General features: G+C 67.0%; 47 protein-coding genes and 3 tRNA genes (2 of these 50 only partly in view). 23 read left to right on the forward strand and 27 right to left on the reverse strand.

The window, feature by feature from the left end:
* On the forward strand, positions 1–908 hold the 3' portion of the coding sequence (locus tag BX604_RS34845; RefSeq protein WP_098555962.1) for an 8-oxoguanine deaminase. 505 nt of this gene lie to the left of the window's left edge; the window shows 908 of its 1,413 coding nt (coding positions 506–1,413); the start codon falls outside the window, past its left edge; its stop codon occupies positions 906–908.
* A 127-nt stretch (positions 909–1,035) separates the two neighbouring features.
* Here the strand turns inward: BX604_RS34845 and BX604_RS34850 are convergent, their stop codons facing one another.
* Positions 1,036–1,965, reverse strand: a complete 930-nt coding sequence (locus BX604_RS34850; protein WP_006402708.1) for a LysR substrate-binding domain-containing protein — start codon at positions 1,963–1,965, stop codon at positions 1,036–1,038.
* Positions 1,966–2,154: 189 nt separating this feature from the next.
* On the reverse strand, positions 2,155–2,364 hold the full coding sequence (locus BX604_RS34855) for a dodecin (protein ID WP_098555964.1): 210 nt from the start codon (positions 2,362–2,364) through the stop codon (positions 2,155–2,157).
* Positions 2,365–2,499: 135 nt separating this feature from the next.
* Between BX604_RS34855 and BX604_RS34860 the strand changes: the two genes are divergently transcribed.
* Complete coding sequence (locus BX604_RS34860; protein WP_098555967.1) at positions 2,500–3,393, forward strand: NAD(P)-dependent oxidoreductase; 894 nt, start codon at positions 2,500–2,502, stop codon at positions 3,391–3,393.
* A gap of 64 nt (positions 3,394–3,457) precedes the next feature.
* On the opposite strand, the gene BX604_RS34865 is transcribed toward BX604_RS34860, so the two are convergent.
* From BX604_RS34865 to BX604_RS34880, 4 genes are all read right to left on the reverse strand, one after another.
* Positions 3,458–3,904 carry a hypothetical protein gene (locus BX604_RS34865; RefSeq protein WP_027784713.1) on the reverse strand — a complete coding sequence of 149 codons (447 nt, stop codon included), beginning with the start codon at positions 3,902–3,904 and terminating at the stop codon, positions 3,458–3,460.
* A gap of 341 nt (positions 3,905–4,245) precedes the next feature.
* Positions 4,246–4,677 carry a large conductance mechanosensitive channel protein MscL gene (gene mscL / locus BX604_RS34870; RefSeq protein ID WP_098555970.1) on the reverse strand — a complete coding sequence of 144 codons (432 nt, stop codon included), beginning with the start codon at positions 4,675–4,677 and terminating at the stop codon, positions 4,246–4,248.
* 260 nt (positions 4,678–4,937) lie between these two features.
* Positions 4,938–6,095, reverse strand: coding sequence for a tetratricopeptide repeat protein (locus BX604_RS34875; protein WP_098555973.1), 1,158 nt, complete (start codon positions 6,093–6,095; stop codon positions 4,938–4,940).
* Between the two features lie 79 nt (positions 6,096–6,174).
* A complete protein-coding gene (locus BX604_RS34880) occupies positions 6,175–6,855 on the reverse strand; it encodes a PspA/IM30 family protein (protein WP_098555976.1) in 681 nt (226 codons plus the stop codon).
* A gap of 439 nt (positions 6,856–7,294) precedes the next feature.
* On the opposite strand from BX604_RS34880, the gene BX604_RS34885 reads away from it, so the two are divergent.
* Positions 7,295–9,814, forward strand: a complete 2,520-nt coding sequence (locus BX604_RS34885) for a penicillin-binding protein 1A (RefSeq protein WP_179894946.1) — start codon at positions 7,295–7,297, stop codon at positions 9,812–9,814.
* 86 nt (positions 9,815–9,900) lie between these two features.
* Here BX604_RS34885 and BX604_RS34890 read toward each other — a convergent pair whose 3' ends face one another.
* The 4 genes from BX604_RS34890 to mfd form a co-directional block, all read right to left on the reverse strand.
* Entirely contained in the window at positions 9,901–10,428 is a 528-nt protein-coding gene (locus BX604_RS34890; protein ID WP_257146500.1) for a DUF3574 domain-containing protein, read from the reverse strand.
* A gap of 76 nt (positions 10,429–10,504) precedes the next feature.
* A complete protein-coding gene (locus BX604_RS34895) occupies positions 10,505–11,524 on the reverse strand; it encodes a threonine/serine dehydratase (protein WP_098555984.1) in 1,020 nt (339 codons plus the stop codon).
* A gap of 62 nt (positions 11,525–11,586) precedes the next feature.
* Complete coding sequence (gene argE / locus BX604_RS34900) at positions 11,587–12,807, reverse strand: acetylornithine deacetylase (RefSeq protein ID WP_098555987.1); 1,221 nt, start codon at positions 12,805–12,807, stop codon at positions 11,587–11,589.
* 95 nt (positions 12,808–12,902) lie between these two features.
* Positions 12,903–16,373, reverse strand: a complete 3,471-nt coding sequence (gene mfd, locus BX604_RS34905) for a transcription-repair coupling factor (protein ID WP_098555990.1) — start codon at positions 16,371–16,373, stop codon at positions 12,903–12,905.
* Positions 16,374–16,481: 108 nt separating this feature from the next.
* Here mfd and ispD point away from each other — a divergent pair, with 108 nt between their 5' ends.
* A complete protein-coding gene (gene ispD / locus BX604_RS34910) occupies positions 16,482–17,192 on the forward strand; it encodes a 2-C-methyl-D-erythritol 4-phosphate cytidylyltransferase (protein ID WP_098555992.1) in 711 nt (236 codons plus the stop codon).
* Positions 17,193–17,220: 28 nt separating this feature from the next.
* The gene (ispF, locus tag BX604_RS34915; RefSeq protein ID WP_098555995.1) at positions 17,221–17,706 is read left to right on the forward strand and encodes a 2-C-methyl-D-erythritol 2,4-cyclodiphosphate synthase; all 486 of its coding nucleotides are present in this window, start codon (positions 17,221–17,223) and stop codon (positions 17,704–17,706) included.
* 134 nt (positions 17,707–17,840) lie between these two features.
* Here the strand turns inward: ispF and BX604_RS34920 are convergent, their stop codons facing one another.
* The 4 genes from BX604_RS34920 to ompR all read right to left on the reverse strand — a co-directional run bounded on the left by BX604_RS34920 (position 17,841) and on the right by ompR (position 21,318).
* Complete coding sequence (locus tag BX604_RS34920; protein ID WP_098555998.1) at positions 17,841–18,368, reverse strand: carboxymuconolactone decarboxylase family protein; 528 nt, start codon at positions 18,366–18,368, stop codon at positions 17,841–17,843.
* A gap of 75 nt (positions 18,369–18,443) precedes the next feature.
* Entirely contained in the window at positions 18,444–18,992 is a 549-nt protein-coding gene (locus tag BX604_RS34925; RefSeq protein ID WP_043188036.1) for a peroxiredoxin, read from the reverse strand.
* Between the two features lie 189 nt (positions 18,993–19,181).
* Positions 19,182–20,543 (reverse strand): ATP-binding protein, encoded by a 1,362-nt coding sequence (locus BX604_RS34930; RefSeq protein ID WP_098556000.1) that lies wholly within the window; start codon positions 20,541–20,543, stop codon positions 19,182–19,184.
* A gap of 40 nt (positions 20,544–20,583) precedes the next feature.
* Positions 20,584–21,318, reverse strand: a complete 735-nt coding sequence (gene ompR, locus BX604_RS34935) for an osmolarity response regulator transcription factor OmpR (protein WP_370542727.1) — start codon at positions 21,316–21,318, stop codon at positions 20,584–20,586.
* 258 nt (positions 21,319–21,576) lie between these two features.
* Between ompR and BX604_RS34940 the strand changes: the two genes are divergently transcribed.
* The 3 genes from BX604_RS34940 to BX604_RS34950 all read left to right on the forward strand — a co-directional run bounded on the left by BX604_RS34940 (position 21,577) and on the right by BX604_RS34950 (position 24,749).
* Positions 21,577–21,855, forward strand: a complete 279-nt coding sequence (locus BX604_RS34940) for a hypothetical protein (protein ID WP_098556004.1) — start codon at positions 21,577–21,579, stop codon at positions 21,853–21,855.
* Positions 21,856–21,973: 118 nt separating this feature from the next.
* Positions 21,974–23,473, forward strand: a complete 1,500-nt coding sequence (locus tag BX604_RS34945) for a DUF1800 domain-containing protein (RefSeq protein ID WP_098556006.1) — start codon at positions 21,974–21,976, stop codon at positions 23,471–23,473.
* Positions 23,474–23,540: 67 nt separating this feature from the next.
* Complete coding sequence (locus BX604_RS34950; protein ID WP_098556563.1) at positions 23,541–24,749, forward strand: DUF1501 domain-containing protein; 1,209 nt, start codon at positions 23,541–23,543, stop codon at positions 24,747–24,749.
* A gap of 30 nt (positions 24,750–24,779) precedes the next feature.
* Here the strand turns inward: BX604_RS34950 and hpnD are convergent, their stop codons facing one another.
* Positions 24,780–25,613 carry a presqualene diphosphate synthase HpnD gene (gene hpnD / locus BX604_RS34955; RefSeq protein ID WP_098556009.1) on the reverse strand — a complete coding sequence of 278 codons (834 nt, stop codon included), beginning with the start codon at positions 25,611–25,613 and terminating at the stop codon, positions 24,780–24,782.
* Positions 25,614–25,861: 248 nt separating this feature from the next.
* Between hpnD and BX604_RS34960 the strand changes: the two genes are divergently transcribed.
* Both BX604_RS34960 and BX604_RS34965 read left to right on the forward strand, forming a co-directional pair.
* Positions 25,862–25,948: transfer RNA gene (locus BX604_RS34960), tRNA-Leu, on the forward strand.
* Positions 25,949–26,198: 250 nt separating this feature from the next.
* Positions 26,199–26,537: a hypothetical protein gene (locus BX604_RS34965; RefSeq protein ID WP_257146501.1), complete on the forward strand. Its 339-nt coding sequence runs from the start codon at positions 26,199–26,201 to the stop codon at positions 26,535–26,537.
* A 114-nt stretch (positions 26,538–26,651) separates the two neighbouring features.
* Here the strand turns inward: BX604_RS34965 and BX604_RS34970 are convergent, their stop codons facing one another.
* The 4 genes from BX604_RS34970 to BX604_RS34985 all read right to left on the reverse strand — a co-directional run bounded on the left by BX604_RS34970 (position 26,652) and on the right by BX604_RS34985 (position 30,562).
* The gene (locus tag BX604_RS34970) at positions 26,652–26,882 is read right to left on the reverse strand and encodes a hypothetical protein (protein WP_098556015.1); all 231 of its coding nucleotides are present in this window, start codon (positions 26,880–26,882) and stop codon (positions 26,652–26,654) included.
* A gap of 126 nt (positions 26,883–27,008) precedes the next feature.
* The gene (locus BX604_RS34975; protein ID WP_098556017.1) at positions 27,009–28,118 is read right to left on the reverse strand and encodes a class II histone deacetylase; all 1,110 of its coding nucleotides are present in this window, start codon (positions 28,116–28,118) and stop codon (positions 27,009–27,011) included.
* 16 nt (positions 28,119–28,134) lie between these two features.
* Complete coding sequence (locus BX604_RS34980; RefSeq protein ID WP_098556020.1) at positions 28,135–29,352, reverse strand: MFS transporter; 1,218 nt, start codon at positions 29,350–29,352, stop codon at positions 28,135–28,137.
* 22 nt (positions 29,353–29,374) lie between these two features.
* Entirely contained in the window at positions 29,375–30,562 is a 1,188-nt protein-coding gene (locus BX604_RS34985) for a porin (protein ID WP_373562455.1), read from the reverse strand.
* Between the two features lie 177 nt (positions 30,563–30,739).
* Between BX604_RS34985 and BX604_RS34990 the strand changes: the two genes are divergently transcribed.
* Together BX604_RS34990 and BX604_RS34995 are read left to right on the forward strand one after the other, a co-directional pair.
* Positions 30,740–31,882: a helix-turn-helix transcriptional regulator gene (locus BX604_RS34990; RefSeq protein WP_098556026.1), complete on the forward strand. Its 1,143-nt coding sequence runs from the start codon at positions 30,740–30,742 to the stop codon at positions 31,880–31,882.
* A gap of 98 nt (positions 31,883–31,980) precedes the next feature.
* Complete coding sequence (locus BX604_RS34995; protein ID WP_098556029.1) at positions 31,981–32,979, forward strand: 2-dehydropantoate 2-reductase; 999 nt, start codon at positions 31,981–31,983, stop codon at positions 32,977–32,979.
* Positions 32,980–33,253: 274 nt separating this feature from the next.
* Here BX604_RS34995 and BX604_RS35000 read toward each other — a convergent pair whose 3' ends face one another.
* Positions 33,254–33,703: a MarR family winged helix-turn-helix transcriptional regulator gene (locus tag BX604_RS35000; protein WP_098556031.1), complete on the reverse strand. Its 450-nt coding sequence runs from the start codon at positions 33,701–33,703 to the stop codon at positions 33,254–33,256.
* 62 nt (positions 33,704–33,765) lie between these two features.
* On the reverse strand, positions 33,766–34,911 hold the full coding sequence (locus BX604_RS35005) for a glycerate kinase (RefSeq protein WP_098556034.1): 1,146 nt from the start codon (positions 34,909–34,911) through the stop codon (positions 33,766–33,768).
* Positions 34,912–35,307: 396 nt separating this feature from the next.
* Between BX604_RS35005 and tig the strand changes: the two genes are divergently transcribed.
* The 7 genes from tig (at position 35,308) to BX604_RS35040 (ending at position 44,156) form a co-directional block, all read left to right on the forward strand.
* Complete coding sequence (tig, locus tag BX604_RS35010; RefSeq protein WP_098556037.1) at positions 35,308–36,654, forward strand: trigger factor; 1,347 nt, start codon at positions 35,308–35,310, stop codon at positions 36,652–36,654.
* A gap of 140 nt (positions 36,655–36,794) precedes the next feature.
* Entirely contained in the window at positions 36,795–37,448 is a 654-nt protein-coding gene (gene clpP, locus BX604_RS35015) for an ATP-dependent Clp endopeptidase proteolytic subunit ClpP (RefSeq protein WP_006496351.1), read from the forward strand.
* Positions 37,449–37,611: 163 nt separating this feature from the next.
* Complete coding sequence (gene clpX, locus BX604_RS35020) at positions 37,612–38,883, forward strand: ATP-dependent Clp protease ATP-binding subunit ClpX (protein WP_006754177.1); 1,272 nt, start codon at positions 37,612–37,614, stop codon at positions 38,881–38,883.
* A gap of 197 nt (positions 38,884–39,080) precedes the next feature.
* On the forward strand, positions 39,081–41,501 hold the full coding sequence (gene lon, locus BX604_RS35025) for an endopeptidase La (protein ID WP_098556040.1): 2,421 nt from the start codon (positions 39,081–39,083) through the stop codon (positions 41,499–41,501).
* A 203-nt stretch (positions 41,502–41,704) separates the two neighbouring features.
* Positions 41,705–41,780: transfer RNA gene (locus BX604_RS35030), tRNA-Val, on the forward strand.
* Between the two features lie 23 nt (positions 41,781–41,803).
* Positions 41,804–41,880 (forward strand) — tRNA-Asp (locus BX604_RS35035).
* 344 nt (positions 41,881–42,224) lie between these two features.
* Positions 42,225–44,156: a SurA N-terminal domain-containing protein gene (locus BX604_RS35040; RefSeq protein ID WP_098556043.1), complete on the forward strand. Its 1,932-nt coding sequence runs from the start codon at positions 42,225–42,227 to the stop codon at positions 44,154–44,156.
* Between the two features lie 92 nt (positions 44,157–44,248).
* On the opposite strand, the gene BX604_RS35045 is transcribed toward BX604_RS35040, so the two are convergent.
* Positions 44,249–44,923, reverse strand: a complete 675-nt coding sequence (locus BX604_RS35045; RefSeq protein ID WP_098556045.1) for an arylesterase — start codon at positions 44,921–44,923, stop codon at positions 44,249–44,251.
* On the opposite strand from BX604_RS35045, the gene BX604_RS35050 reads away from it, so the two are divergent.
* Complete coding sequence (locus BX604_RS35050; RefSeq protein WP_098556048.1) at positions 44,922–45,623, forward strand: ABC transporter ATP-binding protein; 702 nt, start codon at positions 44,922–44,924, stop codon at positions 45,621–45,623. The genes BX604_RS35045 and BX604_RS35050 overlap by 2 nt on opposite strands.
* 77 nt (positions 45,624–45,700) lie before the next feature.
* Here BX604_RS35050 and pgi read toward each other — a convergent pair whose 3' ends face one another.
* The 3 genes from pgi to BX604_RS35065 all read right to left on the reverse strand — a co-directional run bounded on the left by pgi (position 45,701) and on the right by BX604_RS35065 (position 50,335).
* Complete coding sequence (pgi, locus tag BX604_RS35055) at positions 45,701–47,323, reverse strand: glucose-6-phosphate isomerase (protein ID WP_098556050.1); 1,623 nt, start codon at positions 47,321–47,323, stop codon at positions 45,701–45,703.
* Between the two features lie 111 nt (positions 47,324–47,434).
* Entirely contained in the window at positions 47,435–48,979 is a 1,545-nt protein-coding gene (locus tag BX604_RS35060; RefSeq protein WP_098556053.1) for an NAD(P)H-hydrate dehydratase, read from the reverse strand.
* Between the two features lie 54 nt (positions 48,980–49,033).
* Positions 49,034–50,335 (reverse strand): FAD-dependent oxidoreductase, encoded by a 1,302-nt coding sequence (locus BX604_RS35065; protein WP_098556055.1) that lies wholly within the window; start codon positions 50,333–50,335, stop codon positions 49,034–49,036.
* A 329-nt stretch (positions 50,336–50,664) separates the two neighbouring features.
* Here BX604_RS35065 and purL point away from each other — a divergent pair, with 329 nt between their 5' ends.
* From purL to BX604_RS35080, 3 genes are all read left to right on the forward strand, one after another.
* Positions 50,665–54,729 (forward strand): phosphoribosylformylglycinamidine synthase, encoded by a 4,065-nt coding sequence (gene purL, locus BX604_RS35070; RefSeq protein ID WP_098556058.1) that lies wholly within the window; start codon positions 50,665–50,667, stop codon positions 54,727–54,729.
* Positions 54,729–55,271 (forward strand): GNAT family N-acetyltransferase, encoded by a 543-nt coding sequence (locus BX604_RS35075; protein ID WP_098556566.1) that lies wholly within the window; start codon positions 54,729–54,731, stop codon positions 55,269–55,271. The genes purL and BX604_RS35075 overlap by 1 nt, the downstream gene beginning before the upstream one ends.
* A gap of 200 nt (positions 55,272–55,471) precedes the next feature.
* A complete protein-coding gene (locus BX604_RS35080) occupies positions 55,472–56,635 on the forward strand; it encodes an acyltransferase family protein (RefSeq protein WP_098556061.1) in 1,164 nt (387 codons plus the stop codon).
* Positions 56,636–56,710: 75 nt separating this feature from the next.
* Here BX604_RS35080 and BX604_RS35085 read toward each other — a convergent pair whose 3' ends face one another.
* Positions 56,711–57,493 carry a peptidylprolyl isomerase gene (locus BX604_RS35085; protein ID WP_098556064.1) on the reverse strand — a complete coding sequence of 261 codons (783 nt, stop codon included), beginning with the start codon at positions 57,491–57,493 and terminating at the stop codon, positions 56,711–56,713.
* An 18-nt stretch (positions 57,494–57,511) separates the two neighbouring features.
* A protein-coding gene (locus BX604_RS35090; RefSeq protein WP_098556066.1) for a BolA family protein crosses the window boundary here: on the reverse strand, positions 57,512–57,671 show its 3' portion. 149 nt of this gene lie beyond the right edge of the window; only the last 160 of its 309 coding nucleotides appear in the window; its start codon lies off the right edge, out of view; it ends in the stop codon at positions 57,512–57,514.

Consider the following 57,671-nt stretch of genomic DNA (forward strand, 5'->3'; position numbering starts at 1 on the left):
ACGCAAGCCGCGGCGCGATGAGCGTCGGCCAGCGCGACGGCGGGCTGCCGCCCGATTCGGTCGTCGAGCGCGAACCCGACATCCTGCGCGACGCGCAGCGCCTGATCGAGACCTATCACGACGAAGGCCGTTACGCGATGCTGCGGGTGGTCGTCGCGCCGTGCTCGCCGTTCTCGGTGAGCCGCGACCTGATGCGCGACGCGGCCGTGCTCGCACGCGAATACGGCGTGTCGTTGCACACGCACCTGGCGGAGAACGTGAACGACATCGCGTACAGCCGCGAGAAGTTCGGGATGACGCCGGCCGAATACGCGGAAGACCTCGGCTGGGTCGGTCATGACGTGTGGCACGCGCACTGCGTGCAGCTCGACGATGCGGGCATCGGCCTGTTCGCGCGCACCGGCACCGGCGTCGCGCACTGTCCGTGCTCGAACATGCGGCTCGCGTCGGGTATCGCGCCGGTGAAGAAGATGCGTCTGGCAGGCGTGCCGGTCGGTCTCGGCGTCGACGGCTCCGCATCGAACGATGGCGCGCAGATGGTCGCGGAAGTGCGCCAGGCGCTGTTGCTGCAGCGGGTCGGCTTCGGGCCCGATGCGATGACCGCACGCGAGGCGCTGGAGATCGCGACGCTCGGCGGCGCGAAGGTGCTGAACCGCGACGACATCGGCGCGCTGAAGCCCGGCATGGCTGCCGACTTCGCCGCGTTCGACCTGCGCCAGCCGTTGTTCGCGGGTGCGCTGCACGATCCGGTGGCGGCGCTCGTGTTCTGCGCGCCGTCGCAGACGGCGTACACGGTGGTGAACGGGAAGGTGGTGGTGCGGGAAGGGCGGCTTGCGACGCTCGACCTGCCGCCCGTCATCGAGCGTCACAACGCGCTTGCGCATGCACTCGTGGAGGCGTCGCGCTGACGCGTCGGAGTGGAGGTCGCGCCGCGAGGTGCTGAACCGGCGCGCGGCCGTCGCTGGCGGACGCCGCGCCGCGCGACGCGATGCCGCGCCACACCGCAACGGCGTGGCCGGCGCGTGCCGTGCGTGATTACGGCTCGATCAGCGTGCGGGTGGCTTCGGCGACGAGGCCGCGCAGCCAGCGCACTTCGTCGGAGTAGTGGCAGCGTTCGTGCCACAGCTGGTAGTACTGCATCGGCGGGAAGTCGAGCGGCGCCGGCACGACCGACAGCGGCAGGAACTTCGCGTAGTGGTCGGCGAACAGGCGCGTCGTCGTGAAGATCAGGTCCGACTTCACGAGCACGTACGGTGCGAGGTTGAAGTACGGCAGCGTGACGACCACGTGGCGCTTGAGCCGTTCGCGCGCGAGATGCACGTCGATCGCGCCGCGCTGGCCGACCGAGTACGGCGTCGGTGCGAGGTGCGGGGCGTTCAGGTACTGATCGAGCGTCAGCCCGCCGCGCTTCGCGAACGGGTGCGTGTTGCTCATCAGGCAGACGATTTCATCGACGAACAGGTTCGACAGGTGCAGCTGCTCCGGCGGCTCGGGCCAGTTGCCGACGACGATGTCGAGCTTGCCGTCTTCCAGCGCGAGCTCGTAGTCGAACGCGGGGCCGAGCGAATGAAATTCGAGCGTCGCATTCGGCGCCGCCTGGCGGAAGCGTTCGACGACGGTCGGCACGAACAGCACGTTCAGGTAGTCGGGGCAACCGATCCGGTAGCAGCGGATCGACGTGGCCGGGTCGAAATTGTGCTGCTGGAACTTGATGCGCTCGATTTCGCGCAGCGCGTTCTGTACCGGCTCGAGCAGGCGCAGCCCGTATTCGGTCGGGACCATGCCGGACTTGCCGCGCACGAGCAGCGGGTCGCCGGTGATGTCGCGCAGGCGCCGCAGCGCGGCGCTGATCGCCGGTTGCGACTGGTTCAGTTTGACGGCCGCGCGCGTGACGCTGCGCTCCATCAACAAGGTGTGCAAGACGCGCAAGAGGTACGTGTCGATCGCCTCGCGTTGCTGACTCATGATATCTCCGTTTTATATGTCTGGGCTGATCGAGGGGCAGGTGGGGTATATCGTTTTTAATATGAACCGGAGCCAGCGTCAAGGGATGGATACCCGCAGGCCCCCGCCGGTCGGGCCTCGACGAGGGGCCGGAACGGGACGAAATGCGGGTGGGCGCGGCGCCGCGTGTGGCGCGGCGCGCGTGGGGCGTCAGTCGTCGATACGCATGCCGACTTTCAGCGTGACCTGCCAGTGGACGACCTGGTCGCCTTCGATGTGGCCGCGCGTTTCGGTCACCTCGAACCAGTGCAGGTTGTGCAGCGTCTTGCCGGCTTTCGAAATCGCGTTGCGGATGGCGTCGTCGCACGATTGCTTCGACGAGCCGGTCAGTTCGATCAGCTTGTAGACGTGGTCGCTCATGATGCGCTCCCTGGAGTATCGGTATGTGCGGCCGGCGCAAGCCGCGGGCCCGAAGCGGCGCCGCGCGTGTCCGGCTTCTTGAGTGATAGGTATGATGGGCGGCAAGTGCAACCCCAATTGGAGACGAGGAACATCGTGGAAGTCGGATTTTGCGGACCGGGATTGATGGGCGCGCCGATGATTCGGCATTTGCTGGCGGCGGGCCACCGGGTCAGCGTATGGAACCGCACGCGTGAAAAGGCCGAGGCGCTCGCGAAGGACGGCGCGCAGGTGGTCGACACGCCGCGCGAACTGGCCGAGCGCGTCGAGACGGTCTTCGTGTGCGTGCTCGATGCGCGTGCGGTCGGCGATGTCGCGTTCGGCGAGAACGGGCTCTTTGCCGGCGACGCGGCCGCGCGCCGCGTGCGGCGCATCGTCGATCATTCGAGCATTCCGCCCGCCGCGACGCGCGACTATGCGGCGCGCGCGGCCGCGCTCGGCGCGGGCTGGATCGATGCGCCCGTGTCGGGCGGTGTGCCCGGCGCACATGCCGGCACGCTCGCGGTGATGGCCGGCGGCGGTGCGGCCGACCTCGACGCGGTCAGGCCGCTGATCGACACCTATGCGTCACGCATCACGCACATGGGCGAAGCGGGGGCGGGCCAGACCGCGAAGCTGTGCAACCAGGCGATCGTCACCGCGACGGTGACGGCGATTGCCGAGGCGGTCGGCCTCGCACAGGCGAGCGGGATTGACGCCGCGCGGCTGGCCGAAGCGCTCGCCGGCGGATGGGCGGATTCCGTGCTGCTGCAGACGTTCGTGCCGCGCATGACGTCGGGCGGACACACACCCATTGGTGCGCTCGCCACGTTCCAGAAGGATGTCGACGCGATCGCCGACGCGGCGCGCGAAACGGGTGCGGTGATGCCGGTGTCGGCCACGGTGCAGCAGGTGCTGCGGCTGGGCGCTGCGCAAGGGCTGGCGAGCGCCGACTTCGCCGCATTCATCGACATCGTGCGGCCCGGCAACGGGCGCACGGCGGCGCAGTGACGGCGAAGCGGGAAGCCTGAATGGCCGATGGGCCGCTCGCAGGCGGCCCATCGTATCGGTCGGTTCAGCCGAGGGAGCGCGGCGTCGTATCGCCGGCGTTCTGGCGTCCGAGCCCGCCGCGCAGGCTCGCCTTCGTGCCTGCACCAAATTCGGGCAGGATGCGCGCACGGGCGCGGCTCGCGAAGACCAGGAAGCCGAAGCCGTTCGCCTCGTACCAGTACCCGCCGTTCTCGAGGCCGTCGAGTGGCTGCTCGAGTGCGTTGGCAATCGATTCGATGCAACGCTTGCGCAGTTCGGCGATGGCCGGATAGGGCGGCTGTGCGCCGCGCACGCTGCACAGGAGCACGTCGAGTCCGGGCAGCACGTGCGCGTAGAGGACGGGCTCGTCCTGCGCACGGGCGCGGGCAATCTTGGTGTCGAGCTGTGCGAATGGTTTGGAGTGGCGCAATACCGCGAGGAACGACTCCTGGCCATCCTGTTGCGCACGTCGACGTTTTTTCGGGAAGGACATAAACACTCGCCTCAAAAACAATTGCAAGAAATGCGGCACTTTCATGCGACCCACTCCCGGCTATGTACGCCGCATGTCGATCCTTTATAGCACACGAAAATGCTGCACTCGTGCGGTACGACGATCAATGTCTCCCGTCGACCCGCTTGCCACGATGATCGACACAGCCAGCGTCTTGGCGCCCGTACTGTCGTTTAGTCTCCATCATAGACCTGCTTTTCCCGCGCGTGCATTCGCTCGTCACAAAAAAGTGAGATAAGCCGCGCGCGGCGATGCGCGGCACGCGCCCATGAAAAAGGCCCGCACATGGCGGGCCTGGTGGATGCGGCGCGGCGCGGTGCTCAGCGTTGCTTGAGCGAATCGCGGATTTCGCGCAGCAGCACGGTGTCTTCCGGCGTCGCGGCCGGCGCGGCTTCTGCCGGCTTGCGCAGCTTGTTGATGAATTTCACCATCAGGAAAATGATGAACGCGAGAATGATGAAGTTGATCGCCACCGTGATGAACGAGCCGTAGCCGAACGCGGCGACGCCGGCGGCCTGCAGGTCCTTGAACGAATCGGGGTTGCCCTTGAACGTCGGGGGAATGGTGCCGAGCAGAACGAACTTGTTCGAGAAATCCAGGCCGCCGGTCAGCACGCCGATGACCGGCATGATGAGATCTTTGACGATCGAGTCGACGATCTTCGAGAATGCGCCGCCGATGATCACGCCGACGGCGAGATCCATCACATTGCCCTTGACGGCAAATTCCTTGAATTCCTTGATGATGCTCATGAGCGGCTTTCTCCTGGTTGGGCGAGGGGAGGCGTGCCGCGACGCGCAGGGCTGCGAAACGTCGGATGGGATCGGGGGCACGCCGATGGTCGCATGATAGCGAACGTACCCCATTGCCGGTAGCCTATCTTGAAATGATTGACAAATTCGGCAGGCCGGCGCGAGTGGAAATGAAAGGAAGTGCGCTGCAGGTCGCTGAAAGGACGCGCGGTGGTCGTCGCGGGCGTCGCGTCATGCGTCGACGCCCGCGGTCGTGATGCTCAGCTGTTGTCGTCGGTCCAGCCGTCGTCGTTGCTGCCGAGATCGACACCGCCGCCACCGTTGCCGTCGCTCCAGTTGGAGTCGTCGCCGCGGCCGAGGTCAAAGCCCTGGCCGTTGTCCTGCCGCCGGCGCGGGTCGTCGACGATCACGTCGCGCTCGACCACGCGCTCGCGGCCGCCCGACATCGCTTCGCCGAGCAGCACGCCGGTCAGCAGCCCGCCCATGCCGCCGCCGAAACCGCCGCCTTGCTGAACCACGACGGTCGGTTGCTGTTGCGGCGGGTACGGTTGCTGCTGATACGGCTGGCCTTGCATGCCGGTGACGCGATCGGCTTCCTGTGCGTACACCGAGCCGTTGCCGTTCTGCTGCGCGGGCTGCGCGCTCGGGTCGGGGCGACCTTCGACACGTGCCTTCACGCTTGCATGACGCTGTTCGAGTTCGTCGATGCGATACGGCGGCACCGGGTTCTTGCCGTTCGACAGCGCTTCGACGAGCCCGCGCGCATCGGTCTCGATGCCTTCGAGCTCGCCCGTGAGCGCGGCGGCGCCGGGCGCGGTCGACAGCCGCGCATCGAGCTTGAGCGGGCGGATGTCGTTGAGCACGTCGGTCGCGCGCTTCAGTTGCGAGCGGCGTTCGTCGTCCGCGCGACTGTCGTCGGCCGAGCGCGCGCGGCGCAACGTCCATCGCAGCACGAGTGCGATGGCTGCGATGAGCAGCGCGAGGCCGATCCACATGCCGGTCGACGGGCCGTGCTTGGCGACCGGCGCGGCCGGTGTGAGCGACGACTGCAGCGAGCCGGACTGCGTCGCCGACGGCGCGTTGCCGCTCGTGCGTGCGGCGTCCGCGCGGATGCGCGATTCCGTTTGTGCGAAGTGTGACGCGTCGGTGAAGCGCAGCTGCGGATCGAGCGATTTCGCGCGCTGCAGTTGCGTCAGCGCGTCGGACGCCCGGCCTTCGCGGTCGAGCACCTGCGCGTACAGGTAGCGCGCGTGCGCGTTGTTCGGATGGGCGTCGATGACTTGCGAGAGCTGCGTGTCGGCGTTCTGCCAGTCACGTTGTGCGATCGACTGCTCGACTTGCTGCAGCGACGGTACCGCAAATGCGGCGGACGACAGCAACATCAACGAGAAGCCGAGTGCGGCGAGAGATTTCTTCATGGTCGAACCGGGCGCGAGCGCCCGTCTCCTGACGATCGGTACGCGCCGCGAACCCGGTCGGGCCACGGCGCGGTTGCCGTTACTGCGCGGGCGTGTCGAGTTGCTTCTTCAGCGCGGCGAGGCGATCCTCGACCGACGGGCCCTTGTTCAGCGCGGCGAGCTTGTCGTCGAGCGCCTTGCCGCTCGACGTGTCGGCCGAATTCAGGCGGGCGTCCGAGCGTGCGTTCTGCAGCGCGACCTTGTCTTCCAGCTTCTGGAAGTCTTCGGACAGGTTCTTGCCGCCGATACCGCCCAGCGCGCCGGCGGCGACGTCCTTCGCCTGCGCGATTTCCTGCTTGGCCTGCAGGATGTTCGAGCGCGCGTTCAGATCGTTGCGGCGCTGACGCATGTCGGCGATCTGCCCCTTCAGTTTGTCGACCGACGGTTCGAGCGTGGTCAGCTCGGCCGCGAGCGCATCGCGTTCGGCTTCCGCATTCGACTGCGCGGCGAGCGCCTCGCGTGCGAGCCCTTCGTCGCCGGACTGCAGTGCGCGCTTCGCGCCGTCTTCGTACTTCTTTACCTTGTCGTCGGCCGCATCGCGCTTGCTGCGCTGGGTCGCGACCTGTGCTTCGATTTCGATCAGCGAATTCTCGGCACGGCCGATGCTGTCGTCGAGCTCCCGCACGATCTGCCGTGCGTCGCGCGACGGATCCTGTACCGAGTCGGCCGCATCGTTCAGCAGGCCTTTGATCGTGCGCGAAACAGAGTCGAAAAGCGACATGAAATCCTCCGTGGTTGAAAAACGCCGCGTCAGCGCGGCAGTGCCCGTCGCGGGCCGGTTACGGTCCGCAAGAGCCGGCGGATATTACACCGCCGGCCCCTTAAATACGGCTTAAGCGCCGAAGTTCAAGCAGCGTGCGTGCGCGTTGTTTCGACCTTTCGTATTTGAAAGGAAGCCGCCGGCACGCGTGGGGTGCGTGTCCATGATAGGTCGAGGATGCCGCCAATACGTTCCGCAATTCGCGATCGTGCGGGAATTTTTACAAAAAATCGCGAAGTCGGTCGGTCGATTTCATTAAAATGCGCTGTCACGTCGCGGGAACGGATCGCCGCGCGGCGGGGTCTGTCGACGTGACAGTTGCCGCGATGCACCCACTCTGATTCATCCGCTTGCATTTCCGCATGCATCCGAGGGCGCCATGTACGCCCGCCATTCCGACATGCCAATCATCAAACGACCGTCTTCTTCTTCCGACCGGAAAGAACCCCATTACTCGTTGCGCCGTTCGCCGTCGGGCGCCTATTACCCCGATGACGACAACGGCGACAACGACCGTCGCACGCCGCGCAGCGGAGGCGGGGGCGGTGGCCGCCGCTCGTTCGGCTCGCGCGTCATGCTGTGGTTCGTCGGTCTGTTTGCGACGCTCGCCGTCGTCGGCGCGCTGATCGTCGGCTACGCGCTCGTCGTGATGGCGCCGCAACTGCCGTCGCTCGATGCGCTGACCAACTATCAGCCGAAGGTGCCGCTGCGTGTGTTTACCGCCGATCACGTGCTGATCGGCGAGTTCGGCGAAGAGCGCCGCAGCCTCGTGCGCTTCCAGGACATTCCCGACGTGATGAAGAAGGCGGTGCTCGCGATCGAGGACTACCGTTTCTACGAACACGGCGGCGTCGACTTCGTCGGCATCCTGCGCGCGGGCGTGGCCGACCTGCTGCACGGCGGCGCGCGCCAGGGTGCGAGCACGATCACGATGCAGGTTGCGCGCAACTTCTTCCTGTCGAGCGAGAAGACCTACACGCGCAAGATCTACGAGATGCTGCTCGCGTACAAGATCGAGAGGGCGCTGACGAAGGACCAGATCCTCGAGCTGTACATGAACCAGATTTATCTGGGTCAGCGCTCGTACGGTTTCGCGGCTGCTGCGCGCGTGTATTTCGGCAAGGACCTGAAGGACATCACGCTCGCGGAAGCGGCGATGCTCGCGGGGCTGCCGAAGGCGCCGTCCGCGTATAACCCGGTCGTCAATCCGAAGCGCGCGAAGGTGCGTCAGGAATACATCCTGAAGCGCATGCTCGAGATCGGCTACATCACGCAGCCGCAATATGACGAGGCGGTGAAGGAAGAGATCCACGTGCGCACGCCGGGCAACCAGTACGCGGTGCACGGCGAGTATGTCGCCGAGATGGTGCGGCAGATGATGTACCAGCAGTACAAGGACGAAACCTATACGCGCGGGCTGACCGTCACGACGACGATCAACTCGGCCGACCAGGAAGCGGCGTACCAGGCCGTGCGTCGCGGCATTCTCGACTACGAGCGCCGCCACGGCTATCGCGGGCCGGAAGGTTCGATCAACCTGCCTGCGGCCGGCGACGATCGCGACGAGGCGATCGACGACGCGCTCGCCGATCACCCGGACAACGGCGACCTGCAGTCGGCCGTCGTGCTGTCGGCGTCGCCGAATGCGGTCGACGTGCAGTTCGTCGGCGGCGCGACGACGACGATCGGCTCGGCCGGGCTGCGCTTCGTGTCGGCCGCGCTGAGCCCGCGTGCGAACGCGACGCTGCGGATCAAGCCGGGCTCGATCGTGCGCGTGATGAAGGACGGCAAGACGGGCTGGCAGGTCGTGCAGTTGCCGCAGGTCGAAGGCGCGCTCGTCGCGATCGCGCCGCAGGACGGTGCGATCCGCTCGCTCGTCGGCGGCTTCGACTTCAACAAGAGCAAGTTCAACCACGTGACGCAGGCGTGGCGCCAGCCGGGTTCGTCGTTCAAGCCGTTCATCTATTCGGCCTCGCTCGACAAGGGCATGGGGCCGGCGACGATCATCAACGATGCGCCGCTGTACTTCCCGCCGAGCGTGCCGGGCGGCACCGCGTGGGAGCCGAAGGACGACGACCAGCCGGACGGCCCGATGACGATGCGCACCGGCCTGCAGCGTTCGAAGAACCTCGTGTCGATCCGGATCCTCGCGTCGATCGGCACGCAGTATGCGCAGCAGTACGTCACGCAGCGCTTCGGCTTCGATCCGGCCAAGACGCCGCCTTACCTGCCGATGGCGCTCGGCGCGGGTCTCGTCACGCCGCTGCAGCTCGCGACCGGTTATGCGGTATTCGCGAACGGCGGCTACAAGGTCGATCCGTACCTGATCGCCGAAGTCGACGACGCGCGCGGCCAGCCGCTGCAGAAGTCGCAGCCGGTGGTCGCGGGCGGCACGGCGCCGCGCACGATCGAGGGCCGCAACGCGTACGTGATGAACAGCCTGCTGCATACGGTCGCGACGGCCGGCACGGGTGCGGGTACCAACGTGCTCGGCCGCAGCGACCTGCAGGGCAAGACGGGTACGACCAACGACGCGAAGGACGGCTGGTTCGCCGGTTATCAACAGTCGCTCGTCGCGGTCGCGTGGATGGGCTTCGACCAGCCGAAGAGTCTGGGCAGCCGCGAATTCGGCGCGCAGCTCGCGCTGCCGATCTGGGTGAACTACATGCGCACCGCGCTGAACGGCGTGCCCGAGCAGCAGATGCCGATGCCGGACGGCCTGACGACGATCGACGGCGAGCTGTACTACGCCGATCGCACGCCGGGCAACGGTTTCGTCGCGAGCGTCGACATCAACCCGGCCGCGAACGCGATCAGCGCGAACGATGCGCTCGGCTCGGCCGGCGCGGCGGGCCTCGCACCGCCGCCCGTCACGCCGCAGGAGAAGCAGCAGATCATGGACATGTTCGAGAGCAAGTAAGCGGGACTCGGATGTTTCGCATTCGACGGGCGCCTTCGGGCGCCCGTTTTTTTATGCGGCGTCGAGCGCAAGCCGCATGGCGCGACTCAGAACGATGCGCAGGCCGGCACGACGATGATGCCGACCGACTGCTGCCGGAAGCGCTCGACGTAGGCGTGCCGGATCGCCGCGAGCCGCGCGTGCGTATCGGCCGTATCGTCGGCGACGATACGGACCACGAACCCGGCTTCCTGGAGGATCCGGCCGGTGGCGCGATCGCGCCATTGGCCGCGGGTGTCCCAGACCGTGAAGCCGTCCGGAAAGCGCGGCGTGACGACGTCGGCGAGGAAGGCGGCGCGTTGCGCATCGGTGACGGGGTCGCGTTCCGCGATATCGCGCCCGAACAGCAGGTCGGCCTGCAGCATCCGATGCGCGTCGGGCTGCGCGCAGACGGGCGGGGTGGCGGCGACGGGAGAGGGCGGGGCCGCGCAACCGGCGAGCAGCGCGATCGCGGCAGCGCCGATGATCTGCCGCGAGCGGCGTCGCCACGCTGCGGGACAGTCGTTCGGTGGCGGAATCTGCCTATTTCGCGTCCGGCACCCTTCGCTCGCGTAAAACGCTGCGCGTTCAACCACTTGCGTGTTTGTCCGGCGGGTTATCAACAGGGCTGTCAACATAAACTGGGGATAACCCTGAGTACCTGCTGCGAGGTCAGTGCTGCAGTTTCGCGTGCGCGAGATGCATGCCGAGCGTGGCGGGGTCGGTATTGGTGCCCGACAGCAGCACACCGACCCGCTTGCCCTGCAGCGTTTCGCGCAGCGGGCCGAGCAGCGCCGCGAGCGGTGCCGCGCACGCCGGTTCGACCGACAGCTTCAGGTGAGAGAACAGGAACAGCATCGCCGCGCGCAGCGCGTCGTCGGACACCGTGACGATGCGGTCGATATGACGCCGGCACAGCTGGTAGCTGTATTCCTCGGTATGGGGCGCCATCAGCGAATCGGCGATGGTCTGCATCGCGCCCATCTTGATCGTGTGATTGGCCGCGAAGCTGCGGCTCATCGCGTCGGCGCCTTCCGGTTCGACGCCGTACACGTGCACGCGCGGATTCGCGAGCCGCAGCGCGGTCGCCATGCCGGCCGCGAGCCCGCCGCCGCCGATCGGCACGATCACGGCGTCGAGATCGGGCGTTTGCGTGGCCCATTCGTAGCCGAGCGTCGCGGTGCCGAGAATCGTGTGATAGCCGTTGAACGGATGGATGAAGAAGCGGCCTTCCTCGGCCTCGATCCGCCGCACGAGGTCGAATGCCTGCGACGCGCTGCCGGCGAGCACGACTTCCGCGCGGTACTGCTTGCACTGCGCGATGCGCGTCGGGCTCGCGGTGTGAAACATCACGACCTTCGCGCTGCTGCCGAGCCGCATCGCCGCATACGCGACGGCGGCCGCATGATTGCCGGCCGACACGCACGTGACGCCGGCGTTCTTGCGCGCCTGGTCGAGTGCGAGCAGGTGCGTGAACGCGCCGCGCGCCTTGAAGCTGCCGCTCGCCTGCAGCAGCTCGAACTTGAAATTGACGTGCGTGCCTTCGAGGGACGGCAGGTCGGCGCGCTCGAAGACGGGCGTGCGCGCGACCCACGGCGACAACGCGAAATGCTGCGCGGCGATGTCGTCGAGCGTCGGAATCGGCTCGCCGTCGATCGTCGTATGGGCGGTGCCCTGTTGTTCAGTCGACATGACGTGGCGTGTGGCGCGAGTGAGCCGACCCGCTCACGCAGGCCGGCGTGGGCGGGTGGCGGTCAGTGTGCGTCGACCGACATGCTGCGGATGAACTTGCGCAGGAACTGCTCGCAGCTCGCGAGCTGCGCGAGCTCGACATACTCGTTCGGCTTGTGTGCCTGTTCGATGTTGCCCGGCCCGCAGACGATGCTCGGAATGCCCGCGCGCTCGAACAGGCCGGCCTCGGTGCCGTAGGCGACCTTGCGCTTGTCCTGGTCGGCCGTCAGTGCGCGCACGAGCTGCGTGATCGCGGCCTGTTCGGTGGCGTCGAGCCCCGGCGCCGCGGCGATCTTCGAGAACTCGATCGCGGCGTTCGGATGCTCGCGCTGCATCTGCGGCAGCAGCGTATCCCGCGCATACGCTTCGATGCGCGTGAAGATCTGCTCGGGATCGAGCGTCGGCAGGTTGCGGAACTCGAAGTCGAACCGGCATTCGGCCGGCACCGTATTGATCGCGTTGCCGCCCTGGATCGTGCTTGTCTGCGCGGTCGTGAACGGGACGTCGTACAGGTCGTCGAACGGGCCTTCGGCGCGGAAACGGTCGGCGAGGTCGCGGATGTGGCAGATGAGGCGTGCCGCATATTCGATCGCGTTCAGGCCCTTCGGCGTCAGCGACGAGTGCGCCGCGTGGCCGCGCACGCAGCAGCGGTACGCGTTGATGCCCTTGTGCGCGATGATCGGGCGCATGCTGGTCGGTTCGCCGACGATGCAGCCGGACGGCTTCACGCCGCGCTTGACGAGATCGGCGATCAGCAGCGGCGCACCGGCGCAGCCGATTTCCTCGTCGTAGGACAGCGCGAAATGAATCGGCTTCGCGAGCTTGGTCGTCTGCATCTCGGGCAGCAGCGCGAGCGCCGTGCCGATGAACCCCTTCATGTCGCACGTGCCGCGGCCGTACAGGCGGCCGTCGCGCAGCGCCGGTGCGAACGGATTGCTGTCCCACTGCTGGCCGTCGACCGGCACGACGTCGGTGTGCCCCGACAGCACGATGCCGCCGTCGGTCGAGCCGTCATGCGCGGGCACCGTCGCGAACAGGTTCGCCCAGCCTTCGCGCGGATCGTGCGTGAGCGTCGACACGATGCCCTTCGCGGCCAGCGCGTCGCGCACCGTTTCGATCAGGCCGAGGTTCGGCACGCGGCTCGTCGTGTCCATCGACACCAACTGCTTGATCCAGGGCAGGCCGACGAGCGAAGCGTCGCCTTGGTCGGCGGCGGGCGGGGCCGTCGCGTCGAGAGTGGACATGGCAAAACTCCGTCAGAGGAATGGGAAAATCATACTCAAAAACGCGTCGGCCCGCCTTCGCCCGGCGCAGTGCAGTGCAGCATCGCCGCGCGCCGTCAGCGCGCCGCGCTGGTCGCGCCCGGACGCGGTGCGAGCGCGCGCAGCGTTTCCTTGATCGTCGACACGCGGATCGCGAGATCGGGCGAGCGCGTCTCGATGCGCAGCTTGTCCTGGCCCGCGAGCTTGATGTGCCGGTGTTTCTGCACCATCTCGATGATCCGCATCGGATCGATCGGCGGGTTCGGTTCGAACTGCAGCCCGATCGCGACCTCGCTCGCGTCGATCTTGACGATGCCGAGCGGCTTCGCGGCCAGCCGCAGCCGGTGCGTTTCGACGAGCGCGTGCGCCTGCGGCGGCAGCTTGCCGAAGCGGTCGATCAACTCTTCCTGGATGCCGTCGATCGCGTCGCCGTGCTCGCAGTTCGCGAGACGCTTGTACAGCGACAGCCGCTCCTGCACGTCCACGCAGTAGTCGGCCGGCAGGATCGCGGGCGCATGCAGGTTGATTTCCGTCGTCGCGGCGAGCGGGGCGGTGAGGTCGGGCTCCTTGCCGTTCTTCAGCGCCTTCACCGCGTCGTTGAGCATGTCGGTGTAAAGCTGGAAGCCGATCTCGTGGATCTCGCCCGACTGCTTGTCGCCGAGCACCTCGCCGGTGCCGCGGATCTCGAGGTCGTGCATCGCGAGATAGAAGCCCGAGCCGAGTTCCTCCATCTGCTGGATCGCCTCGAGCCGGCGCTGCGCCTGCTTGGTCAGTGCCTGCGGGTCGTGGACCAGCAGGTACGCATAGGCCTGGTGGTGCGAACGGCCGACGCGGCCGCGCAACTGGTGGAGCTGCGCGAGGCCGAACTTGTCCGCGCGATGCATGATGATCGTGTTCGCGCTCGGCACGTCGATGCCGGTCTCGATGATGGTCGTGCATAGCAGCACGTTCGCGCGCTGCGCGACGAAATCGCGCATCACGCGCTCGAGTTCGCGCTCGTGCATCTGGCCGTGCGCGATCGCGATGCGTGCTTCGGGCACCAGTTCCTCGAGCATCGCCTTGCGATTCTCGATCGTCTCGACTTCGTTGTGCAGGAAGTACACCTGGCCGCCGCGCTTCAGCTCGCGCAGCATCGCCTCGCGGATCACGCTTTCTTCCTCGCGGCGCACGAAGGTCTTGATCGCGAGCCGCTTCTGCGGCGCGGTCGCGATCACCGAGAAGTCGCGCAGCCCCTCGAGCGCCATCCCGAGCGTGCGCGGGATCGGCGTCGCGGTGAGCGTCAGCACGTCGACTTCCGCGCGCAGCGCCTTCAGCGCTTCCTTCTGGCGCACGCCGAAGCGGTGTTCCTCGTCGATGATCACGAGGCCGAGGCGCTTGAACTGCACATCCGACGACAGCAGCTTGTGCGTGCCGATCACGATGTCGACGCTGCCTTCGTTGATCTGCGCGATCGCCGCATTCACTTCCTTGGTCGTCTTGAAGCGCGACAGCTCGACGATGCGCACCGGCCAGTCGGCGAAGCGGTCGGCGAAGGTCTGCGTGTGCTGCTCGGCGAGCAGCGTGGTCGGCGACAGCAGCGCGACCTGCTTGCCGCCCATCACCGCGATGAACGCGGCGCGCAGCGCGACTTCGGTCTTGCCGAAGCCGACGTCGCCGCACACGAGGCGGTCCATCGGCTTGCCGCTCGTCATGTCGCCGATCACGGCCGCGATCGCGGCGGCCTGGTCGGGCGTTTCCTCGAAGCCGAAGCTCTCCGCGAACTTCACGTAGTCGCGCGGCTCGAGCGCGAATGCATGGCCTTCGCGGGCCGCGCGGCGCGCGTACAGGTTCAGCAGCTCGGCGGCCGTGTCGCGGATCTGCTGCGCGGCCTTGCGCTTCGCGCGCTCCCACTGGCCCGAGCCGAGCGCGTGCAGCGGCGCGCTGTCGGGATCGGCGCCGCTGTAGCGCGAGATCACGTGCAGTTGCGCGACCGGCACGTAGAGCTTGCTGTCGCCCGCGTATTCGAGATGCAGGAATTCGGTTTCGCCTTCGCCGAGATCCATCGACACGAGACCCATGTAGCGGCCGATGCCGTGCTGCGCATGGACGACCGGGTCGCCGACCTTCAGCTCCGACAGGTCGCGCACCATCGCGTCGACGTTGCTCGCCTGTTCCTGCCGGCGGCGGCCCGCGCGGCGGCCGAGCGCGCCGTACAGCTCGGTTTCGGTGATGAGCGCATAGCCTTCGCCCGGCACTGCGAAGCCGCTTGCGAGCGGCGCGACGCCGAGCGCGAAGCGCGCATCGCTTGCGAGCCAGCTCGCGAAGTCGTCGTTCGACGACGGCCGCAGGTGATGTTCGGCGAGCAGCTGCAGGATCGTTTCGCGGCGACCGGCCGATTCGACGGTCAGCAGCACGCGCTTGCCGGATGATTCGACGAACGTGCGCAGCGCGGCGAGCGGATCGTCGGCGTGGCGGTCGACCGTCAGCTCGGGCAGCCCGGTCGCCCAGCCGCCGGCCGGCTGCGCGGGCAGCACGACGCGCGCGAACGGCTTCGCGAACGCGAAGAAATCCTCGTCCGACAGGAACAGGCGCTGCGGCTCGAGAATCGGCCGCTCGCGATCGTGCGACAGGAAGGCGTGGCGCTGCTTCGTGTCGGCGGTGAAGCGGCGGATCGACGTTTCGAGATCGCCGGCGAACATCAGGTGCGCGTCCTGCGGCAGGTAGTGGAACAGCGTGGCCGTTTCGTCGAAGAACAGCGGCAGGTAATACTCGATGCCGGCCGACGGCACGCCGCTGCCGATGTCCTTGTAGATCGGCGCGCGGCTCGGGTCGCCCTCGAAGGTCTCGCGCCAGCGGCTGCGAAAGGCCGTGCGCGCGGCTTCGTCGAACGGGAATTCGCGGCCGGGCAGCAGGCGCACGTCGCGCACCGGGTAGAGGCTGCGCTGCGTGTCGGGATCGAACGCGCGGATCGAGTCGACCTGGTCGTCGAACAGGTCGATCCGGTACGGCAGCGGCGAGCCCATCGGGTACAGGTCGATCAGCGAGCCGCGTACGCAGTATTCGCCGGGCCGCACGACCTGGCTCACGTGTTCGTAGCCGGCCAGCGTCAGCTGTGCTTTCAGCTTCGCCTCGTCGAGCCGCTCGCCCTGCGCGAACGCGAACGTATAGGCGGCCATGAACGACGCGGGCGGCATCCGGTACAGCGCGGTGGTCGCGGGCACCAGCAGGATGTCGCAGCGTCCCTCGCCGAGGTCGTGCAGCGTCGCCAGTCGCTCGGAGACGAGATCCTGGTGCGGCGAGAAGGTGTCGTAGGGCAGCGTTTCCCAGTCCGGCAGCAGGCGCACGCGCGCGGCGGGAGAGAAGTAGCGAAGCTCCTGCGACAGCCGCTGCGCGTCCACCGCGTTCGCGCAGATCACCGCAAGGAGCGGGACCGCGTCGCGGTTATCGGCAAGATAGCGGGCGATGGCGAGCGCGTCGGCGGAGCCGTGCGCGCCGTCGAAGGCAAAACGCTGGCCCGGTTTGACGCGGGCGACGGGCGAAGCGAACGGGTTGGAAGCGTTGTCTGGCATAGGGACGGCAGGGGTGGCGTGCACGGGCGCAGCGCGGTGCGCCGGTCGAGACGAAAGACCTATTATAAAATCCGCTTCTCGATTTCACCTTTCCGGCGTTCTCCTTTCGTGACTCCCCGACTTTTCGCCCTGATTCCCTGTGCCGGCACGGGCAGCCGTTCCGGTTCGGCCGTGCCGAAGCAATACCGAACGCTGGCCGGCCGCGCGCTCCTGCATTACACGCTCGCCGCGTTTGACGCGTGCAGCGAATTCGCGCAGACGCTCGTCGTCCTCGCGCCCGACGACACGCACTTCGACGCGCGCCGCTTCGCGGGCCTGCGCTTCGCGGTGCGCCGCTGCGGCGGCGGCTCGCGCCAGGCGTCGGTGCTGAACGGGCTGCTCGAGCTGGCCGAATTCGGCGCGACCGACCAGGACTGGGTGCTCGTGCACGACGCCGCGCGCCCGGGCATCACGCCGGAGCTGATCCGCACGCTGGTCGCGACGCTGAAGGACGACCCGGTGGGCGGCATCGTCGCGCTGCCGGTCGCCGATACGCTCAAGCGCGTGCCGGCCGGCGGCGACGCGATCGCGCGCACCGAGTCGCGTGACGCGCTGTGGCAGGCGCAGACGCCGCAGATGTTCCGCATCGGCATGCTGCGCGACGCGATCCTGCGCGCGCAGCGCGAAGGGCACGACCTGACCGACGAGGCCAGCGCGATCGAATGGGCCGGCCATACGCCGCGCGTCGTACGGGGCAGCCTGCGCAACTTCAAGGTCACGTACCCGGAAGATTTCGCGCTCGCGGAAGCGATTCTCGCGCGCCCCGCGAACGCTTCCTGACTTTCACCTCATCTCAACCGGAATACGCATGGACTTCAGAATCGGACAAGGCTACGACGTGCACCAGCTCGTATCGGGGCGCCCCCTCATCATCGGTGGCGTGACGATTCCGTACGAGCGCGGCCTGCTCGGCCACTCGGACGCCGACGTGCTGCTGCACGCGATCACCGACGCGCTGTTCGGCGCGGCGGCGCTGGGCGACATCGGTCGTCATTTCTCCGACACCGATGTGGCGTTCAAGGGCGCGGACAGCCGCGTGCTGCTGCGCGAATGCGTCGCCCGCGTGAAGGCGGCCGGCTTCACGATCCAGAACGTCGACAGCACCGTGATCGCGCAGGCGCCGAAGCTCGCGCCGCACATCGACGGGATGCGCGCGAACATCGCGGCCGATCTCGGGTTGCCGCTGGAGCGCGTGAACGTGAAGGCAAAAACCAACGAGAAGCTCGGCTATCTCGGTCGCGGCGAAGGCATCGAGGCGCAGGCCGCCGCATTGCTGGTGAGGCAGGGCGCCTGACGGTGTCGCGAAGCGGCGTGCAGGTTACGCCGCCGCAATGAAAAAATGCCACGCGCTTGCGTGGCATTTTCGTTTGACGGCGCCGGCGCGGCGCAGCCCCCACGGGCCGCACCGTGCCGCCGCACGGCGGCCGGTTACTCGCCTTCGGCGGCGATCACCTGTGCGGCGGCGTTGATCACCGACGCGATGCGGCCGACGTCGCGCAGCTGCGTCGTCGTCATGCCTTGCTCGTCCTTCAGCAGCGCATAGTGCGACTTCACGCAGAAGTGGCACTTGCCGACGATCGACGCGGCGAGCGCGTACATCTCGAACCGGCGCTTGTCGACGCCGCCGTGCGACGCATACGCACCCATCCGCAGCTCGGCGCGCTGCGTTTTCAGGTCGGCGTCGTCGGCCATCTCGACATACGGATACCAGGTGTTGTTCATCCCCATCAGCGCGGCTGCCGTCAGCACGGCATTCGTCTCTTCGGGCGACAGCACGCCGGCTTCGCGGATCGTCTTCACCAGCACGGTGCTCTTCGCCGCGACCGCCGCTGCCAGCGCGACGCCGACTGCATCGGTGCCTTCGAGCGACGAGCGCGAGATCGTGCCGTCGAGGTTCAGGCGAATGTCCTTCGCGTAGTCGGGGATACGTGCCTTAATCGAGTCGATGAATTCCATTGATATCTCCTATGGGTTGGCCGTTAAAAAAGCCCGCAGGCAGGTCGTGCGCCGCGGGCTTCGTGCATCGTGCGCTTACAGCGTTGCGCCACCGACTGCACGGTTGCACGGGCACAGTTCGTCCGTTTGCAGGCCGTCCAGAATGCGCAGGACTTCTTCCGGGCTACGGCCGACGTTCAGGTTGTTCACCGAAACGTGCTGGATCGTGTTGTCCGGGTCGACGATGAACGTCGCGCGCAGCGCAACGCCGGCTTCCTTGTCGCGCACGCCGAGCTGGTCGATCAGCTCGCCCTTGACGTCGCCGAACGAGTAGTGGTTCAGCTTGTTCAGGTCCTTGTGCTCACGGCGCCATGCGAGCTTCACGAATTCGTTGTCCGAGCTGCCGCCGAGCAGGATGGCGTCGCGCTCTTCGAACTGCTTCGTCAGCTTTGCGAATTCGACGATTTCCGTCGGGCACACGAACGTGAAATCCTTCGGATAGAAGTAGATGATCTTCCACTTGCCCGGGAACGACGCTTCGGTGACGGTCTCGAACGCCGACTGGCCGTTTTCCTCGTGATTGTTGAAGCCCGGCTTCGCGGCTACGACGGTGAATGCTTCGAGTTTATCGCCCACGGTTTTCATGCGGATACTCCTGTATGAGTTGGGAAGAAGACTGAGTCAAGCTACCTCGGTGCTGCAACGTTGATGTGACAGCATGGGGAAAACTATAACACTATTAGCAAGACGCTTCAATAGATTTTGACTAACGAACCCCATAGTTTTTTTCAACCGCCGCGATAGTGTGCCGCGCAAGAACCATGCGCGAACGTGTCATGCGGTCGCACGCGCCTTGCCGGCGCCAGGGAATTCGAGGGTGACTTCGAGGCCCGCTTCGGGGCTGCGGTTGCGCAGGCGCAGCGCGCCGCGATAGCGGCCGACGAGCCGCAGCACGATCGCCATGCCGAGCCCCGTGCCGTCCGCCTTGGTGCGGGCCGTGTCGACGCGGTAGAACGGCCGCATCACGAGCGGCAGCTGGTCCTCGGGGATGCCGGGGCCTTCGTCGCTGACCGACAGCTCGACGCGCGCGTGCGTGACGCGCGTTTCGAGCGTGATGCGCGACACGCCATCCTCGCGGCTCTGGCCGTACTTGCGTGCGTTCTCGACGAGGTTGCCGATCACGCGGCGCATGTCGGTTTCGTCGGCTTCGATCACGGCGCTCGGCGCGAGCCGCGTGCGGATCTCGACGCCGTCCTCGCCCGATACGCGTGCAGCGACTTCCTGCACGATCGACGACAGGTCGACCGGCTCCGGCTTGCGCTGGGTCGGGCGTGCGTAGTCGATGAACGCCGCGATGATGCGGTCCATCTGCTCGATGTCGTCGACCATCGCGTCCTTGGTCGCCTGGTCGGACGGGCTCATCTCGGTTTCGAGCCGCAGCCGCGCGAGCGGCGTGCGCAGGTCGTGCGAGATGCCCGCGAGCATCAGCGCGCGATCGGCCTCGAGCTGTTCGAGGTCGCGCACCATCTGGTTGAAGCTGCGGTTGGTGTCGGCCGCGACGCCCATCCCGCGTTCGGGCAGCGGTTCGGGCGCCTGGCCCGAACCGACCTGGCGCGCGGCGAGCGCGAGCCGCGAGAACGGCCGGTTCACGAGGCTCGTGATGAACGCGGAGCCGAACAGCGACAGCGCGAGCGCGAACAGGCCCCAGCCGGCCCACTGCAGGCCGGTGACGTTGTCGAGCTGGTCGCGGTCGAGCGCGACCCAGTAGTCGTCGTCGTCGATCTTGAAGCTGATCCACACGCCTGGGATGTCGTTGACCGACTGGGCGATCACGGTGTCGTCGCCGAGACGGCTGCGGATGTCGTGTTCGATCAGACGATTCAGCGATTCGTCGGGCTGCAGCTTGAACTTGTCGGTTTTTTCGCGCGGGTAAACGCGCACGCCTTCGTTGCTCTCCAGATCCTGCAGCAGCGCGCGCCGCAAATCGGGATCGGAATAGAGCAGGGCGGTGCGCGTGAGCTTCACGACCGCGACGAGCTGGAGCGCGACGCGCTGCGCGCGCGGCTCCCGCTCGATCACGCGAAAGCTCTGGAACCACGCGGCGAGACTGACCGAGATCAGCAGCGCGATCAGCAGGAAGGTGCGCCAGAACAGCCCGCCGAACGCGAGCTGCAGGAGGCGCCGGTCGATACGCATGGGACGGGCCGAGGACAGGCGAAACCGGAAAGAGAAGAGATCAGGCAGCGCCGTCCGGAATGAACACGTAGCCGAGGCCCCAGACGGTCTGGATGAAGCGCGGGCTGCCCGGATCCGGTTCGATCAGCTTGCGCAGGCGCGAGATCTGCACGTCGAGGCTGCGGTCGAACACTTCGTATTCACGGCCACGCGCGAGCTCCATCAGCTTCTCGCGCGAAAGCGGCTGGCGCGGATGACGCGCGAACACCTTCAGCACCGAGAATTCGCCGGTCGTCAGCGGAATTTCCTGGCCCGACTTCGTCAGCGTGCGTGTTGCGAGATTCAGCGAGAACTCGCCGAACTCGAACACCTCGGTGGTTTCGGACGGTGCGCCCGGCAGTTCGGCCGGTGCCTGGCGGCGCAGCACCGCGTGAATGCGCGCGACGAGTTCGCGCGGGTTGAACGGCTTGGGCAGGTAGTCGTCGGCACCCATCTCGAGGCCGACGATGCGATCGACGTCCTCGCCCTTCGCGGTGAGCATGATGATCGGCGTGCGGTCGTTGCTGCCGCGCAGACGGCGGCAGATCGACAGGCCGTCTTCACCGGGCAGCATCAGGTCCAGCACGAGCAGGTCGAAGCGCTCGCGCACCCAGAGTTTGTTCATCGCGGTCGCGTTCTCCGCGACGTATACGTTGAAACCCTGCTCGCCGAGATAGCGGCGCAGCAGATCGCGCAGGCGCGGGTCGTCGTCGACGACGAGAATCTTGGAGGGGTTTTTCGTTTCCATGAACGGCATCTTATCGCGAATGGGAAATCACGCACGGTCGCGTATTTTCAGGCGTTACAGTCAGTTACAAAATTTACCCGTAGTGTCGTAGAGAGTAAAGGCACGCTATAGAGATTCCTTTACTCGAAGCCGAAATTCGGTAGATACTCCCCTGCACTCCATCTTTCATCTTTGCACACCCGAATTCCGCAGGGTTTTTCAAGTACCAGAGGTAACCGGTTGCCGCGTGACGAAGGGAACAAATCGACCAGAGAAGCGAGGACGGTCATGCGATCTGCCCGGATTGCACTGATGCTGACGATCGCACTTGCCGGTCCATATGCGTCGAACTTCGCGTATGCGCAGCGCCCTGAACAGGGTGCTTGGTCGCGCAAGATGCCGCGCGGCAAGGCGTCGCAGTCCGACCGCACCGCCGACGCGGCGGTCCGTTCCGCCGTGCCTCCCGATCTCGAGCAGCACCGCCGCGACGGGCACATGACGCCCGAAGAGCGCCACCTGCTGCGCCAGCACATCGAAGACGCCGTCCGCGAACTGTACAAGCGCTGAGCCGCGCGTCGTTCCCGCCGCACGAAAAATTCCGTAGCAATTTTTCCGTCAACTTTCGCCCGCGCCCCGCCGTTGAACCGGCATCCGCACCGACGGTGCGTTCCGGGAGTTCCAGACGATGAAAGCGCATGCTGCCGCATCGGTTTCACCCGCGATGCAGGCACCACTCGACGCCGACGATGCGTCGTTTTTCCTGAGCCGTACCGGCTTTTCTCCTGCTCCCGCCGAGGTTGCCCGTGTCGTCGGCACGACGCGCGCGCAGGCCGTGGCCGACCTGCTCGCCGACGTGCGCCGCGAACCCGTGATGACATGGCCCGACTGGGTTGCCGAACTGCCGCCGACACGCGCGCAGCGTCAGGCGCTGACGCCCGACATGCGCCGCGACGAGCAGCGCGAACGCAATCACCGTTACGATGCGTTACGCGCTGCATGGGTCAACGAGATGATCGTGACGCCGTCGCCGCTCACCGAACGCATGACGCTGTTCTGGCATGGACACTTCACGTCGGGGCAGGACAAGGTGCCGTATCCGCAGACGATGGCCGCGCAGAACGCGCTGTTTCGCCGCGAGGCGCTCGGCAACTTCGGCACGCTGCTGCATGCCGTCGCGAAGGATCCGGCGATGCTCCAGTATCTCGACGGCGCGAGCAATCGCAAGGGGCGTCCGAACGAGAATTTCGCGCGCGAGGTGATGGAGCTGTTCACGCTCGGCGAAGGGCATTACACGCAGCGCGACGTCACCGAAGCCGCACGCGCGATGACCGGCTGGAGCATCGATCCCGATACGCTGCGCTTCGTGGTGCGACCCGAGTGGCACGATGCGGGCGACAAGACGATTCTCGGCGAGACCGGCGCGTTCGACGGCGACGGGTTTCTCGACATCCTGCTGAAGCGGCCCGACACCGCGCGCTTCATTGCAGGCAAGCTGTGGCGCGAGTTCGTTTCCGATACGCCGGACGCCGGTGTGCTCGACACCGTTGCCGAGCGGTTTCGCGCGAGCGGCTACGACATCCGTGCGGCGCTCGCCGAGCTATGGTCGACCGATGCGTTCTGGGATCCGCGCAACCGCGGCGTGCTCGTGAAGTCGCCGGCCGAATTCGTGGTCGGCTCGGTGCGGCTGTTCGACGTCGCGTACGGCGATCCGCAGATGCTCGCGAACACCGTGCGCACGCTCGGGCAGAACCTGTTCTATCCGCCGAACGTGAAGGGCTGGCCGGGCGGCGCGCTGTGGATCAACAGCACCACGCTGCTCGCGCGCAAGCAGTTCGTCGAGCAGTTGTTCCGGGCGACCGAGACGGCCGGTATTCGTGCGCCGGCCCATGCGATGACGCCGCCACCGAATGCCCGCGCGCGCGTGGTGCCGGTGGCCGACACGGCGGCTTCGGCTGGCATGCACGGCGCGCCTGCCAAACCCATGCGCGGTGGTTTGCGGTTCGACCTCGAGCGCTGGCTCGCGCAGTATCGCGCGCGACCGCAGGCGACGGCGGGATTGTCGATCGAGCTTCAACTGCAGCATGCGGTGCTGCCGGTGTCGCCCGTTGCGGCGATCGACACGGACTCGACCGGCAGCGCGTATCTCGAGGCGCTGCTGATGGACCCGGCCTATCAACTGAAATGACGAAAACGACGATAGAGAGGTGCGCCGCAGCGGCGAATGTGCCGCGCGGCGAACCGAAGGATGCGCGATGAATCGACGTGACTTTCTGACGCTGACGGGCGCCGCGGCCGCGGCGGGCGTGTCGGTGTGGCAACCGTCCGCGCTGGCTGCTCCGGGGGCGCACACGACGGCCGGCTATGCGAACGTGCTGATCCTCGTCGAGCTGAAAGGCGGCAACGACGGGCTCAACACGGTGGTGCCGTATGCCGATCCGTTGTACTACCCGTTCCGCCGCAGCATCGGCATCAAGCGCGACCAGGTGCTGCAGCTCGATGCGCATACGGGGCTGCATCCGTCGCTCGCGCCGCTGATGCCGCTGTGGCGCGACGGACAGGTCGCCATCGTGCAGGGCGTCGGTTATCCGCAGCCGAACTTGTCGCATTTCCGCTCGATCGAGATCTGGGATACCGCGTCGCGTTCCGATCAGTACCTGCACGAAGGCTGGCTCACGCGCACGTTTGCGCAGGCGCCGGTGCCGCCCGGCTTCGCGGCGGACGGCGTCGTGCTCGGCAGTGCCGAGATGGGGCCGCTCGCGAACGGTGCGCGGGCGATCGCGCTCGTCAATCCCGCGCAGTTCATCCGCGCGGCGCGGCTTGCCGAACCGTCGTCGCTGCGCGAACGGAATCCGGCGCTCGCGCACATCATCGACGTTGAGAACGATATCGTGAAGGCAGCCGACCGGTTGCGTCCGCGCGGCGGGATGCGTGCGTTCAGGACGGCTTTCCCTGCGGGGACGTTCGGCACGTCGGTGAAGACGGCGATGCAGGTGCTTGCCGCATGCGAGGCGTCGGGGCCGGGGGCGCCGGACGGCGTCGCGGTGCTGCGGCTCACGCTCAACGGGTTCGACACGCACCAGAACCAGCCGGGACAGCAGGCGGCGCTGCTCAAGCAGTTTGCGGAAGGGATGAGCGCGATGCGTCGCGCGCTGATCGAGCTCGGGCGCTGGAACCAGACGCTCGTGATGACGTATGCGGAATTCGGCCGGCGCGTGCGCGAGAACCAGAGCAACGGCACCGATCACGGGACGGCCGCCCCGCATTTCGTGATGGGCGGCCGCGTGGCCGGCGGGCTGTACGGCGCGCCGCCCGCGCTCGGGCACCTCGACGGCAACGGCAACTTGCCGGTTGCCGTCGATTTTCGTCAGCTCTATGCGACCGTGCTCGGGCCGTGGTGGGGGCTCGATGCGACGCGCGTGCTGCAGCAGCGTTTCGACACGTTGCCGCTGCTCAAGGCGTGAAGGGGCAAGTGCGTCGCGTCGCGTTGCGGGTCAACGACGACGTGCGGCGCGCCACGCGATCCACAGCTTGCGGATCGGCGTCAGCGCGATGCGCTGGTGCAGCACCTGGAAGCCGTCGCGCTCGATTTCGTCGAGCAGCGCGCCGGCCAGCGCGATCTGCGCACGCAGCGTGCGCTGTGCGCGGCGTTCGGATGCGGGGATCGCTGCGTCGGCTGCGACGAGCGCTTCGCGCGCGCGGGCCGTCTGGAACTGCAGCAGCTCGGTGAAGGCCGGGCTGTAGCGGCGGTTCAGCAGATCGGCCGCGGTCACGTTGTAGCGTTGCAGTTCGTCGATCGGCAGGTAGACGCGGCCATGACGCGCGTCGTTGCCGAGTTCCTGCACGAACTGCGCGAGCATCAGCGCCCGGCCGACGTCCGCGGCCCACGGCTGCGGGTCGGCCGGATGCGCGGCGCTCGCTCGCGCGACCAGCGACGCGAACGTGCTGCCGACCTGCGCGATGTAGCGCTGCAGGTTCGCGAAATCCAGGTAGCGCGCCTGTTCGAGATCCATCCCGTAACCGTTGACGAGCGTGCGTAGCGCATCGGCTTCGGCCGCGATCGACGGATGATGTTGCGCCAGCGCTTTCGTGACCGGGTGCGTCGGCTCGCCGGCGGCGAGCGCCGCGAGCTCCTTGTGCCACCACGCGAGCTTCGTGTGTCCGATGGTCGGGTCGCTGGTTTCCTTGACGGTTTCCTCGAGTTCGCGGCGCAGCGCGAACAGAGCCGTCAGGCGTGGCGCGGCGGCGAGCGGTGCCTGGCGCAGCGCGTAGTACACGCTGGAGCCGGCGGGAGCAGCCTTTTGCTGACAGTAGTCGTCGAAGTTCACGGGCGGGATCGTGGCGAAGGCGGGTTCGGGGGCGCGCGCCGGCGCGTGGCCGACACGTCGAGCGCGGCATTCTAGCATCGCTCTTCGCGCGGCGCCGGCGGGGCGAGACAATGCGGCGGAGATCGGGTAGAATCTCGCGCTCGCCTGATCGGGCGTGCCGGCCTTTCGGGTTGGCGCGAAGTGTCCCGGGTATTTCGGGCGCGCGGAGAACGTATCTTGCGTGCCGCGCGATCAGGCAACGGACATGCGCGTGAGTGGCGAAATTGGTAGACGCACCAGGTTTAGGTCCTGACGCCCGCAAGGGTGTGCCGGTTCGAGTCCGGCCTCACGCACCACGTATGCCCCCGGTATCCATACCGGGTCAAAAAGCCCCGCGAGTCATGCACTCGCGGGGCTTTTTGTTATCCGCGCAGGTCGTTGGTTCAGGGAAGCAGTGAGCGTTGCAGAGGGCAGGTTCTCCTGCAACGCGGCGTCGAGTGTCCTCCTGCTCGTCTATTCCCGCCGCGGCTTGCGGCGCGCCCGGCTGATGCCATTCCACCGGGACACGCGCTTTCGCGTGCACGGCAAACCCGGTTCCGTGTAATCATGAACAAAACCTTTCATTCACGCGGGCTGTTTAACCGGGGGCCGTCGATGATCCACACCACGCGCACGCTGATTTTCGTTTTGTCCTCGACGCTGGCCATGCCGGCTTTTGCCGGCATACCCGCCGACAACATCGCCTGGAGCGCGCGATCGGTGGAGACGGCCGCACCGTCGGCGGCGTGCACGGCCTATTCCGGCCGACCGATCGGAAGTGGCCTGCCGCTGAACACGGATAGCGTGCTGAAATCGGTTGGCATGGCGCTGCTGGGTTCCGCGCTGGGCGCGACCCAGGGCTATCAGGGGACGGTTCCGAACCCGTGCGCACGCGCGGGCCTGTGACTGCGCCACCGACGAACGGAGCGGCTTGCCGCTTCGTTTGATCAACGCGATATATCCGATTCCCGAAAGCGCCGCGCGTCGACCGACCGCGGCGCTTCGTCGTCGTGAGCGTGCCTAGTCCCAGAAACTCCGCACTGCGACCGCCACGATCACCGGTACCGAAAACACCAGCGGAATCGCGAAATACTGCGCTTCGCGATCGACGACCCAGCTATAGATCAACCACGCCACGCCGATCGCGAACGTGATGACGCCAACCAGCACGGCGGCGATATTCACGGCGAGCTTCGAAGGCTGACGGCCCGCTTTGTCGTTGGAGTCGGGTTCGCGCGGAGACGATTTCATCTGAAGAGGGCCCGGCCCTGGCAGGTGTAAAAGCACAGGAGACCCCATCCGCACCGATCGCGCAAGGGCCTGCGCATGCAGGCCCCGCATCGTCCGTTTCCGCGGGTGAGCGTGCGAGAGCGGGCGTTACAACCCGAACGACGTCGCCAGTTCGTCGAGCAACGCGCGCTGGAACGCGACGAAGCGTGCTCCCGGCTGCTGCGCGATCGCGAGGTCGAGCATCGGATCGGCGACGTCGGTGCGCATGCCGGTCAGTTCCTCGATGATCGCGAGCCCGCAGAACGGCACATAGGCCTCCGAATAGCCGCCTTCGTGAACGATCACGAGCCGCCCGCCGCAGTGACGCTGCGCGGCCTCCTTCACCGCGCGCGTCATGAACCGGTAGCTGTCGGTATGCAGCTGCATGCGCGCGAGCGGATCGACCGCGCTCGCATCGAGGCCGCTCGCGATGACGATCAGCTCGGGGCGGAACTGCTCCAGCGCGGGCAGCACGATCCGCTCGAATGCGTAGCGATACGCGTCGTCGCCGCTGCCGGCGAGCAGCGGCACGTTCAGGTTTGCGCCGACGCCCGCGCCTTCGCCGCGATCGCCGCCGCCGCTGTAGCCGGGCGGGAAGCAGCGGTCCTGATGCAGCGAAATCGTCAGCGTATCCGGGTCGTCGTAGTAGATCGCTTGCGTGCCGTTGCCGTGGTGCACGTCCCAGTCGATCACCGCGACGCGTTCGATCCCGTGTTTCGCACGCGCGGCCTCGATCGCGATCGGAATGTTCGCGAGCAGGCAGAAGCCCATCGGACGATCGCGCAGGCAGTGATGACCGGGCGGCCGCGACAGCGAGAATGCGTTGGCGGCATGCTCGGCGACGACCGTGTCGACGGCCGCGATCGCGAGGCCCGCGGACAGCGCCGCGATCTCGTAGCTGCCCTTGCCGAACGGCGCGAGATCGCCGAGGTCGCCGCCGTTGGCGTCGCTGAGCGTGCGGAACGCGTCGAGATAGCTGGCGGGATGAATGCGCAGCAGATCGCCGGTCGTGGCCGGCGCGGCACCGCGCATGTCGAGGTGCGCGGCAAGCCCGGACGCCTGCACGAGCGACAGGAAGCGGCGTTTCGAATCGGGCGACTCGGCGTAGCCGGCGCTCGACGGCGGCTGGACCCAGCCACCGACCGGGAAGAACAGCGCGTGCGTGCCGCCGGTGTGCCAGAAGGTGCGTTCGTCGGTGAGGAAGGCAGTGCGATTCATGGATGGGCTTGACCTGTCACGGTTGGGTGGAAACGGGCATCACGGAAGCGGGCGCACGGCGATCGATATGGCGCAGTGCGGCGAACGATGCGATCGCAACGGCCGTCGCGATCGCGAACAGCGCGTGCATCGTGCCGCCCGCATCGAGCAGCAGCCCGGCGAGCAACGGGCCGGCCGCGAGGCCCGCGCCGATCACGAAATTGAGCGTCGCGACGAGGCGTCCGGACCTATCGATCTGCGCGACGGTCGCGAGCATGAACGGCAGCACGAAGGTCCACGCAAACTTGAACGCGAAGATCGCGGCGCTGTAGCCGCTCGCATGCGGAAGCGCGGCGAGTGCGACGAGCGACGCCGCGAGCAGTGCGTAACCGGCGGCGAGCATCGTGCGCCGCGCGACGCGGCCGCCCGCGCACGACGCGAGCGTCGCGCCGGCGATTCCCATCACGCTCGCGATCGCGAGCACGTTGCCGGTCGACTGCGGATCGAGGCCGGCCTGCGCCGCGGCACGGCTCGCGAACGTCCACACGCTGCCGATCGCGAGATAGAACGTCAGCACCGCGCCGATCGCGAGCGCAACGTACAGCCGAGGCGTATGCGATTCGGCGTCGCGCGTGGTCTGCGCCGGCGTGGCTCGTGCACCGAGCGTCGCCGGAAAGCCGCGCGACAGCGGCGCCGCGATGACGGCGAGCACCGCGAGCGCGACGTACAGCGCGCGCAGCCCGAACGCGACGAACACGTGAGGCAGCACGAACAGCCCAATCGCGCCCGCGATCAACTGGCCGACGACCCACAGGCCGTACACGCGATCGCTGTTCTTGCTGGTGGCCGCGCTCGTCATGCAGAGCACCATCAGCGAGCCGCCGCCGAGCGCGGTGACGGCGCGCAGCGCGAGCAGTGCGACGAAGCCCGGCATCCACACCGCGGTGAGCAGGTTGCCCGCGCCGAACAGCACGATTGCGCAGGCGGCGACACGGCGCGCATCGACGCGGCCGAGCCACAGATACGACGGCACGGTCGCCAGGCTGAAGGCGCCGAGTTCGACGAAGAAGTAGGTGCCGATTTGCGACGCGGACAGCCCGAGCTGCGTCGCGAGCTGACCGGCGACGGCCGGTGCGACGAGCAGCAGTAGCGGCGTGATGGCCGCGAACACGACGAGCGCGACGAGCGTCGAGCGCGCAAAGGTCGACGCGCGGCCGTCGGACGGCAGCGCGGCATCTGAGCAAAGGGTTTTCATGGCGGGTTCCAGGTGGACGGATTCAGAACAGGTGGTACATGCCGACCATCGCGCCGAACTGCGACGCGCCGGCGAGCGGCGTGGGGTCGTATTCGTAGACGGTCTGCGAGCTCTGGCCGCTGTTGCGCGCATAGCCGACGTTCACGTAGGCGACGGTGCGTTTCGACAGCGCGTACGTGGTGCTCGCGATGAACAGCGTCGGATGGCCGATCGCCGGCGTGTGCGAATCGGTGTGATAGACGCCCGCGTTCAGCCCGATTCCGCTCGACGCGATCAGGTAACGTGCGCCGCCCCAGACGACGGTGCGCGCCGCATCGAGGTCGCCGGTCACGCGTTCGACGCCTGCGTAGACGGTGAGCGGCAGCGTCGCGAACGCGTAACGTGCGGCGAGCGTGCCGAGTTCGCGGCGACGGGCGGATGCGTCATCCGCGGCCGTTGCATCGCCGTGTGCCTGATGCAGCACCGCGCTGACCGACAGCCCGTTGCTCGTGTACTGGCCGCCCAGTTCCAGCACGCGCCCGGCGCGCGTATTGCCGGCGACGCCGGCCGTGGCGGCGAGCGCTTCGGCGTCGAAGCCGGCGAAGGTCGGCGACTGGTACTTGATCGAGTGGTCGATGAAGTTCGCCGCCATCGGCATGATCACGCCCTGGCCGCTGTACGACGCGTACCACAGCGGGTCGTAGGACAGCGTCTTGTCGAACAGCACGCTGAACTGCCGGCCGAGCGTGACGGTGCCGATCGGACCCGCGACACCCACGTACGCGCCGCGAAAAAACGCGTAACCGGGCGCGGTCGGCGTGCCGTCGTTGACGTTCAGGCCTTGCTCGAGCTTGAACAGCGCGCGCCAGCCGCCGCCGAGATCCTCGTTGCCCTTCAGTCCGATCTGCGACGGCACGATGCCGTAGTTCTGCAACTGCACGGCCGAGTGGCGGCCGTCGGCATGCGTCAGGTACTGCACGCCGGTGTCGAGCGCGCCGTACAGCGTGAGCGCCGATTGCGCGTGCGCGGCGACGCTGCACGTCGCGAGCGCCACGATGGCTGCGGCCGCGGCCGCAGCCGTGCGGATGAAGCGGGGTTTCGTCACGTGGGGTTCTCCATACCGTCCTGCATCGGTTTGTCGTTGGTGTTGTCGCGACGCAGTGTCCGCAGCAGGAAAGCCGCCGAACAGTCGTACAGATGAACGGTGTGGAAAACCCGCGGTGTGCGGCACGCACGCACCGCCGCGCTGCCGCGACGCGTGCTGCGCAGCAGCAACGCGCGGCGTACCGTTCAAATGGATGGGGCTGCCGCGGGTTCCGGCAGCGGTGCCCGCCAAAAATGACGGTCGCTATAATCGGCCGGTCTGCGTTGCGCGCATCAGCGGCCCGATCGGGCAGGGGAGCGGAAGGTGAGGATCACGACGGATATCAGGCAGGATCTCGACGCGCTGCGCGACGTGCCCGCCGCGATCGTGCTCGACGAATCCGCATGGCCGCCATTGCCCTCCCGCCGTGCCGATTTCGACGGCGTTACGCGCGGCGACGCATCGCAGCGCGAGCTCGGCCTGATGCTGCTCGACCTGTACGCGGTCGCCGCACAATCCGGGATCGGCGAGTTCGAGTGCCGCTTCTTTTCGCTGTTGCAGGCGCTGATCCCGTTCGATGCCGCGTGGACCGGCGTCGCGACACACGTGCCGACCGGCCCGGTGATGCACAACAGCTTCCTGTACCGTCTTCCGCACGCGTTCTTCAGCGACTGGAAACGCGTGCGCGACTGCGATCCGCTCGCGCGCCGCACGCTGCTCGGCGCGCATGGCCGCGCAGTGCGGCTGTCGGTCGTCGAGCCGGGAGTCGATGCGCGGTTTCGCGACTGGTGCGTGAAGTACGGGCTCGCGCAACTGATGTGCGTGTGTACGCTCGATCGGCGCTTCGGTCTGACGACGTTCATGTCGATTTACCGGCAGGGCCTGAATCGGCCGTTCAGCGACGAGGATGCGAATCGTTTCGAAGAGATGATTCCGCATCTCGCGGCCGCGCTTACGATCAATCGGGCGGCGCAGCTCACGCGCGAGCGCGGCGACGCAGTGGCGCCGGCGGTGCGCGCGCTGTGCGACAACTTCGGCGTGCTGCATCACGCCGATCATGGCTTCGACGACGTGCTGCGTACCGAATGGCCGGCATGGACGGGGCCGCGCGTGCCGGAACCGCTGGTCACCCACGTGCGGCGCCAGTCGGGCCAGCCGTTCATCGGTGACGCGCTGCGCATCCAGTGCGTGCCGGTCGCGGGACTGTTCCAGATCGAAGCGCGGCCGCGCTCGCTGCTCGACCGGCTGAGCCCGCGCGAGCTGGCGGCGATCCGCTATTACGGCGCCGGGCGTTCGCACAAGGAGGTGGCGCAGCAGATGGCGATTTCGCCGACGACGGTGCGGCATTACCTGCGTTGCGCATACCGCAAGCTCGGCATGCACGACAAGAGCCAGATCGCCGGCGTGCTCGGTGCGACGGGGCCGACCGACGACGAGCCGGCGGAGGCCGGCAGCCCGGTCCGATGAATCGGATCGACGCAGCTACGCCGCATGCCTGCATGAATGGTTGTATCCGCAACCATTGAGCGTTATGCTCGTCAGCTCCCAGGAGACGGATTCCCATCATGAACGACACGAATTCAGGGTCGGTGCGCGCGGCGGTGGTCGGCGTCGGCGCGATCGGCGGATTGCTCGCGGCTGCGCTGTCGCGGGCCGGCATGACCGTAAGCGCGTACGCGCGCGGCGCGACGCTCGATGCGTTGAACGCGCACGGCGTGCGCGTGATCGACGAGACGGGCGCGCTGTCGTCGATTCCCGTGCGCGCGAGCGACGATGCGTCCGCGCTCGGCGTGCAGGACTACGTGGTGATCGCGCTGAAGGCACAGGCGTTGCCGGCGCTGGCCGCGCGCATCGCGCCGCTGGTCGGGCCGCACACGGTGATCGTCGCCGCGATGAACGGGCTGCCGTGGTGGTTCACGCACGGGCTTGCAGGGGCGATCGACGGCGTGCCGCTCGACGCGGTCGATCCGGGCGGCGCGGTGTCGGCGGCGCTGCCGCCTGCGCAGGCGATCGGCTGCGTCGTGCATCTGTCGTCGAGCACCGACGCGCCGGGTGTCGTGCGTCGTGGACGCGGCAATCGCCTGATCGTCGGCTCGCCCGATCCGCGACTCGATGCGCCGACGGCGCAGCTCGCGGCGGCGCTCGCCGCGGGCGGCTTCGACGTCGAGTCGACGCCGGCGATCCGCGCCGAGATCTGGACGAAGCTGTGGGGCAACATGAATATGAATCCGCTGAGCGCGCTCACGGGTTCGACCGCCGAGCAGTTGCTCGACGATCCGTACACGGAACATCTCGCACTGCGGATGATGGAGGAGGCTGCCGCGATCGGCGCGAAGCTCGGTCTTCATACCGGGATGAGCGGGCCGGAGCGGATCGCGGTGACACGCAAGCTCGGGGCGTTCAAGACGTCGATGCTGCAGGATTTCGAAGCAGGGCGTCCGCTCGAGATCGGGCCGATCCTCGGCGTGTTTCCGGAGCTGGGCCGCAAGCTCGATGTGCCGACGCCGTATTGCGACGCGGTGCTCGGCTTGTTGCGTCAGCGGGCGGAAAACAGCGGGCTGTAGCGGAGGGCGGTGGCTCTCGCGAACGGGCGGCAGGTATGCGTAGCGGGTTGCAGGCCGGCGAGAAGTCGTTCGGCACATGCCGGGCGGGGGAGGCCGGACTGCGACCTCATGCGCTCACGCAACCCGGGCGGCTGACCGATTCGTCGGAATAAAGCAGGGCGGCCGGCATCGAGCGTGACGCATGTGCGGGGCCGCCCGTCGATCCGATGTTTGTTGTGACGCGAGCCGCACCACGCCGGGCAACCCGCGGTGCGGACATCGTCGGTTGCGCCGCTCAGTCGTCCTGTTCGGCCGCGTGCGCGACGACCTTGTCGAGCAGCAGCTCGAACGTCTGGCGCTCGCTGTCGGACAGGCCCGCGAGCAGGCCTTCGTTCCACTTGCGCACGATCGGCATGATCTTGCGATGCAGCGCGCGGCCGTCGGCGGTCAGCGCGATCAGCACGATCCGACCGTCCTCCTCGCTCGCGCTGCGCTCGAGCAGCCCCTGGCGCAGCAGCGCTTCGGCCGCGCGGCTCGCCTGGCTCTTGTCGAGATTGGTGTGGCGCGCGAGATCCATGATCGAGAACGGACCGAAGGCGCCGACGGCGGCAATCACGCGCGCCTCGGGCAGCGAGATGTCCAGCTTGTGCCGGTACACCTCGGCGATCCCGCGGTCGGATCGCTTCGTGAGCGCGTGGAGACGATAGGTCAGATACTGATCGAGCCCGGCTTGACGGCCTTTCATGTCGAATCCTGAAGAAAAAGGGCGGGCCCGATTGTTCCTGTATCGCGCGCTCGGGTCAACGGTCAGTGTGCGCCGTACTTCAGCCGTGTCAACTGTTCGGCTTCGTTCGCGAGCAGGTTCGCCGCATCGCGGATCGCGACGTCGAGCGTGATCGGCCCGGGTGCCGGCGAGAAACAGCCGGAAAAATGCTCGGACAGGCGCGCCAGCGCGGCCGGGTCGACCGCGCCCGACAGCAGCGACGCGGGCACGCCCGCAGCCTGCGCATGGCGGCATGCGATGAACGGCGCCTTGCCGTGCAGCGTCTGCACGTCCGAGCGGCCTTCGCCGGTGATCAGCCAGTCGGCGCCGGCGAGCGCCGCATCGAGGCCGACTTGCCGTGCGACGACTTCCGCGCCGGCTTCGAACTGCGCGCCCAGCATGTGCAGCGCGAAACCGAGGCCGCCCGCGGCGCCGGCGCCCGGCAGGTCGCGGCTGCGCCGGTCGAGCGCGGCTTCGAGCAGGTCTGCAAAGCGTGCGAGCGCGGCGTCGAGGGGCGCAACCTGTTCGGGCGTCACGCCCTTTTGCGGGCCGAACACGGCGGTCGCGCCGTGCGCGCCCGTCAGCGGGTTGTCGACGTCCGACATGCCGATGAATTCGGCTTCCTTCAGGCGCGGATCGAGCCCCGACGCGTCGACGCGCGCGATGTCGGCGAGCCGTGCCGGGACGGGTTCCACCGGCTGACCGGCCGCATCGAAGCATTGCAGGCCGAGGCCGGCGAGCAGGCCCGCGCCCGCGTCGTTGGTGCTGCTGCCGCCGAGCGCGACGAAGAAGCGCCGCACGCCTTCGTCGAGCAGCGTGCGGATCGCTTCGCCCATCCCGCGCGTGCTGCGCGCGTCGACCGGGACGCTCATGCCGACCGCATCGGTGATCCCGACGATCTCGGCCGTCTCGACGATCGCGGTGCGCGCGTCGATCACGCCGAGCGCCGCGTCGCGTGCCGCGAGCGACGCGCCGGCCACCCGCAGCGTGCGCCGCGTGCCGCCGCCGGCCAGCATCGCATCGAGCGTGCCTTCGCCGCCGTCGGCCATCGGGCAGCAGCGCACGACCGCGTCGGGCCGGGCACGACGGATGCCGGTGGCGATCGCGTCCGCGACCTGCTCGGCGGAAAGCGAGCCTTTGAACGAATCGGGCGCGATGACGACGACAGGCGCGGACGGGTGTTGCGGCATGATGTCTCCGGAAAGCGAAATATTGGTGTGAAGAATCGGGGCCGCGACGGCGGCGCACGCTCAATCGGAGCTTACAGGATGGCGGGGCCGCGGTGGATATGGCGTTCGGCATAGCGGCGATCCGCTCGCATTGCCGCATGCGGGAAGCGGGAGACACGCCGGCTGCGCACGTGTGTCGTGCCGATCTGGCGGTATGAGGAAGATTGTTTGCTAGAATAGTCGATTCTTCCGGCCAAAGCCGTGCTCCGAGCCGCTTGCGCTAGCCATCCGGCGCGTGCAGGGATGGCGTGGCGCTCCGGCGCGGCGTGTGTGGCGCACCCACGTGCACCTCACGCCGCAGGCAGGCACGGCAAGGAAAACCCGATTCGCTCGAATAATTTTAGGACGATTGAAGCCATGGCTAACGTTGTTGAGAACCTCGGCAAGCTTGAACGCCGCGTGACGATTTCCCTGCCGAAAGACACCGTGCAGAAGGAAATCGACGCCCGTATCCAGAAACTCGCGAAGAACGTGCGCATGCCGGGTTTCCGCCCGGGCAAGGTGCCGCTGAAGATGGTCGCCCAGCAATACGCGGGTCAGGTCGAAGCGGAAGTGCTGAGCGACAAGATCGGCCAGGAGTTCTTCACGATCAGCCGCGCGGAAAACCTGCGCGTCGCCGGCCAGCCGAGCTTCGAGCCGAAGCAGGAGCAGGCTGAGGATGCATACGCGTTCGACGCGACGTTCGAGGTCTACCCGGAAGTGAAGATCGGCGCGCTGGAGACGGCTGAAGTCGAGCGCTCGACGACGTCGATCGGCGACGCTGAAATCGACCGCACGCTCGACATCCTGCGCAACCAGCGCGTGCACTTCCACGCACGCGGCGAAGCCGGCGAGCACGGCGACGGCGGCGCGGACACCGCAGCGAAGAACGGCGACCGCGTGACGGTCGACTTCGTCGGCAAGATCGACGATGTCGCGTTCCAGGGCGGCACCGCTGAAGACTTCCCGTTCGTGCTCGGCGAAGGCCGCATGCTGCCGGAATTCGAAACGGCAGCGCTCGGCCTGAAGGTCGGCGAAGCGCGTACGTTCGACCTGAAGTTCCCGGACGACTACCACGGCAAGGACGTGGCAGGCAAAACGGCACAGTTCACGGTCACGATGAAGAAGATCGAGTGGCCGCACCTGCCGGAAATCGACGCTGAATTCGCGAAGTCGCTCGGCATCGAAGACGGCGACCTGACGAAGATGCGCGGCGAGATCAAGGAAAACCTCGAGCGCGAAGCAAAGCGCCGCACGCAATCCATCGTCAAGAACCAGGTGATGGACGCGCTGCTGAAGATTTCCGAACTCGACGTGCCGAAGGCGCTGATCGAGCAGGACCAGCAACGTCTCGTCGAAATGGCTCGCCAGGATCTGGCGCAGCGCGGCGTGCCGAACGCGAAGGACGCACCGATCCCGGCCGAGATGTTCGCCGAGCAGGCAGAGCGTCGCGTCAAGCTGGGCCTCGTGCTGGCCGAGCTGGTGAAGTCGAACGGCCTCGAAGCGAAGCCGGAGCAGATCCGCGCGGAAGTCGACGAGTTCGCGAAGAGCTACGAAGACCCGAAGGAAGTGGTCCGCTGGTATTATTCGAACCAGCAGCGCCTCGCCGAGATGGAAGCGTTCGTCGTTGAGAGCAACGTCGTCGACTTCGTGCTGGGCAAGGCAAAGGTGACGGACAAGGAAGTGAGCTTCGAGGCACTCGCAAGCGCATCGGCGCAAGCGTAAGTGTTGCTCTAGCGGCGTGCCGGCTGTCGGAGCGACGGCCTGCACGCCGTTTTTACGTCAAGCGCGCGGTTGCCATTAATATGGCGATTGAGCGGGCGGCTTCCCTCCGTTCAATTTTCCATTCGAACAAGGTTTATTGAATGATCACTCGTGCTGAATTGCTGGACATGCTTGCTTCGAACGCGCCGCAGGGTTTCGAGGCGCAAGCGCTGGGACTGGTGCCGATCGTCGTCGAAACGAGCGGCCGCGGCGAGCGTTCGTACGATATCTATTCGCGTCTCCTGAAGGAGCGCCTGGTGTTCATGGTCGGCGAAGTCAACGACCAGACCGCCAACCTCGTCGTCGCGCAATTGCTGTTCCTCGAGAGCGAGAATCCCGACAAGGACATCAGCCTCTACATCAACAGCCCGGGCGGCTCGGTGTCGGCCGGCATGGCGATTTACGACACGATGCAGTTCATCAAGCCGGACGTCTCCACGCTTTGCATGGGCCTCGCGGCCAGCATGGGTGCGTTCCTGCTCGCGTCGGGTGCGAAGGGCAAGCGCTTTGCGCTGCCGAACTCGCGCGTGATGATTCACCAGCCGCTCGGTGGTGCACGCGGCCAGGCTTCGGACATCGAAATCCAGGCCCGCGAAATCCTGTACCTGAAGGAACGGCTGAACAATCTGCTCGCGCAGCACACGGGCCAGGACGTCGAGCGCATCGCGCGCGACACCGACCGTGATAACTTCATGTCGAGCGAAGACGCGAAGGCGTACGGGCTGATCGATCAGGTGCTGTTGAAGCGCCCCTGAGTTTAAGTGGGGTGCCGCCCCGATTCGTGCGGCGCCCCGCGACGTCCGAGACGCGTTGAGCATCTGCGGCAAGCGCATCCAGCCGGCTCCGGTCGCGCCCTAGGCGCGACGTTCGGAGCATTCGGCGTATCATGTCATTTACCTGTCCGGAGGCTCTACATTCATGGCGGACAAAAAAGGTTCGAACAGCGAGAAGCTGTTGTATTGCTCGTTTTGCGGGAAGAGCCAGCATGAGGTGAAAAAACTCATCGCGGGCCCGTCGGTCTTCATCTGCGATGAATGTATCGACCTCTGCAACGAGATCATTCGCGACGAGGCGGCTGCCGCCGGCGTCGAGGCCAGCCTGTCCCGGTCGGATCTGCCGAGCCCGCAGGAAATTCGCGACATCCTCGATCAGTACGTGATCGGCCAGGAGCGCGCGAAGAAGATCCTCGCGGTGGCCGTGTACAACCACTACAAGCGCCTGAAGCATCTCGACAAGAAGGACGACGTCGAGCTGTCGAAGAGCAACATCCTGCTGATCGGCCCGACGGGTTCCGGCAAGACGCTGCTCGCGCAGACGCTTGCACGGTTGCTCAACGTGCCGTTCGTGATCGCGGATGCGACGACGCTGACCGAAGCCGGTTATGTCGGCGAGGACGTCGAAAACATCATCCAGAAGCTGTTGCAGAACTGCAACTACGAGGTCGACAAGGCCCAGCGCGGGATTGTCTACATCGACGAAATCGACAAGATCAGCCGCAAGTCGGACAACCCGTCGATCACGCGCGACGTGTCGGGCGAGGGTGTCCAGCAGGCGCTGCTGAAGCTCGTCGAGGGCACGATGGCATCGGTGCCGCCGCAGGGTGGCCGCAAGCATCCGAACCAGGATTTCATCCAGGTCGATACGACCAACATCCTGTTCATCTGCGGCGGCGCGTTCGACGGTCTCGAAAAGGTGATCACGGACCGTACCGAAAAGACGGGCATCGGCTTCGGCGCGACGGTCAAGAGCAAGCAGGAACGCGACGCGGGCGAAGTGCTGCGCGAAACGGAACCGGAAGACCTGATCAAATTCGGTCTGATCCCCGAATTGATCGGCCGTCTGCCGGTGGTCGCGACGCTCGGCAAGCTCGATGAAGCCGCGCTGATGAAGATCCTCGTCGAGCCGAAGAACGCGCTCGTCAAGCAGTATCACAAGCTGTTCGCGATGGAGCGCGTCGAGCTGGAAATCCGGCCGGGCGCACTGCAGGCAGTCGCCCGCAAGGCGATCCGCCGCAAGACCGGCGCGCGCGGGCTGCGTTCGATCATCGAGCAGGCGCTGCTCGACGTGATGTACGAATTGCCGGCGATGAAGGGGGTCAGCAAGGTCATCATCGACGAGAACGTCATCGATGGCGACGGCAAGCCCCTGCTGATCTATGAGGACACGCCGAAGGTGGCGGGTTCGAACTGACCGGCTTGCCAACGATGTTCCGCGAAAAAGGCCGTTCATGAGTCCGTGGGCGGCTTTTTTTCGTTTATCTTGTGGGTAACTCTGACTCGACACGCGGTGGTTACTTTCTTACCGAATATTTCCCGCACTTGAAGGCTTGCAATTCGTTGTGGCGGCCTCAATTACCGAACAATTGATTCCACTCATGGGGAAATGAAATGTCAGGCACCCAACTTCTTCCGCCGGAACGTATCACGCTCCCGCTGCTGCCGCTGCGGGACGTCGTCGTTTTCCCGCACATGGTAATTCCGCTCTTCGTGGGCCGGCCGAAATCGATCAAGGCCCTCGAAGCAGCGATGGAAGGCGGCAAGCACATCATGCTGGTCGCCCAGAAAACCGCGGCCAAGGACGAGCCGACCGAAAAAGACATGTACGAGGTCGGTTGTATCGCCAACATCCTGCAGATGCTGAAGCTGCCGGACGGCACCGTGAAGGTGCTCGTCGAGGGCCTGCAGCGCGCGAAGGCGTTGTCGATCGAAGAGCAGGAGACGCAGTTCTCCTGCGAAGTGATGCCGCTCGAGCCCGATCACGCCGACAGCGCGGAAACGGAAGCGCTGCGCCGCGCGATCGTGTCGCAGTTCGACCAGTACGTGAAGCTGAACAAGAAGATCCCGCCGGAGATTCTCACGTCGCTGTCGGGCATTGATGAGGCAGGCCGTCTCGCCGACATGATCGCCGAGCGTCTGCCGCTCAAGCTCGACCAGAAGCAGCACATCCTCGAGATGTTCCCGGTCATCGAGCGCCTCGAGCACCTGCTCGCGCAGCTCGAAGCCGAGATCGACATCCTGCAGGTCGAAAAGCGCATCCGCGGGCGCGTGAAGCGCCAGATGGAAAAGAGCCAGCGCGAGTACTACCTGAACGAACAGGTCAAGGCGATCCAGAAGGAACTGGGCGAAGGCGAAGAGGGCGCGGATCTCGAGGAACTCGAGAAGCGCATCAACGCCGCGCGCATGCCGAAGGAAGCGAAGAAGAAGGCCGACGCCGAGCTGAAGAAGCTGAAGCTGATGTCGCCGATGTCGGCGGAAGCGACCGTCGTGCGCAACTACATCGACACGCTGATCGGCCTGCCGTGGCGCAAGAAGAGCAAGGTCAACAACGACCTGTCGAACGCCGAGCAGGTGCTCGACGAGGATCACTTCGGCCTCGAGAAGGTCAAGGAACGCATTCTCGAGTATCTCGCGGTGCAACAGCGCGTTGACAAGGTCAAGGCGCCGATCCTGTGCCTTGTCGGGCCTCCTGGCGTCGGCAAGACCTCGCTCGGCCAGTCGATCGCACGTGCGACGAACCGCAAGTTTGTCCGCATGGCGCTCGGCGGCGTGCGTGACGAAGCCGAGATCCGCGGCCACCGCCGTACGTACATCGGTTCGATGCCGGGCAAGATCCTGCAAAGCCTCGCGAAGGTCGGCGTGCGCAATCCGCTCTTCCTGCTCGACGAAGTCGACAAGATGGGCATGGATTTCCGCGGCGATCCGTCGTCGGCGCTGCTCGAAGTGCTCGATCCGGAACAGAATCACACGTTCGCCGACCACTACATCGAAGTCGACTTCGATCTGTCGGATGTGATGTTCGTCGCGACGTCAAACTCGCTGAATATCCCGCCGCCGCTGCTCGACCGGATGGAAGTGATTCGTCTGTCGGGTTACACGGAAGACGAGAAGGTCAGCATCGCGCAGCGTTACCTGCTGCCGAAGCAGAAGAAGAACAACGGCCTGAAGGACGGTGAGATCGAAGTCGCCGAGCAGGCGATTCGCGACATCATCCGCTACTACACGCGCGAAGCCGGTGTGCGTTCGCTCGAGCGGGAAGTGTCGAAGATCTGCCGCAAGGTCGTGAAGATGCTGCTGCTGAAGAAGGCAACGGGCGCGATCAAGGTGGATGGCGAAAACCTCGACACGTTCCTCGGCGTGCGCAAGTACGATTTCGGCCTCGCGGCGAAGGAAAACCAGGTCGGTCAGGTGACGGGCCTCGCGTGGACGGAAGTCGGCGGCGATCTGCTGACGATCGAAGCCGCGGTGATGCCGGGCAAGGGCAACGTGATTCGCACGGGTTCGCTCGGCGACGTGATGAAGGAGTCGGTCGAGGCGGCGCGTTCGGTCGTGCGCTCGCGTTCGCGACGTCTGGGCATCAAGGACGAAGCGTTCGAGAAGCAGGACATCCACATCCACGTGCCGGAAGGTGCGACGCCGAAGGACGGTCCGTCCGCCGGCGGTGCGATGACGACCGCGCTGGTGTCGGTGCTGACGGGGATCCCCGTGCGTGCCGATGTCGCGATGACCGGTGAAATCACGCTGCGTGGCGAAGTGCTGCCGATCGGCGGGCTGAAGGAAAAACTGCTGGCGGCGCATCGCGGCGGCATCAAGCTCGTGCTGATCCCGGAAGAGAACGTGAAGGATCTCGCGGACATTCCGGACAACGTGAAGAACGCGATCGAGATCGTGCCGGTCCGCTGGATCGACAAGGTGCTCGAGCTCGCGCTTGAACGTACGCCGACCCCGCTGCCGCCGGAAGAAGAGGCGAAGGCTGCGGCACCGGTTGGCGAGGCGAAGGATGCCGGCTCGACGGAAGTCGTGAAGCACTGAGAACCTGAACGCTGTCCCTGACGGTTGTTCACGAAACCCGCGGCGAGTCCGCGGGTTTTTTTATGCGTGTCGGAATGGTGTGCGAACGGATGTTAAAAAAAATCGCGTTCAGGCTTGGCAAAATGATCTGGAATGAATTAAAATCGCAGGCTCGCTGGTTGTTGATGCCGAAACGCGGATCGCAGCCAGAACGAATCGGAAACGGGTGCTTAGCTCAGCTGGTAGAGCGGCGCCCTTACAAGGCGTAGGTCGGGGGTTCGAACCCCTCAGCACCCACCAGTTTCACGATTCAGCCAGACCCAGGAGCGGTAGTTCAGTTGGTTAGAATACCGGCCTGTCACGCCGGGGGTCGCGGGTTCGAGTCCCGTCCGCTCCGCCAGAAAATAAAGAAGCCCGCCTTGTGCGGGCTTTTTTATTTGCATCGTCCGTTGCGCTCGCTTGCGAGCGTGTGACTGCGGAGTGGAGGAAGCCGCCTGCGCGGCTTCCGGCGGGACTCGAAGGGCTGCGCGTGCACGCGCAGCCGCGGCCTGCAGGATGTAGGCGAGTCCCGTCCGCTCCGCCAGAAAATGAAGAAGCCCGCCTTGTGCGGGCTTTTTCATTTGCATCGTCCGTTGCGCTCGCTTGCGAGTGCATGGCCGACGAGACGAGGAAGCCGTCTGCTTTTCTCCCGTCCCACCCCGTATGTTGTAATATCGGACGTTTTGTCCAATTTTCCCGTCACGCATGCTCGATTTCTTCCGTAATCACCAGCGCCTGATGATGGCGCTCCTGCTCCTGATCGTGTTGCCGGGGCTGGGTTTCGTCGGGATCCAAGGTTTCCGCGGTTTCTTCGACGACAGTGCGAACGTCGCGGCGGTCAACGGGCACAAGATCACGCGAGTCGAATTCGACGGCGCGTTCCGTCAGCAGATCGACCAGGCACGCCAGGCGCTCGGCGGGCAGTTCGACATCAAGGCGTTCGACACGCCCGAACATCGCAAGCAAGTGCTCGACGGCCTGATCCAGCAACGTGTGCTGGCCGACGAGACGCAGCGCCTGCACCTCACGGCTTCCGACAACGCAGTGCGCGAAGCGCTGATGAGCGACCCGATGATCGCGTCGCTGAAGAAGCCGGACGGCTCGATCGACGTCGAACGCTATGCGCAGCTGCTGTCGTTCCAGGGGATGACGCCCGAGCAGTATCAGGAGCGCGTGCGCTACAGCCTCGCGCTGCAGCAGATTCCGGCGAGCATCGTGTCGAGCGCGTTCACGCCGAAGAGCCTCGCACAGCGTCTGTCGGACCTGGCCGCGCAGCAGCGCGAAGTGCAGGCGCTCGTGCTGAAGACGAGCGACTACGCAGCGAAGGTGCAGCCGACCGACGCGCAGCTCGCCGCGTACTACGACGCGCACAAGCAGAGCTTCGCGACGCCGGAAACCGCGACGATCCAGTATCTCGTCTATTCGCCGGCCGCCGCCGCCGCGAGCGCGCAGCCGACCGATGCGGATATCAAGAAATTCTATGACGACAACCCGACGCACTTCCGCACGGAAGCGCAGGCGCGCGTGAGTCACATCTTCATCGCCGCGGCGAGCGACGCAAGCGCTGCTGACAAGGCGGCCGCGAAGGCGAAGGCCGAGCAGCTGCTGGCCGACGTGAAGGCGCATCCGGACCAGTTCGCGCAGATCGCACAGAAGAACTCGCAGGACGCGCCGTCGGCAGCGAAGGGTGGCGACCTCGGCTTCATCACGCGCGGTTCGACGGCGGGCGGCAAGGCATTCGACGACGCGGCGTTTGCGCTGAAGCAAGGCGAGATCAGCGATGTCGTGCAGTCGGATCTCGGCTTCCACATCCTGAAGGCGACCGAAGTGAAGCCGTCGGTGGTCAAGCCGTTCGCGGACGTGAAGGACCAGATCGCCGCGGAGCTGAAGCAGCAGTATGCGTCGAAGGCGTTCTCGGACAACGCGGAAGGCTTCACGTCGACCGTGTATGAAAAGGCGAAGTCGCTGCAACCGGCTGCGGACAAGTACAAGCTGACGATCCAGACGGCCACCGTCACGCCGACGCCGAATCCGCAACTGCCGCCGACGAGCCCGCTGAACAATCCGAAGTTCCTGACGGCCGTGTTCGCGAGCGACTCGGTGAAGAGCCAGAACAACACGCAGGCGATCGACGTCGGCAACAACACGCTGATCTCCGCGCACGTCACGAACTACACGCCGGCAGCCGTGCCCGCGCTCGACACGATCAAGGACGCCGTGCGTCAGAAGGTGATCGCCGAGCAGGCTGCGGAACTCGCGAAGAAGGACGGTGCGGCGAAGCTGGCCGAGCTGCAGAAGTCGAAGTCGACCGACGGGTTCGGCGCTGCGCAGAAGGTGTCGCGTACGCAATCGCAGGGCCTGCCGCCGGCGGCATTGAGCGCCGTCTACAAGGTCGATGCGAAGACGCTGCCGGCCTACGTCGGCGTCGATCTCGGTGCGGACGGCTACGCGATCTATCGCGTGAACGCGGTGATCCCGGGTTCGGCAGTCGATCCGCAGCAGCTTGCCGCCGCGCAGCAGCAGATGGCGCAAGTCGAAGCGCAGAGCGAAGGCGAAGCGTATCTCGCCGCGCTGCGTGACCGCTCGAAGGTGAAGCTGTACGGCACGGCGCCCCGTGCGCAGGACGAGGACAACTGAGCATCGCTCACGCGTTCGCTGTTCAGCATGCAACGACAAAAAGCCCCGCTCGAAGCGGGGCTTTTTGTTTTCCGATGGCGGGTGCGGCGGTGTCAGCCGCGCGGCTTGCCGAGCAGCGGCTTCAGCGCCGGCCAGACGTTGTCGAGCAGCACGCCTTGCGCCTGCCGTGTCGGATGCATCTGGTCCGACTGGAACATCTCCGGCTTGTCCTCGATGCCGGCGAGCAGGAACGGCACGAGCGGCACGTCGAGTTCCTTCGCCAGCCGCGTATAGACCGCGTGGAATTTCTGCGTGTAGTCGGGGCCGTAGTTGGCCGGCACGTACATGCCGACCAGCACGACCTTCGCGTGAGCGTGCCGCGCGTCGGCGATGATGTCGCGCAAGTTCTGCTCGGTCGTCGCGAGCGGCACGCCGCGCAGCGCATCGTTCGAACCGAGCTCGACGACGACGATCGACGGCTTGAGCCGTTGCAGCACCGCAGGCAGTCGCGCGCGGCCGCCGCTCGTGGTGTCACCGCTGACGCTTGCGTTCGCAACGCTATAATCGACTCGCCCGGTCGCGAGACGTTGTCGCAGCAGCGCGACCCAGCCCGTGTCGCGCGGCAGCCCGTATTCGGCCGACAGGCTGTCGCCGAGCACGACGAGCACGGGCTGGCCCGATGATGGCGCGGCCGCCGTCGCCGCCCGCGCGGGCACGGTTGCTGCGAGCAGGGTACCCAGCAGTGCGGCGAGCGCCGCACGTCTTTTCCAGCGAAATGTCGTGTCCATGTTCAAGATTACCGATCCGATCATCGAAGTCCATGACGTGTGCAAGCGGGTCGCCGATGCGACGGGCGAACTGACGATTCTCGACGGCATCACGTTCGCGGTGCGGCCCGGCAGCAGCCTCGCGATCGTCGGTGCGTCGGGGTCGGGCAAATCGACGTTGCTCGGCTTGCTTGCGGGGTTGGACAGCGCGACGAGCGGCACGGTTCGCCTGCTCGGCCGCGCGCTCGACCAGCTCGACGAAGACGAACGCGCCGCGCTGCGCAACGGCGCGGTTGGCTTCGTGTTCCAGTCGTTCCAGTTGATGCCGCACCTGACGGCGCTCGAAAACGTGATGCTGCCGCTCGAACTGCAGGGCGGCATCAGTGCACGCGAGGCGGCCGATCGTGCGCGCGCGCTGCTCGTGCAGGTCGGCCTTGCCGAACGCACTGCGCATTATCCGAAGCTGTTGTCGGGCGGCGAGCAGCAGCGCGTCGCGCTCGCGCGCGCGTTCGTCACGCGACCGGCGATCCTGTTCGCGGATGAGCCGACCGGCAGCCTGGACGCAGCGACGGGGCATGCGGTCATCGACCTGATGTTCGAGCTGAATCGCACGCACGGCGCAACGCTCGTGCTCGTCACGCACGACATCGAACTCGCGCGGCGCTGCGCGACGACGGTGACGATCGACGCCGGACGCATCGTCGCGCCGCACGCGGCGTAGCACCGCACTGCATTTCCCGGCCGGCCGCGCGGGCGCGTTTCACGCCCGTACGGCCGGCATGCGCATCACGCGTCGTGTCAGCGCTTGAGCGCGGCACGTGCGCGTTCGATCAGCGCGGTGGTCGACGAGTCGTGTTTCGCGGGATCGACCGACTCGGCCGACAGATCGGCTTCGACAACCTTGCCGAGAATCTTGCCGAGCTCGACGCCCCACTGGTCGAACGGGTTGATGTCCCACACCGTCGCCTGCACCAGCACCTTGTGCTCGTACAGCGCGATCAGCGCGCCGAGCGTGCGCGGCGTCAGCGCGTCGACGAGCAGCGTCGTCGTCGGGCGGTTGCCGGGGAACGTGAGGTGCGGTGCGAGCGCTTCCTTGCCGGGGCCGGCGACCTTGCGCGCTTCGTCGAGCGTGCGGCCGAGCATCAGCGCTTCGCTCTGCGCGAAACAGTTCGCGAGCAGCTTCGGATGATGGCTCGCGAGCGGATGCTCGGGCGTCAGCACCGCGACGAAGTCGATCGGCACGATCGTCGGGCCCTGGTGCAGCATCTGGAAGAACGCGTGCTGGCCGTTGGTGCCCGGCTCGCCCCATGTGACGGCCGATGTCGGATAGTCGACGAACGTGCCGTCCAGGCGCGCGGACTTGCCGTTGCTTTCCATCTCGAGCTGCTGCAGGTACGACGGCAGGTAGTGCAGCGCTTCGGAATACGGTGCGACGAGATAGCTCTGCGAGCCGAAGAAGTTGCGATACCAGATGCCGATCAGGCCGAGCAGCACCGGCAGGTTGCGTTCGAGCGGCGCTTCGCGGAAGTGGCGATCCATGTCGTTCGCGCCGGCGAGCAACTCGTCGAACTGCTCCGGCCCGATCGCGATCATGATCGACAGGCCGACCGCCGACCACAGCGAATAGCGGCCGCCGACCCAGTCCCACATTTCGAACACGTTGTCCGCGGCGATGCCGAACTTCACGACTTCGGCCGGGTTGGCCGACACGCCGACGAAGTGCTTCGCGAGCGCATCTTCCGGGCAGCCGCGCGCGACGAACCAGTCGCGCAGCGAGCGTGCGTTCGTCATCGTCTCGAGCGTCGTGAAGGTCTTCGACACGATGATCGCGAGCGTTTCTTCCGGATCGACCTGCTCGAGCACGCGCGCGAGATCGGCGCCGTCGACGTTCGACACGAAGTGGGTCGAGATGTCCGGCGTCGCGACGTGGTGCAGCGCGTGCGTGACCATCTTCGGCCCGAGATCCGAGCCGCCGATGCCGATGTTGATCACGTGGCGGATGCGTTTGCCCGTGTAGCCCGTCCACGCGCCGCTGCGCACGGCGCGTGCGAAGGTCGCCATCTTCGCGCGCTCGGCGCTGACCTGCGCATGGAACGGCGCGTGCGGATCGGTCGCGCGCAATGCCGTGTGCAGCGCGGCGCGGCCTTCGGTCGGGTTGACGATCTCGCCGGCGAACATGGCATCACGGCGCGCTTCGACGCCCGCGTCGCGGGCCAGTTGCACGAGCAGGCGCAGCGTGTCGTCGTTGATGCGGTTCTTCGAGAAATCGGCCGCGAGGCCGCCGCCGGGAATCGTGAAGCGTTCGGCGCGGGTCGGCGCGTGGTCGTTTTCCGGCGCGAACCAGTCGCGCAGCCGCGCATGGCGGATCTGTTCGAAGTGGGATTGAAGGGCAGTCCAGGCGGGGAGCGAATTCAGCGTCATGGCGGTTCGAGTGAAGCGTGAATCGGGAGGAATGCCGCGCCGGCGCATCGGGATCGGAAGACCGGCGGACGAGAGGACCCGCCGTGCGGCGGGGCACCCAGTATAGCGGCGTTATATGTCGACGCGCGGCGACGGGTAAAAAAGGCGATTGATCAACGTGCGCACCATCGGCGCGAGTTCGCCCGCGGTGAGGCCGGCCGGCCCCGTGCCGTTCGCGGTGAGCGTGTCGGCCGCGAGGCCATGCAGATAGACGCCTGCGAGCGCCGCTTCGTACGGCGCGACGCGCTGCGCGAGCCACGCGCCGATCAGGCCGCCGAGCACGTCGCCGGTGCCGCCGGTGGCGAGCGCTGCATTGCCGGTCGGGTTGATCGTGATGTGGCCGTCGGGTGCCGCAATCACCGTGCCCGAGCCTTTCAGCACCACGATGCTGGCATAGCGTGCGGCAAGCGCCTGCGCCGCGGCCAGCCGGTCGTGCTGCACGGTCGCGGTGTCGGTGCCGAGCAGCCGGGCCGCTTCGAGCGGATGCGGCGTCAGCACGCATGGGTTGCCGCGCGCACCGCGTGCGGCAACGGCGGCCGCGAGTTCGGCGTGGGTCGCGACGAGGTTCAGCGCGTCGGCGTCGAGCAGCGTCGCCGCATCGTGCGCGAGCACGTCGCGCACGAGCGTCGCCGCGGCCTCGCGCGTGCCGAGGCCGCAGCCGGCCGCGATCGCGGACATCGCATCGAGGTCGAGGCCGTCGGCCGGATGCAGCATCAGTTCGGGAAACGGCGGATCGTACGGCGGCGCACCGGCGCCGAGGAAGCCGACATGCACCTTGCCGGCGCCGGTGAACAATGCGGCACGCGCGGCGAGGATCGGCGCGCCGCACATTCCCGTGTCGCCGCCGAGCACCGCGAGGCTGCCGAACGTGCCCTTGTGCGACGCGAACGCGCGTGCGGGGAGTGCGGCGGCGAACCGCGCCGGCGCATTCAGCACGACGGCCGGCATGGCAGGCGGCGCGACGTCGAGCGATGCGATCTCGATTTCGCCGGCGAAGTCGCGGCCGTCGCCGGTATAAAGGCCCGGTTTCGCGCCGATGAAGGTCAGCGTATGCGTGGCGGCGACCGCGACGCCCGCGCCGACGATCCGGCCCGTGTCGCTGTCGAGCCCGCTCGGTACGTCCAGCGCGAGCACGTGGCCGCCGCTTCGCGCATGCGCGGCGATGCGCGCGGCCTGCGCGGCGAACGGGCCGTCGAGCGCACGACCGAGGCCGATGCCGAACAGGCCGTCGACGACCCACGCGTAATCGTCGAGCGACGCGGGCGGTTCGGTCGACAGCGGCACGCCGGCCGCGCGTGCGAGGCCGAGCGCCCATTGTGCGTCGTCCGGTTTGACCGGTACGGGCATCCACGCCTGCGTCGCGACGCCGAGCTGCTGCAGTTGCGCGGCGGCTACCAGCGCGTCACCGCCATTGTTGCCCGGGCCGACGGCGAACCAGACAGGGCGCTCGTCGCCGGCGACCCGTTCGGACAGCCAGCGCGCGGTGGCGGCACCGGCGCGGCCCATCAGCGTGTGCGGGGGCAGTTCGGCAGTCGCGGCGGCCTCGGCCGCACGCAGGTCGGCGACGCGCAGCAGCGCGATTGGCGTGGAGTCGGGAAGCGGGCGGGCAAGGGTCATCGCGGGATCGTGACGGCAGGGAGGAGGATGCCGCCCGGGCCGGGCCCGCGGCGGTCAGGCCGTGAAGCGCGCGGCGCTCAGCGCGGCGAGCGTGTCGGCAGGCCAGTGCTGCGTGTCGCCGCCCAGGCAGTCGGTCACCACTTTAGCAGACCCGCACGCGAGCGCCCAACCGGCCGGGCCGTGGCCGAAATTGACGAAGACGCGCGGATGCGGGGTCGGGCCGACGACCGGCAGGCCGTCCGGCGACAGCAGTTGCATGCCTTGCCACGACAGCGCGGCGGAGATTTTTGCGGCGCCCGGCACCCAGTCGTGCACGGCCTGGCCGAGCAGCGCGAGGGCCGCTTCGGACAACGGCTCGGGCAGCGGCTTCGCGGTGTCGGCGAGGCTTTGCAGCACGGCGCCGCCGCCGACGCGCAGCCGCTGATGCGCGCGCGTGATCGAGATCCGCTTGATCGAATCGACGACGCTCAGGTGCGGCGCGTGCTCCTCGTAGGTGACCGGCGCGGTCAGCGTATGCGCGCGGACCGGATGCAGCGGCAGCCGCCAGCCGAGCCGCTCGAGCAGCGCCGGGCTGCCGGCGCCGGCGGCGACCACGATCGCGTCGGCCGAAATCACGTCGACTTCGCGCGCGTTCGTCGCGTGCCGGCCGCCGGGCGGCGCGAGCTCGACCGCGGCGCGGCCGGTGTCCACGCGGATTGCGGCGACCTCCGCACCGAAGCGGAACTGCACGCCGTGCTCGTCGAGCGCCTGCTTGACGAGTTTCGCGAACAGCGGGCAGTTGCCGGTGCGCTCGGTCTCGAGCAGCACGCCGCCGGCGAAGCCGGGTTCGGCCGGCACCGACGGCTCGAGCGCCGCGCATTCGTCGGCAGTGAGCACGCGATACGGCTGGTCGAGCGTGCGCAGCAGGTCGAGCGCCGGCTGCAGGGCCTCCCAGTCGCGCGGGTCGCGTACGACGTGCAGGATGCCGGCCTTCTGCTCGAATTCGAGCTGCAAGCGCGTTTCGATGTCGGCGAGGCTTTCGCGCGATGCGTCGATCAGCGGGCGCAGCCGTGCATATTGGGCGGTGAACGCGTCGGGCTCGCGCAGCGCGCCGAGTTCCTTGACGAAGCGGCGTACGCCGCCGTTGAAGCCCGGCTTGTAGACGATGCCGCTGTCGCGCGACTGGCGCTGGCGCATGAAGGTCGGGCCGAACCAGACGTCGAGCGGGCTCGGCAGCAGCGTGCCGCCGTCGCCGTAGGTCGCGCCTTGCGCGACGGTCGCGTGGCGTTCGACCACGCACACGCGATGGCCGGCCGCGCGCAACTGGTAGGCGGTGGCGACGCCGCTGATTCCGCCGCCGATGACGATGACATCCATGGATTGCTTCGATGACGGGCAGCGCGCACGCTGCCCGGTGAGAATTCGCTGACGGGCCCCGGCCCGGTGAACCAGGAATGATAGCGCCAAAATCGCGGGACACGGCGCCACGCGAGCCTATCCGGTTTCGCCATCGTGCGGCCGCCGGCTGTCGCGGCCGCCGGTGGCGGCCCGGCGCTCGCTTGTGCGCCGGGCGCGTGGGTGCACCGTTGCGGTGCATGGCGGGTGCCGATCAGCCAGTCTGGGACGACCGACTTCCGGGTATAATTACGGCCTTCCTTTCGCCCCACGTCGCCACCTCGCGCGACTCATCGACGTCAGTCCAGCCCATGGCTCACTTCTCGTGTTTTCCCGGCGCTTCGGCCCTCTCCGATTTCCGTCAAACCCGTCTGCTCGACACGCTCAAGCAAATCGACGCCAACATCGTCGCGGTGCGCGGTCAGTTCCTGCACTTCGTCAATGCGGCCGAGCCGCTGTCGACGGACGACAGCGCCCGCATCGACGCGCTGATGCACTACGGCGCGCCGTTCGAGCCGGCGACCGAGAAGGGGACGGCCGAGACCTTCGTCGTGCTGCCGCGCTTCGGCACGGTTTCGCCGTGGGCGAGCAAGGCGACCGACATCGCGCAGCACTGCGGCCTCACGCAGGTGCGCCGCATCGAGCGCGGCGTCGAGTTCACGGTCACGCTGAAGTCGGGCCTGCTCGGCGGCAAGAAGGCGCTGTCCGACGACGCGCGCGCGGCCGTGGCCGCCGCACTGCATGACCGGATGACCGAAAGCGTGGTTGCCGCGCGCGACGACGCGAAGCACCTGTTCGACGAACTGCCGGCCAAGCCGCTCGCGACCGTCGACGTGCTGGGCGTCGGCCGCGGTGCGCTCGAGCGCGCGAACGTCGAGCTGGGCCTCGCGCTCGCCGACGACGAGATCGACTACCTGGTCGACGCGTTCCGCAAGCTCGAACGCAACCCGACCGACGTCGAACTGATGATGTTCGCGCAGGCGAACAGCGAGCACTGCCGCCACAAGATCTTCAACGCGCAGTGGACCATCGACGGCGAAGCGCAGGACATGTCGCTGTTCGCGATGATCCGCAACACCGAGAAGCTGAACCCGCAGGGCACGATCGTCGCGTATTCGGACAACTCGTCGATCATGGTCGGCGCGGAAGCCGAGCGCTGGTTCCCGCGCAACGCGGGTGCAGCCGGCGAGCCGGGTGAGCGCTATGGCCGCCACACCGAGCTCACGCACACGCTGATGAAGGTCGAGACGCACAACCACCCGACGGCGATCTCGCCGTTCCCGGGTGCGGCGACCGGCGCGGGCGGCGAGATCCGCGACGAAGGCGCGACGGGCCGCGGTGCGCGTCCGAAGGCCGGCCTCGCAGGCTTCACGGTGTCGAACCTCGATCTGCCCGGCGCACGCCAGTCGTGGGAAAACGCGCGCGACGCCGCGCAGCCGGTCGGCGAGCGCAACCCGAACGATGCGCACGGCCCGTACGGCCGCCCGGACCGCATCGCGTCGCCGCTGCAGATCATGATCGACGGCCCGCTCGGCGGCGCCGCGTTCAACAACGAATTCGGCCGCCCGAACCTCGGCGGCTACTTCCGCGTGTACGAGCAGAACGTCGGCGGGACGGTGCACGGCTATCACAAGCCGATCATGATCGCGGGCGGCCTCGGCAACATCGCGGATCAGCACACGCACAAGCACGACGTGCCGGCAGGCTCGTTGCTGATCCAGATCGGCGGCCCCGGCATGCGGATCGGCATGGGCGGCGGCGCGGCGAGCTCGATGGCGACCGGCGCGAACACGGCCGAGCTCGACTTCGACTCGGTGCAGCGCGGCAACCCGGAAATCGAGCGTCGCGCACAGGAAGTGATCAACGGCTGCTGGCAGCTCGGCGCGGAAAACCCGATCCTGAGCATCCATGACGTCGGCGCGGGCGGGCTGTCGAACGCATTCCCCGAGATCGTCGACGGCGCGGGCAAGGGCGCACGCTTCGAGCTGCGCAAGGTCGCGCTCGAGGAGTCGGGCCTGTCGCCGCGCGAAATCTGGTCGAACGAAGCGCAGGAGCGCTACGTGCTGGCGATCGCGCCGGCCGACCTGCCGCGCTTCGAAGCGATCTGCGTCCGCGAGCGCTGCCCGTTCGCGGTGGTCGGTGTCGCAACCGACGAGCGCCAGCTGCAGCTCGTCGACGACGAAGCGAAGGGCGCGGACGAATTCCCGGTCGACATGCCGATGGAAGTGCTGCTCGGCAAGCCGCCGCGCATGCACCGTGACGTCGCGCGCGTCGCGACCGAGCGCACGCCGGTCGACGTGACGGGCATCGCGCTGTCGGAAGTCGCGGTCGACGTGCTGAAGCACCCGACGGTCGGCAGCAAGTCGTTCCTGATCACGATCGGCGATCGTTCGGTCGGCGGCACGTCGGTGCGCGACCAGATGGTCGGCCCGTGGCAGGTGCCGGTGGCCGACTGCGCGGTGACCGCGCTCGACTACGCCGGTTTCAAGGGCGAAGCGATGACGATGGCCGAGCGCACGCCGCTCGCCGTGATCGACGCGCCGGCATCGGGCCGCATGGCCGTCGGCGAAGCAATCACGAACATCGCGAGCGCGCCGATCGCGTCGCTCGACAAGCTGAAGCTGTCGGCGAACTGGATGGCCGCCTGCGGCACGGCCGGCGAGGACGCCGCGCTGTTCGACACGGTCAAGGCGATCGGCATGGAGCTGTGTCCGGCGCTCGGGATCGGCATCCCGGTCGGCAAGGACTCGCTGTCGATGAAGACCAAGTGGGACGAGCAGGGCGTCGCGAAGGAAGTGGTGTCGCCGGTGTCGCTGATCATCTCCGCATTCGCGCCGGTCGAGGACGTGCGCCGGCACCTGACGCCGCAACTGCGCCGCATCGCCGAAGCAGGCGACAGCGTGCTGATCGCGATCGACCTCGGCCGCGGCAAGAACCGGATGGGCGGCAGCATCTTCGCGCAGGTCACGCAGCAGGTCGGCGACGCGACGCCGGACGTCGACGATCCGGAAGACCTGAAGCGCTTCTTCAACGCGATCCAGTCGCTCAATACGCAAGACAAGCTGCTCGCGTACCACGACCGCTCGGACGGCGGCCTGTGGGCGACGGTGTGCGAAATGGCGTTCGCGGGCCACGCGGGCGTGTCGCTGAACGTCGACATGCTGACGCTCGACCCGAATCACGAATCCGACTACGGCGACGCGAAGGACTGGGCGAAGCAGACGAGCGGCCGTCGCGAAGACCGCACGCTGCGCGCGCTGTTCTCCGAAGAACTCGGTGCCGTGGTGCAGGTGCGCGCGACCGATCGCGACGCGGTGCTCGGCGCGCTGCGCGAGTTCGGCCTGTCGGCGTGCGCGCACGTGATCGGCACGGTCAACGATCGCGACGTGATCGAGGTGTATCGCGACGCAAAGAAGGTCTTCGGCGCGCCGCGCACGGAGCTCCATCGCGCCTGGGGCGAAGTGAGCTGGCGCATCGCGCGCCTGCGCGACAACCCCGCCTGTGCGGATGCGGAATACGACGCGCTGCTGGACGCGGCCGACCCGGGCATCTCGCCGGTGCTGACGTTCGATCCGGCCGACGACATCGCCGCGCCGTTCATCGCGACGGGCGCTCGCCCGCGCGTCGCGATCCTGCGCGAGCAGGGCGTGAACTCGCATCTCGAAACGGCGTACGCGTTCGACCGCGCAGGCTTCGACGCACACGACGTGCACATGAGCGACCTGCTTGCAGGCCGCGCGACGCTTGCCGATTTCGCGGGCGCGGTGGCATGCGGCGGCTTCTCGTACGGTGACGTGCTGGGCGCGGGCGAAGGCTGGGCGAAGACGATCCGCTTCAATGCGAACCTCGCCGACATGTTCTCGGCGTTCTTCGCGCGCCCCGACACGTTCGCGCTCGGCATCTGCAACGGTTGCCAGATGCTGTCGAGCCTCGCGTCGATGATCCCGGGCGCGGAAGCGTGGCCGAAGTTCACGCGCAACAAGTCCGAGCAGTTCGAGGCGCGCTTCTCGTTCGTCGAAGTCGAGAAGTCGCCGTCGATCTTCTTCGCGGGGATGGAAGGTTCGCGGATTCCGGTGGCGGTTGCGCACGGCGAAGGCTATGCGGACTTCTCGCAGCAGGGCGACATCGATCGCGTCGCGATCTCGATGCGCTTTGTCGACCACCGCGGCGAAGCGACCGAACGCTATCCGTTCAACCCGAACGGTTCGCCGGCCGGCATCACGTCGGTCACGACGGCCGACGGCCGCTTCTCGGTGCTGATGCCGCACATGGAGCGCGTGCATCGCACGGTCACGATGAGCTGGCATCCGGAAGGCTGGGGCGAAGCGAGCCCGTGGCTGCGCGTGTTCCGCAACGCACGCCGCTGGATCGGCTGATGTTCGATCCGCACGCGCCGGTCGACGTCGTCACGCTGCGCGACGAACGCGCGAGCGACGTCGAGGCGATCGGCCGCGTGATCGTGGCTGCGTTTGCGGGCGAGCCGCAAGGCGGGCAGTTCGAGCGGCGGATCGTCGATACGCTGCGCGCCGACGGCGCGTTGAGCGTATCGCTCGTCGCGGAGCGTGACGCGCGCATCATCGGGCACGTCGCGTTCTCGCCGGTATCGATCGGTGGTGAGCCGTCCGGCAGCCAGCGCTGGTATGGGCTGGCACCGCTCGCGGTGCTACCGGAATGCCAGCGGCAGAGCATCGGTGCGGGGCTGGTGCGCACGGGGCTCGATGCGTTGCGCCGGCTCGGCGCGCGCGGCTGCGTGCTGCTCGGCGAGCCTGCGTACTACACGCGATTCGGCTTCGCGCCGTCCGGCGGCATCGTGTTTCCGGATGTGCCGCCCGAGTATGTCCTCGCGCTGTCGCTCGACGACGCCGCGCCGCGACCGTCGGGCGACGTCCGTTACCACGACGCGTTCTATCCGGCGTAGTGTTCCGCAGCGCCGCCGCGCGCGATCCCGTCATTTCTCGGAAAAACCGCTCTTCGGAGCGGTTTTTTTCTTGGCGCGCGCCGCGCGTGCCTTCAGTGGATCCCGTCAACCGGACTCGCCACCAATCGTATTTCTGTGCTCCAGCACACGAAATCGTTCGATGGCGCTTGCTACTGTGTCGCATCAACGGAGGCAACGGGATGAACTCAGACCGGAGCGACGGCGGCCCTCGCCGCGCGGATGCGCATCTGCACTCGATCCAGATTCTGCGGGCCGTCGCGGCGCTGCTGGTGGTGTTCTGGCATTTCGCGGCGGCGATGACGACCTATCATCACGCGCCCGCGTGGATCAATTCGCATAATTTCGCCGCGATCGGCAACGCCGGGGTCGATCTGTTCTTCGTGATCAGCGGCTTCATCATTTTCCGTACGCACCGACGGGACGCGGCGGGCCGGGCGGCGGCCGGCCGCTTTCTGCAGCGACGCGCGCTGCGGATCTACCCGCTGTACTGGCTGTGGACCACGGCGCTCGTCGCGATGTGGGGCACGCACGTTGTCCTGAAGACGCACCATCCGACGCTGCATTACGTGATCTGCTCGTACCTGCTGTGGCCCGCGGCGAACCAGGACGGGGTCTGGCGGCCGTTTCTCGAACAGGGCTGGACGCTCGGCTACGAGCTCTACTTCTATCTCGCATTCGCCGCCGCCATCATGCTGGGACTGCGCCGCATGCTCTTGCCGTTTCTCGCGGGCGTGTTCCTGACGATCGGCCTGGCCAGTTATCTGCTCGACGCGCCGACCTCGGTCACGACGCTGACCTGCGCGCAACTGATCGTCGAATTCCTGCTCGGCATCGTCGCGGCGATGGCATTTGCGTACGTTCGCGAACACTGGACGCCTGCCGCGACGGTGCGCGCCGGCGTGCTGCTGGCGAGCGTCGGTGTGCTGGGCCTGTTCGGCGCGGCGCTGGCCGGGGCGGACGGTGTCGGCGATCCGCCGATGGAGCTGTTCGTCGGCCACGCGCCGCGCGCGCTGCTCTACGGTGGCCCCGCGTTCATGCTGGTGCTGGGCGCGGTGCTGATCGACGGCGTGCGGCCGGTACGCTTGCGCGGGCTCGTCTTTCTCGGCGACGCTTCGTATTCGATCTATCTGACGCACGGTTTCGTCGTGGCCGGCATTGCGACGGTGCTCAAGCACGGCGCGGGCCAGCGGATCGGCGCGGACTGGATCGTGGCGGGCGGGATCGTGCTCGCCGCCGCGCTCGGCGCCGTTGCGTACCGGCTGGTCGAGCGACCGGTGCTGGCGTTTCTCGCCAAGGTGTTCGCGACGGGGCGGCCGACGCGGGCGAGAGCGGTGGAGGCGTAGCGCGCGCCGCCGGCGTGAAATGAAAAAGGCCGCTCACACGTGAGCGGCCTTTGCGTGGGCGGCGGAGCGCCGACGTTACTGGATCTTCGCCTGCTGGCGCAGACCTTCCTCGAACGCCTGCAGCTTTTGCTGCACGAGTTGCTGCGCGATCTGCGCTTTCACCTGGTCGAACGGCGGCGGTGCGACGTCGCGGATGTCGTCGACACGGATGATGTGCCAGCCGAACTGCGTCTTCACCGGCTCGTCGGTCATCTGGCCTTTCTGCAACTTCTGCGCAGCTGCTGCGAATTCCGGCACGTACGCCTTCGGGTCGGACCAGTCGAGGTCGCCGCCGTTCTTGCCCGAGCCCGGATCCTTCGAGTACTGCTTCGCCAGGTCTTCGAACTTCGCGCCGGCCTTGATCTTCGCGATCAGGTCCTTCGCCTGCTGTTCGCTGTCGACGAGGATGTGGTGCAAGTGGTATTCGCGGTTGCCGCCGGCGGTCTTCACGAGATCGTCGTAACGCGCCTTCACTTCGGCGTCGGTCGGCTGGTTCTTCTTCAGGAAGGTCTCGATCATCGAGCGCAGCACGACCGTCTGTTGCGCGACGGCGATCTGCGCCTTCACGTCCGGACGGCTCGGGATGCCTTCGCGAATGGCTTCCTGCATCAGGATTTCGCGGTTCACGAGTTCCTGGCGCACGGCCTGCTGCAGTTGCGGGCTGTCGGTCTGACCTTGCTGGACGAGCTGCGCGACCATGGCATCGGCGCGCGACTTCGGAATCGGCGTGCCGTTGACGACGGCGATGTTCTGGGCAAATGCCGGTGCCGCTGCAAAAGCAGCCGCCGCGACCCACAGGCGGGGGGATTTCAGGATCATCGGGAATTCCTAGTGAGACTAGATTGAAGATTCGTTGAATTCTTCGGGCGTGTAAGCCACGATCGCGAGCGCGTGAATGCCGCGCTGCATCGCATCAGCGAGCGCATCATACACCAGCCGGTGCCGTGCGACGCGCGGTTTGCCGGCGAACGCGGCCGACACGATCGTTACCGTGTAA

The sequence above is a fragment of the Burkholderia sp. JKS000303 genome (genome assembly GCF_002563755.1).
In the GTDB taxonomy this organism is placed as follows: Bacteria; Pseudomonadota; Gammaproteobacteria; order Burkholderiales; family Burkholderiaceae; genus Burkholderia; species Burkholderia anthina_B.

Bases quoted from the DNA above. Each gene is read 5' to 3' on its own strand.
- BX604_RS34850 (WP_006402708.1), bottom strand. From the start codon at position 1,965: ATGAGTCAGCAACGCGAGGCGATCGACACGTACCTCTTGCGCGTCTTG.
- BX604_RS34855 (WP_098555964.1), bottom strand. From the start codon at position 2,364: ATGAGCGACCACGTCTACAAGCTGATCGAACTGACCGGCTCGTCGAAG.
- BX604_RS34865 (WP_027784713.1), bottom strand. From the start codon at position 3,904: ATGTCCTTCCCGAAAAAACGTCGACGTGCGCAACAGGATGGCCAGGAG.
- mscL (WP_098555970.1), bottom strand. From the start codon at position 4,677: ATGAGCATCATCAAGGAATTCAAGGAATTTGCCGTCAAGGGCAATGTG.
- BX604_RS34875 (WP_098555973.1), bottom strand. From the start codon at position 6,095: ATGAAGAAATCTCTCGCCGCACTCGGCTTCTCGTTGATGTTGCTGTCG.
- BX604_RS34880 (WP_098555976.1), bottom strand. From the start codon at position 6,855: ATGTCGCTTTTCGACTCTGTTTCGCGCACGATCAAAGGCCTGCTGAAC.
- BX604_RS34885 (WP_179894946.1), top strand. From the start codon at position 7,295: ATGCCAATCATCAAACGACCGTCTTCTTCTTCCGACCGGAAAGAACCC.
- BX604_RS34895 (WP_098555984.1), bottom strand. From the start codon at position 11,524: ATGTCGACTGAACAACAGGGCACCGCCCATACGACGATCGACGGCGAG.
- argE (WP_098555987.1), bottom strand. From the start codon at position 12,807: ATGTCCACTCTCGACGCGACGGCCCCGCCCGCCGCCGACCAAGGCGAC.
- mfd (WP_098555990.1), bottom strand. From the start codon at position 16,373: ATGCCAGACAACGCTTCCAACCCGTTCGCTTCGCCCGTCGCCCGCGTC.
- ispF (WP_098555995.1), top strand. From the start codon at position 17,221: ATGGACTTCAGAATCGGACAAGGCTACGACGTGCACCAGCTCGTATCG.
- BX604_RS34920 (WP_098555998.1), bottom strand. From the start codon at position 18,368: ATGGAATTCATCGACTCGATTAAGGCACGTATCCCCGACTACGCGAAG.
- BX604_RS34925 (WP_043188036.1), bottom strand. From the start codon at position 18,992: ATGAAAACCGTGGGCGATAAACTCGAAGCATTCACCGTCGTAGCCGCG.
- BX604_RS34930 (WP_098556000.1), bottom strand. From the start codon at position 20,543: ATGCGTATCGACCGGCGCCTCCTGCAGCTCGCGTTCGGCGGGCTGTTC.
- ompR (WP_370542727.1), bottom strand. From the start codon at position 21,318: ATGCCGTTCATGGAAACGAAAAACCCCTCCAAGATTCTCGTCGTCGAC.
- BX604_RS34940 (WP_098556004.1), top strand. From the start codon at position 21,577: ATGCGATCTGCCCGGATTGCACTGATGCTGACGATCGCACTTGCCGGT.
- BX604_RS34945 (WP_098556006.1), top strand. From the start codon at position 21,974: ATGAAAGCGCATGCTGCCGCATCGGTTTCACCCGCGATGCAGGCACCA.
- BX604_RS34950 (WP_098556563.1), top strand. From the start codon at position 23,541: ATGAATCGACGTGACTTTCTGACGCTGACGGGCGCCGCGGCCGCGGCG.
- BX604_RS34965 (WP_257146501.1), top strand. From the start codon at position 26,199: ATGAACAAAACCTTTCATTCACGCGGGCTGTTTAACCGGGGGCCGTCG.
- BX604_RS34970 (WP_098556015.1), bottom strand. From the start codon at position 26,882: ATGAAATCGTCTCCGCGCGAACCCGACTCCAACGACAAAGCGGGCCGT.
- BX604_RS34975 (WP_098556017.1), bottom strand. From the start codon at position 28,118: ATGAATCGCACTGCCTTCCTCACCGACGAACGCACCTTCTGGCACACC.
- BX604_RS34980 (WP_098556020.1), bottom strand. From the start codon at position 29,352: ATGAAAACCCTTTGCTCAGATGCCGCGCTGCCGTCCGACGGCCGCGCG.
- BX604_RS34995 (WP_098556029.1), top strand. From the start codon at position 31,981: ATGAACGACACGAATTCAGGGTCGGTGCGCGCGGCGGTGGTCGGCGTC.
- BX604_RS35000 (WP_098556031.1), bottom strand. From the start codon at position 33,703: ATGAAAGGCCGTCAAGCCGGGCTCGATCAGTATCTGACCTATCGTCTC.
- BX604_RS35005 (WP_098556034.1), bottom strand. From the start codon at position 34,911: ATGCCGCAACACCCGTCCGCGCCTGTCGTCGTCATCGCGCCCGATTCG.
- tig (WP_098556037.1), top strand. From the start codon at position 35,308: ATGGCTAACGTTGTTGAGAACCTCGGCAAGCTTGAACGCCGCGTGACG.
- clpP (WP_006496351.1), top strand. From the start codon at position 36,795: ATGATCACTCGTGCTGAATTGCTGGACATGCTTGCTTCGAACGCGCCG.
- clpX (WP_006754177.1), top strand. From the start codon at position 37,612: ATGGCGGACAAAAAAGGTTCGAACAGCGAGAAGCTGTTGTATTGCTCG.
- lon (WP_098556040.1), top strand. From the start codon at position 39,081: ATGTCAGGCACCCAACTTCTTCCGCCGGAACGTATCACGCTCCCGCTG.
- BX604_RS35040 (WP_098556043.1), top strand. From the start codon at position 42,225: ATGCTCGATTTCTTCCGTAATCACCAGCGCCTGATGATGGCGCTCCTG.
- BX604_RS35050 (WP_098556048.1), top strand. From the start codon at position 44,922: ATGTTCAAGATTACCGATCCGATCATCGAAGTCCATGACGTGTGCAAG.
- BX604_RS35045 (WP_098556045.1), bottom strand. From the start codon at position 44,923: ATGGACACGACATTTCGCTGGAAAAGACGTGCGGCGCTCGCCGCACTG.
- pgi (WP_098556050.1), bottom strand. From the start codon at position 47,323: ATGACGCTGAATTCGCTCCCCGCCTGGACTGCCCTTCAATCCCACTTC.
- BX604_RS35060 (WP_098556053.1), bottom strand. From the start codon at position 48,979: ATGACCCTTGCCCGCCCGCTTCCCGACTCCACGCCAATCGCGCTGCTG.
- BX604_RS35065 (WP_098556055.1), bottom strand. From the start codon at position 50,335: ATGGATGTCATCGTCATCGGCGGCGGAATCAGCGGCGTCGCCACCGCC.
- purL (WP_098556058.1), top strand. From the start codon at position 50,665: ATGGCTCACTTCTCGTGTTTTCCCGGCGCTTCGGCCCTCTCCGATTTC.
- BX604_RS35075 (WP_098556566.1), top strand. From the start codon at position 54,729: ATGTTCGATCCGCACGCGCCGGTCGACGTCGTCACGCTGCGCGACGAA.
- BX604_RS35080 (WP_098556061.1), top strand. From the start codon at position 55,472: ATGAACTCAGACCGGAGCGACGGCGGCCCTCGCCGCGCGGATGCGCAT.
- BX604_RS35085 (WP_098556064.1), bottom strand. From the start codon at position 57,493: ATGATCCTGAAATCCCCCCGCCTGTGGGTCGCGGCGGCTGCTTTTGCA.